The organism is Streptomyces sp. PsTaAH-124 (genome assembly GCF_000373685.1).
Classification (GTDB): Bacteria; Actinomycetota; Actinomycetes; order Streptomycetales; family Streptomycetaceae; genus Streptomyces; species Streptomyces andamanensis.
In genome coordinates, this window is record NZ_KB892159.1 from 282,493 (window position 1) to 329,999 (window position 47,507).

Consider the following 47,507-nt stretch of genomic DNA (forward strand, 5'->3'; position numbering starts at 1 on the left):
GGAACTGCCCGTGGGCGTCCTCACGGCGGCGGTCGGGGCGCCGTATCTGATGTGGCTGATCGCCCGCACCGGGCGGCGGTCGCGGGGCGCCGCCTCCTGAAGCGCGCCGACGGGACCGGACCTCTTGAGGTCCGGTCCCGTCGGCGTTTCCGCGCCCGCTCCACCGCCGGCCGGGGGAAGGGGCGCGCGGGCCCGGTCAGGCGACCGCCGCCCGGTCGTCGCTGTCCGCGGCGGCGGCGCTGCCGGTGACCGGTGCCGTGGCCGCGCGGGGCCGCCCGAGGGCGAGCGCGAGGACGGTGCCGACCGCGAGGGTGGGCGCGATCCACAGGAAGCCGGTGCTCGTCGCGTGGGCGAAGGCGTCCAGGGCGGTGTCGCGGAGCGCGCCGGGGAGCCGCCCGATGGTGTCCGGGCGGGACGGGTCGAAGCCGCCGCCGGTGGGCAGGGCGCGGACGCCGTGGGCGAAGCCGGTGGAGAGCAGGGTGCCGAAGACAGCGACACCGAAGGCCGCCCCGATCGAGCGGGCGAAGGTGACGACGGCGCTCGCGGCGCCGAGGTCGGCGGCGGGGACACTGTTCTGCACCGTGGTCAGGACGACCATCGGGACCATGCCCATGCCGACGCCGGTGATCAGGAAGTAGACGCCGAGGACGACGGTGCCGGTGCCGGCGCCGACGGTGCCCAGCAGGAGCAGCCCGGCGAGGTTGACGAGCAGACCGGAGACCAGGATCAGGCGCAGCCGTCCGGCGTGGGCGGCCCAGCGCCCGGCCAGGGACTGGCTGACGACCAGTCCGGCGACCAGCGGCAGCAGATGCACGCCCGACAGGGTGGCCGAGACCCCGTCGACGACCTGGAGGTACGTGGGCAGGTAGACCAGGACGCTGAACATGGCGGCGTTGGCCACGAAGCCGATCAGCGAGGAGAACACCACGGTGCGGGAGGTGAGCATGGCCACCGGCAGCACCGGGGCGGCGGCGCGGCGCTCGACGGGGATCAGGAGCACGGCCAGTACGACCGTGGCCAGGACCAGGCCGAGGATGGCCGGCGAGGTCCAGCCCCAGCGTTCACCGAAGGAGGTGACGAGGACGATGCCGGTGGCGATCGCGGCCAGCACCAGTGAACCGACGTAGTCGATACGGGCCTTGGCGCCCTTGGCACCGGCGGGCAGCACGCGGGCGGCGATGACCAGGGCGACCGCGCCGATGGGCAGGTTGATCAGGAAGGCCCACCGCCAGGACAGCTGGTCGGTGAAGATGCCGCCGAGCAGCGGTCCGACGATGCTCGCGACACCGTAGACGGACCCGAACATGCCCTGGTAGCGGCCGCGTTCGCCGGGCGCGACGATGTCGCCGACGAGCGCGAAGGTCAGCACGATCATGCCGCCGCCGCCCACCCCCTGGAGGGCGCGCGCGCCGATCAGTTCGGGCAGGTTCTGCGCCAGGCCGCAGGCGACGGAGGCGACGAGGAAGACCGAGGTGGAGGCCAGGTACAGGCGCTTGCGCCCGAACATGTCGCCGAGCTTGCCCCACAGCGGGGTGACCGCGGTGGAGGCCAGGAGATAGGCCGCGCTCACCCAGGCGATGTCGTCGAACCCGTTCAGGTCCTCGGCTATGCGGGGCAGTGCGGTCGAGACGATCGTCTGGTCGAGGGCGGCCAGCAGGACCGCGAGGATCAGGGCACTCATGGCCGCGGCGACGCCGCGTGCTCCGGGTGCGGGTGAGGGCTGTGCCTCGGACATCGGAGGGGTCCTTCGGGGAGAGAGCGGAAGAGGGAAGGAAGAGGGAAGAGGGGGGAAGAGGGGGGCGCGCGGCCGGAGGTGTCCGTGGTCCGGTCCGGCCGCGCGCGGCACGCGGGTGCCGTACGGAAGGTGGGGGCTGCCGGGGGCGGGAGCGCCGAAGGGGACGGGGCGCGGGGCGGGTCAGACGGTGACGGTCTTGTACTCGGTGTAGCTGCCGAGGCCGACGGAGCCGTACTCGCGGCCGATGCCGCTGGCCTTGAAGCCGCCGAAGGGGCCGTCGAAGCCGACCGAGGCGCCGTTGACGGTGACCGTGCCGGTGCGGATCCGCCGGGCCACGGCCAGGGCGTGTGCCTCGTCGGCGGACCAGACACCGCCGGACAGGCCGTACTCGGAGTCGTTGGCGATGCGGACGGCGTCGTCCTCGTCGTCGTAGGCGATGACGACCAGGACCGGCCCGAAGACCTCCTCCTGCGCGATCCGCATCGAGTTGTCGACGTCGGCGAACACGGTCGGGGTGACGTAGTAGCCGGCCTCCAGACCCGCCGGGACCTGCGGGCCGCCGGTGACCAGGCGGGCGCCCTCCCGGATGCCCAGCTCGACGTAGTCGATGACCCGCTGCTGCTGGTCGCGGCGGATCATCGGGCCGATGAAGGTGTCCGGGGCGCTCGGGTCGCCGACCTTGAGGGACTCCACCAGGTCCTTGAGCGCGGTCACGACCTCCTCGTAGCGCTCGCGCGGGGCCAGGATGCGGGTCTGCGCGATGCACGCCTCGCCGTTGTTGAGGAGCGAGGAGAACTTCAGTCCCGCGACGGCCGTGGCGATGTCCGCGTCCGGCAGGATCACCGCGGCCGACTTGCCGCCCAGCTCCAGGGAGACCCGCTTGAGCTGCTCTCCGGCGATCGAGGCGATCCGGCGCCCGGCCCGCGTCGAGCCGGTGAACGCGATCTTGTCCACGTCGGGGTGCGAGACCAGGTGCTCGCTGGTCTCCCGGTCCGCGGGCAGCACGCTGATCACGCCCTCGGGCAGCCCGACCCGCTCCAGCAGCTCGGCCAGGAAGCCCATGCTCAGCGAGTTCTCCGGAGACACCTTCAGCACCACCGAGTTGCCCGCGAGCAGCGCCGGGATGATCTTCGAAGTGGCCGAGGAGAACGGGGAGTTCCACGGGATGACCGCCGCCACCACGCCGACCGCCTCCCTGCGCACCACGCTGCGCACCGGGGACGCCGGGTCCGACGGGGTCAGGGTCTCCTCCCAGCCGAACTCCTCGGCCGCCTTCAGATACGCGTTCGCCTGCCGCGTGAGACCGGGCTGGCCCGCCTTGGTGAACCACAGCGCCGAGCCGTTCTCCCGGGAGATCAGCTCCGCGACCCGCTCCGCGTTCTCCTCGCGCAGCGCGTTGAACCGGCGCAGCACCGCCACCCGCTCGGCGGGGGCCACCGACGACCAGACACCGGCGTCGAACGAGGCCCGCGCCGCCGCCACCGCACGGTCGATGTCCGCGGGCCGCGCCTGCGCCGCCCGCCCGATCACCGATCCGTCGTGCGGCGACACGATCTCCAGCAGCTCCGCGTCGCTGGGCTCGGTCCAGGTTCCCGCCACGAACAGCCGGTCATACGTGATCATCACGATCGCTCCTTCGGTTCCGCAGGATCCGACACCCTGCGAGTGCTTCGCCATCTGTCCCATGACTGTAGCACTTCTCAGTGTTAGATAGACATAAGTGTGACTTGCAAACGCCATAGCTGTCCCACCAGAGGTACTTTTATGGAATGAGAGCCGACGCAGCACGCAATCTCGAAGCCGTTCTGACCACCGGGGCGCGCATGCTCGCCGCCGACCCGGGCGCGAGCATCGCGAGCATCGCCGCCGAGGCAGGAGTGGACCGCCGCACCGTCTACCGNCGCTTCGCCTCCCGCGAAGACCTCCTGGCCGCCATCCACCACTCCCGCCTGGNCGCCGTCGAAGACGCCATCACCGACGCACGGCTCCGCGAAGCACCCGTCGCCGTCGCCCTGCACCGCTACGTCGAGAACATCATCACCGTCAACCGCACCTGGCCCGTCGACCTCAGCCTCATGCTCACCGACGACGCCGTACGCACCCGCCGCGACCGCTCCGTCCACGAAGTCGACACCTTCCTGCGCCGCGCCACCGACGAAGGACTCCTCCGCCCCGGTGCACCCGAGGGATGGGCGGGGCCGCTGCTGCCCGAGCTGATCCAGCTGGCCGCCCGGCGGCAGACACACCTCAGCGCCGCCCAGGCCGCCGACGTGGTCGTCAGCACCTATCTGAACGGCTTGGGTCCGAACGGCTCGGGACGGGCACGGGAGGCCGCGCGGACAGCGCCGCGCGGCCGGGACCGGGCGGTCACATGAGCTGGAGGATCCCGGTGGCGGTCACATGCAGGGCGCGGCTGAGGCGGTCGGCGAAGTCGACGCGGGTGTGGGCGAGTTCGGGATCCTGCTGGGCTTCGGTGACGGCCGGGGAGGGGTGGGCGAAGGGCCAGAGTCCGGCGGTGAGCAGGATGGCGGTGGAGACGAGTTCGCGGGCGGCGGCGGGGGTGAGGGCCGTGAGGTGCTCGCGGAGGAGGGCGGCCAGGCGGTTCTGGGCGCGGGTGTGGGTGAGTTTGAACTCGCGTGCGGTCTCGGCGGAGAGATTGCGTTCGAGTTCGGTGCCCAGCGAGCTGAGGAGTTCGCACAGCAGGCGGCGGCGGGCGAGGGAGCGGGCCAGCGCGTCGGTCACGGACGCGGGCGACGCCGGTCCGGGCGGGGCGGCCGCGGCGAGGTCGGCGGGCAGTTCGTCCAGCCACTGGTCGAAGGACTGGTTGAGCAGGGCGAAGAAGACGGCCTCGCGGGTCTCGAAGTACCGTACGACGTTGGTCTTGGACAGGCCCACACGGCGGGCCAGTTCCCGCAGGCTGACGTCCCCGACCGGCATCTCCTCCAGCGACTCCGCCGCGGCCGCCAGGATCGTCCGCCTGCGCGCCTCACGCTGCTCCGCACTGCGCGCCCGCTGGAATCCCGCCGCTCCGCCGTCTGTCACTTCCGCATGCCCTCGCACTTCCGCGCGGCCCGGCCGTGCCCGGCACCGCTCGGGCCACTTTACGCCTCGGCCGGCGCGGTCCCGGGGGACGGCGCCGGCGGGGGTCACCTGGCGGAACCTGCGCGCGGGCGGCCCGGCGCCGCGCGGGCGCCGGGCCGCCCGCGGGGCGCCGTCGCGGCTACTTGGCGAGGAAGGCGAGCAGCGCCTCGTTCACCTCCGCCGCGTGCGTCCACAGCAGGCCGTGCGGGCCGCCCTCGACCTCGACGTAGTCGGCGGCGGGCAGCGCCTTGTGGAACGGCCGCGCGGTGGCCTCGACCGGCAGGATCCGGTCGGCGGTGCCGTGCAGGATCAGGGCGGGGACGTCGACCTTCGGGATGTCGGCGCGGAAGTCCGTGCCCCAGGTCAGCGGGGCGGCGGCAGCAGCGTACGCGCCGCCGCCCGCGGCCACGTCCCAGCTGTTGCGCACGGCCTCCTCGCTGATGCGGCTGCCGAGGGTGACGTCCAGGTTGTAGAAGTCCTTGTAGAACTCGGTGTAGTAGGCGTACCGGTCGGCCTGCACCGTCCGGGAGACCTCCTCGAAGAACTCGGCGGGCGCCGCGCCCTCCGGGTTCTCGTCGTTCTTGGTCAGCCAGGGCTCCAGCGAGGCCAGGAAGGCGACCTTGGCGAGCCGCGCGGTGCCGTACGTGCCGACGTACCGGGCGACCTCGCCGGTGCCCATGGAGAAGCCGACGAGGACGGCGTCGGTCAGGTCCAGGGTCTCCAGGACGGTGTTCAGGTCGGCGGCGAAGGTGTCGTAGTCGTAGCCGGTGGTGGGCTGGCTCGACTGTCCGAAGCCGCGGCGGTCGTAGGTGATGACGCGGTAGCCGGCGTCGAGCAGCGCCGCGGACTGCTTCTCCCAGGAGTGGCCGCTCAGCGGGAATCCGTGGATGAGGACGACCGGCTGGCCGGTGCCGTGGTCCTCGTAGTACAGGTCGATGTCGGTGGTGTTCTCCTGGCCGACCGTGATGAACGGCATGGTGTTCCCTTCAGAGGTGGAGCGCCGCGGTGGCGCCGTCCCGGTTCCGTCCACGCGGTGCCGGGCCGCGCTCCCAGGATGGCTTTGCCCGGCTCCGGCGGTATCCGTCTGATGACTCACGTTCTTCCTGCCTGTTCCGCGCCGTCCGGCGTCCGGCGCGACATGTCCGCAGTCAAATGACGTATCGCGGGCACGTGTGCCCGCGCGTGAACCCCCCGCTGTGGGCACACGTTGCACGAGGTGTGAGAGAAATGACATGTGCCGCCCGTGGGCGGCCCCGTGGAGCGCGCTCGACGGCATGGCTGCCGGGCGCGCTGGGCGCGCTGGTGCTCGCGCTGCTGCCCGCGCCCTTCGCCGCCGCCGCTCCGGTCACGGCCCCGGCCACCCCCGGTCAGGGGGCCGCGGGACGGGCCGCCGCCGCGGTCACGACGGCCTGGCACGACGGCGCCTTCCAGGTGGACCGCGCGCATGTGGTCCGCCGCTCGGACGTGGTGCTGGGCAGGCCCGGCACCGAACCGGCCGAGTCGATGCCGCTGGGCAACGGCGTGCTGGGCGCCGCCGTGTGGGCCGCGGACGGCTTCACGGCCCAGCTCAACCGCGCCGACACCTTCCCGGACCGCAGGTCTCCCGGCCAGGTGACGATCCCCGGGCTGAAGAAGCTCACCGGGGCCGACGACTTCTCCGCGCGGCTCGACCTGTACGACGGTGTGCTGCGGGAGAGCGGCGGCGGGATGACCGCGACCGTCTACACCCGCACGGACCGCGACGAGCTCGTGGTGGACGTCACCGGCGCCGACCCCGACAGCACCCAGACGGTGGGCGGCGACCTGTGGGAGGGCCGCTCGCCCTCGGCCGTCGCCTCGGGGCCGGTGGGCACACTCGCCGAGACCTGGCAGGACTCCGGGACCGGCGGCACCGGCGACACGTACGGCACGCTGCTCGCGGTCACCGCCGGGGGCCGCGACGTGACGTCCTCCGTGCGGGACGGCGACTCCGTGCAGGTGTCGTTCAAGCCGACCGCCGACGGCAGCTTCCGGGTCGTCGTCGCCGCGCCGCACTGGAGCGGCGGTGACGCCCCCGCGACGGCCGCCTCCTACCTGGGCACCGACGCCACCGCGTCCGCCTCCTCCCTGCTCACCCCGCACCTCGCCTGGTGGCACGACTTCTGGTCGCGGGCCGGGACGATGAAGATCGAGTCGGCGGACGGCACCGGCCCGTACCTGGAGAACCTGCGCACGGTCCACCTCTACCAGGCGGCGGCGAGCAGCCGGGCGGCCCTGCCGGGCACCCAGGCGGGCGTGGCCGACCTGTTCTCCTTCTCCCGCGACCAGCACGACTGGTCCCCGGAGAGCTACTGGTGGTGGAACCTGCGTATGCAGGCCGCCGCCAACCTCACCTCGGGTGTGTCCGAACTCAACACGCCGTACTACCGGCTGTACACCTCCAACCTGGCCGCGATCGAGGCATGGACGAAGGACCACATGTCCGGCCGCCCGGGTGCGTGTGTCCCGGAGACGATGCGGTTCAACGGCAACGGCTACTTCGACGGCGGCACCGCCAACGCCTCCTGCGAGGCGGGTGTCACCTCGTACAACGCGCAGACGGTCAGCACCGGCGCCGAGGTGTCCCTCGCGCTGTGGCAGCAGTACCGCACCACCGGTGACCAGGCGTTCCTCAAGGACGCCTATCCGCTGATGCGCGACAGCGCCCGCTTCCTGCTGTCGTACGCCACCACGGGCGCCGACGGGCTGCTGCACACCCGGGCCAACGCCCACGAGACGCAGTGGGACGTCCAGGACCCGGTCACCGATGTCGCCGCGATGCAGGCGCTGTTCCCGGTGGTGGTCTCGGCGGCGAAGGCGCTGGGCACCGACGCGGACCTCGTCACGCAGCTCACCGCCGCGCAGCAGAAGCTGCCGCCGCTGCCGCGCACCGACGCGGCCACCCACACCAAGGTCCTCACCCCGGACGCGGACGCCGCCGGGGACGACGTGATCGCCGTCTCCGCCCAGCCCACCGCCCCGACGCACAACTCCGAGAACCTCGACCTGGAACCGGTCTGGCCCTACGGCCTGATCGGCGACACCGGCCCGCTGCACACCCTGGCCGACCGGACCTTCGAGCACCGCCAGTACCCGAACGACGCCAACTGGAGCTTCGACGCGCTCCAGGCGGCACGCCTCGGCACGGCGGACGCGGTCAAGGACGGGCTCCTCTTCAACGCCACCAACCAGCTGTACCCGTCGGGGCTGGCCAGCAACAACAACGTGCAGGTGGGCCACGAGCCGTACAGCGAGAGCGGCGGGGTGATCGCCGCCGCTCTCAACGAGGCCCTGGTGCAGGACTACGACGACGTGCTGCGCATCGCGCCCGCCGTTCCCGCCGACTGGGACGTGGACGGCACGGTGACCGTGCACGACGGCGCGAAGGTGGACGTGCAGACGCGCGGCGGCACTCCGGTGACCGTGGTGCTCGAAGCCGGCCGGGACGCCTCGTTCGTCACCCGCAACCCGTGGCCCGGCCAGTCGGTGGGGGTGGTGGACGCCGCCGACGGCAGCACGGTCGTGCCGTTCTCCACCGCCGGTACGTTCACGCTGCCCGCGCGCGCCGGGCACGCGTATCTCATCGAGCGGCAGTCGGTCCCCGTCACCTCGCTCCCCTTCCAGCAGGTCGGCGGCGCACCGGCGGTGCTGCCCCGGCACCTGGGCAGGACGTCGGTCGGCCTGGACTTCCCGGTCTCCCCGGCGCCCGCCGGGCCCGTCGGCACCCTCGGCGCGGTCGGCGGCACATGTGTGCGCCACGCGGGCGGCCTGGCCAACGGCACACCCGTGCAGACCGGTGCCTGCGACGGCGGCGCCGACGAGCAGTGGATCGCCGGACGCGACGGCTCCCTGTGGGTGCAGGGCAAGTGCGCGATGCCCGCGGGCCGCGGCGGCGCGGCCGGCACCGCCCTGGTGCTGGCGGCCTGCGACGGCTCCGCCGTCCAGCAGTGGCGGGCGGGTTCCGGACGCACCCTGGTCAACCAGGCGTCCGGACTGTGCGTCGAGGTGAAGGGCTCGGCGACCGCCGAGGGCACACCGCTGCTCGCCCGCGTCTGCGACACCTCGGTGGCCGGGCAGCGCTTCGACCCGCCCGCCGTCCCGGCCGGGCCGCACGGCCACCTCACCGGCATCGGCGGCATGTGCGCCGACTCGGACGGCGGCAGCGCCGCGCCGGGCACCCCGCTCCGGCTGAACACCTGCGGCGGCGCCGAGTCCCAGCAGTGGACGGTGGCCCAGGACGGCACGCTGCGCGTGTTCGACTCGCGGTGCATGACGCCCGAGGGCGGCGGCACGGCGGGCAACGGCACCCCGGTGGTGCTGGCGGTCTGCGACGGCTCGGCCGCGCAGAAGTGGCACGCGGGCCCGGACGGCGGCGTGGTGAACGACCTGTCCGGGCGCTGCCTGGACGTCAAGGACACCTCGTCGGCCGTCGGCGCGGTCCTGTGGCTGTGGAACTGCGGTCCGGTCACCGACGCCAAGGTGTGGCAGCTCCCGGCCGCGCAGGGGCCGACCGGCCGCCTCGCCGGGTACGGCGGCAAGTGCGCCGACCTCGCGGGCTCCGGCTCTACCACCGCGCCCGGCACACAGGTGCAGCTGAACACCTGCGGCACGGGCGCCTCGCAGCAGTGGACGCCCGCCCCGGACGGCACCGTGCGCGTCCTCGGGACGTGCATGGCGCTCAGCGGCGGCGGCACGGTGAACGGCACCCGCGTGGTGCTGGCCGCCTGCGACGGCTCCGCCGCCCAGCAGTGGCAGCAGGCCGTGAACCACGGTCTGGTGTCGAAGAAGTCGGGTACGTGTCTGGACGCCACCGGGCCCAGCTCCGCCAACGGCACCCCGTTGCAGATCTGGGCCTGCGCGGGCTCCGACAACCAGCGCTGGCAGGTGCCCGTCCAGGGTCCGACCGGGCGGGTGACCGGCATCGGCGGCAAGTGCGCCGACCTCGCGGGCTCCGGCTCCACCAACACGGCCGGAACACAGGTGCAGTTGAACACCTGCGGCACGGGCGTCTCCCAGCAGTGGACCGCCGCCCCGGACGGCACCGTGCAGACACTCGGCGACTGCATGGGCGTCTCGGGCAACGGCACCGCCAGCGGTACCGCGGTCGTCCTCCAGGTCTGCGATGCCTCGGCCGGGCAGAAGTGGACGCCGCAGGCGAACGGCACCCTGGTCAACGCGCTGTCCGGGCGGTGCCTTGACGCGACCGGGGCCAGCTCCGCGAACGGCACCAGGCTCCAGATCTGGACGTGCGCGGCCTCCGAGCAGCAGAAGTGGCAGCTCCCGGCGGGCTGAGCGGCCCCGTACGACGACAGGCGCCCGGCGGAACGCTTCCGCCGGGCGCCTGTCGTCGTACCGCCCGAGGCCCGCTCGGGCTCCGGTGACATCATCGGCTGTCGGGGACAGAAGACAGACGCAAGACGCAAGACTCAAGAAGACAGACGCCAGAAGACAGACGACACCGGACCGGTGAAAGCCGCCGACCGCGCCAGGAGAGTTGCCGTGCCCACAGCGTCCACCGGATGGTTCGAGACCGCCCGCTTCGGAATGTTCGTCCACTTCGGGCTGTACAGCCTGGCCGCGCGGCACGAGTGGGTGCGCAGCCGGGAGACCATGTCGCAGGAGGCGTACGACCGTTATCTGGACCGGTTCGAACCGGATCTGTTCGACGCGCGCGAGCTGGCCCGCGCGGCACGCGCCGCGGGGATGCGCTACGCGGTGCTGACCGCCAAGCACCACGACGGGTTCTGCCTCTACGACTCGGCGCTGACCTCGTACACCTCCCAGCGGGCGGTCGGACGCGACCTGGTGCGGGAGTTCGTGGAGGCGATGCGCGCCGAGGGACTGCGGGTGGGGCTGTACTACTCGCTGCTGGACTGGCAGCACCCGGACTTCACCGTCGACGAGCACCATCCGCTGCGCGGCACCCCGGCCGCGGACGAGCCGCGCGACATGGCCCGCTACCGCACCTATCTGCACGGCCAGGTGCGGGAGTTGCTGACCGGGTACGGCCCGATCGACCTGCTCTTCTTCGACTTCACCTACCCCGGCAAGGGGCCCGAGGAGTGGGGTGCCGCCGAACTGCTCTCCATGGTCCGCGCGTTGCAGCCGGACATCCTGGTCAACGACCGGCTCGGCATCCCCGGCGACTACGTGACGCCGGAGCAGTACCAGCCCGACCGGCCGCTGGAGCGGGACGGCGCCCCGGTGACCTGGGAGGCCTGCCACACCCTGAACGGCTCCTGGGGCTACGACCGGGACAACCACGCGTACAAGGACCCGGCGCTGCTGGTGCGGATGCTGGTGGAGTCCGTGGCGTGCGGGGGCAACCTGCTGCTCAATGTGGGTCCCACCGGCCGGGGCGCCCTCGACCCCCGGGCGCGCGGGACGCTGGAGGCCATCGGCGCGTGGCTGGCCCTGCACGAGCGGTCGGTGCGCGGCGCCGGTCCGAGCGGCCTCCAGGCCCCGCCGCACACGCTGTGCACCCGGGTGGGCCACCGCCTCTACCTGCACCTGCTCTCCTGGCCGCTCGGCCACCTCCATCTGCCGGGGCTCGCGGGCCGGGTCCGCTACGCCCAACTGCTGCACGACGGCTCGGAGATCCGCTTCCACGAACTGGACGGCGCCGAGCACGAGCACGTGAACATGGCGCCGCCCGGCCAGCCCGCGGGCACCCTCACCCTCACGCTGCCCGTCGCCCGGCCGGATGTCCTGCTGCCGGTGATCGAGCTGGAGCTGGCCGAGGAGGAGTGAGCGGCCGGCGGACCGGAGACCGGCGGCTCAGGAACCGGGCCCGGCATCCTTCCAGATGCCGAGGCCACCGGCCTTGTTGTCGTAGCCGAAGTCGGCCAGGTTCGGCAGCTTGTGGAAGGAGGACACCCTGAGGCCGACCTGCGAGTCCCGCGGGTCGGCTGTCAGGGCCCAGACGTAGTTGGTGTTGTTCTTCACCGACGAGATGCTGCGGTACATGGAGGCACCGATGTCCACCTTGAGGTCGAGCCAGGTGTCCCGCTCGCCCCACCGGATGCCGACCGACTTGCCCTGGTAGTTGGCGTCGGTGTAGATGCAGAACTCGTACTTGGCGGCGTCGCAGCCCGAGCCGACGTTCCAGACGCCTATCTGGCCGGGGTTGTTCGCCGCCGAGGCGGACGCCGCCGTGGTGGTGCCCAGCGCGGTCACGCCCGCGGCGAGCACGGCCAGGCCGATCCCGGCGAGGCGCTTGTTGCGCAGCTTCACACTGTTCCCTTTGTTCGGTACATCGTTGATCGTTCTCCAAAGGATCAACGGATGCCGTGGGGCCCGGGGTTCACTCGGAGCCGAGGTTCGTCCCCGAGGGGAGGGGTTCCCCGGTCAGTGACTCGGCCAGCGCCCGCAGCCGGGCCCGGGGCGTCGCCTCGTACGCCTGCTCGTGCGCGCGGGCGGGCCGGTCACCGTCGTAGTAGCGGCCGGTGGCCTCGGCCAGTTCCGGGTCGTCGACGAGGCGCAGCGTATGGCGCGCGCCCTCCTCCAGCGTGCTCCGGGGCGGGAAGCCGGGCGGCACCATCTTGGTCGGCATGAGCGAGGCCGGGTGCACGGCGTTGACGGTCACCCCGGTCCCGCGCAGCCGTTCGGCGAGGTCGAAGGTGAAGGCGATCAGCGCCAGTTTCGCGCGCGCGTAGGCGAGCATGCCGTCCCACTCGCCGTGTTCCAGCATCACGTCGTCGAAGTCGACCGGCGCCTGTCCCCGGGAGGCGACGTTGACGACGCGGGCCGGGGCCGACCGCGCCAGCAGGGGCGCGAGCCGGCAGGCGAGCAGGTACGGGGCCAGGTAGTCGACCTGGAGGATCAGTTCGGCACCGTCCCGGCTCTGCTCGCGCACCGGCGGGGAGCCGATCCCGGCGTTGTTCACCAGGACGTCGAGCCGTCCGTGCCCGGCCGTGACCCGATCGGCGAGGTCGCGCACCTGGGCCAGCGAGGAGAAGTCGGCGCGTTCGTAGTGCAGACGGGGGTTGCCGGTGGCCGCGCGCAGCTCCGCCAGCAGGGCGGCGCCCTTCTCCGCGCTGCGGCCGTGCGCGATCAGTGTGTCGCCGCGCGCGGCGAAGGTGTGCGCGAGGGCGCGGCCGAGGCCGTCCGTCGCGCCGGTCAACAGGACGGTCCTGCGGGTGATGTTCACGGGGTGAGCGCCTCCTTGGGGGCGAAGGAGGGACCGGGCACCCGGGGGTCCGCCCGGGGGTCCGCCCGGGGGTCCGCGGGGCGGGCCACGTAGAGGGGCGGGTTCTCCTGGTAGAAGAGGTTGATGTCGGCCTCCTCGCCGCCGACGATCAGGGTGTCCCAGGCGCCGCTGGCCAGGAGGGTGCGCAGGGTCGACGGCCGGAGCCCGCCGAGATGGTCGCGGAGTTCCTCGTCGGTGGGCATGCCGGGGAGGCGGGGCGCCAGGCGTGCGCGGATGGCGGCCAGCCGGGTGAGCAGCGCGTCCAGGTCCGACGCCTCCCCCGCCCGGTCCGGGTCCGGGCCCGGGGCGGCGCCGGGGGCCGGGGCGGGGGACGGGGCCGGGCCCGGGGACGGCTCCTGGCTGGCCGCGACGATGTCCTTGATGGCCCGGGTGACGCCCTGATCGTCGGTGGTGACCATGGCGTTCCACGCGCGGCTCTTGTGCCGGTACTGGAGCATCGACATCGCCGCCTCGTGCCGGATGAAGTCCGCGTCGCGCAGCGGCTTGCCCCGCCAGGCGCGGCTGAGCGAGAGGGCGAGCGAAGTGGCCGAGGCCAGGCCGCTGTTGAGGCCGCGGCCGGGCCAGAAGTGGATGGCGTTGGCGGCGTCGCCCAGCAGGAATCCGTAGGTTCCCGGGTCCGTCGCGGTGGCCCGGCCGATCTGCGCGGTGAACCGGGGCCGCTGGACCATGTCCAGCCGGAACGAGGTGACGGCGCTGAGGTCGTCCTCGGCCACCCCGAACAGCCGCAGCCCCTCCTGGATCCGCCGCCACAGCGGCGAACCGCGCAGCAGAGCGGGCAGGAAGAGGGTGCCGTGGGTGGGGCAGACGAACTCGTTGTCGCCGTGGCGGCTCATCACACAGGGGCGCGCGGCGACACACTCCTCGAAGACCTGGCGCACGGGATCGATGCCGATCACGTTCCGGGCCTCCTCGCGGGTGAGCCGCATGTTCAGGAAGCCCTCGCCGCGCAGCGAGTTGAGCAGGAACCTGTTCTGCGCGACGGTCAGCAGCACACTCATCCGGTCGGTGAGCGAGGACTTGACCCGCAGTCCCAGGACCACGTCCTGGAGGTGTTCGCCGTCCAGGGAGTAGATGGAGGCGTCGGCCACGCCGAACCGGTCGGCGTAGTGCTCGCGGGTGCGGGAGCGGCCGCCCTCGCAGATCGCCAGGACATGGTCCCGGACGGGCCGCTTCTCGTACTCGGCGGCGTCGAAGCGCCGGGGCACGAGCCGGATCGCCGGTTTGCGGGCGGCGAGTTCCAGCAGCCGGTCCTCGACGTACGCGATCCGGATGTTGCGGGGCGGACGGCCCTCGACGGAGTCGGGTCCGACGGGCCACATCTCGGAGAAGTGCTCCGCGTCGCCGAACAGTGCCGTGCGCATCTCCTCGGTCAGCGCCAGGTACTGCCTGCTCTGGACGGTCACGACCTGCTGGCGGCGTACGTTGCCGTGGGTCTCGTCCTTCCAGACCACGGTGGAGCCGTGCTCGGTCCACCGTCCGTCGTGGACGGTGATGGACACCCGTCCCGGCAGCGCGTCCTCCAGCAGCAGGGCGAAGGCGAGTCCGACCGGGCCGCCGCCCGCGACGGTGACCCGGAGTTCCCCGGGGTCGGCGGCCGGTCCGGGACGGGGCGGGTCCGGCGGGGCCAGGGCCATGACCGTCTCCATGGCCTCCTCCGTGTCGAACAGGAAGGTCTCGTCACCGATGCGGATGATGTCGCCCGCGGTCAACGCGTGCCGTACGACGGGCTGTTCGTTGATGTACGTGCCGTTCTTGCTGGCGCGGTCGTGGAGGACGTGGGTGTCGCCCTCCAGGACGATCTCGGCGTGCAGCCGGGACGCGCTGGCGCTGACGATGACCACGTCGTTGTCGCTCTTGCGGCCGAAGCGCAGCGGAGCGGCGCCCAGCACCAGGCTCTGACCGGTGAAGGGACCGGTGCGTCCCACGATGACCGACGACACTCGTACTCCTGGAGGACACGGGAGAGGTACCGGGCCGGTCCGCCGACGGAACCGGCCCATCACCGGAACGGAATCCGGGACCCGCCGGGTTCACCTCCTCAGGAGACGCCGTCCGCGGACGGCTCGCAGGTCAGCGTGAACGGGACCGCGCCGGACACCGTCTGCGGCGAGGTGCGGATCTCCACCGCCATCGCGCTCGACAGCCTGCCCTCCTTCGCGTACGCCGTCAGCCGCACGGTCTCCTGATGGGTGCGGGGGCCGCCCGCCGGGAACGACAGGGTCCGCCAGCTCGGGTCGACCACGGCCCCGCCCACCGACACCCAGCGGTAGGCGAACCGCACGGGCGGCTCCGTCACGGTGAAGGTGGCCGTGAAGGCGGGCGCCTGCTCCGGCGGTGGCGGGCAGGCACCGGCGTACGTCGTGTGCGTCCCGCTGACCGTGACGGCCACGGGCTGCCCGGTCGCGGCGCCGGCACCGGGGCCGTCGCCGCCGGTGCTCCGGGTGGCGGCGTAGCCCAGTCCGGCGGCGAGCAGGACACACAGGGCCGCGGCGACGGTCAGCAACTGCCGGGTGCGCCGCCGGGTCGCGGGCCGGGTGGGAGGTGTGGAGGGTGGTGCGGGCTGCGGTGCGGCGGCGGTGCTCGTCACCGTGACGTCCGGTGCCGGGGGACGGGGCGCGGTGGGCTCGGTCCCGGGATGTGCGTCGGATGTCGGCGCCGCCGCGGCGCCCGTGAGGGTGGCCGCGCCCGTGACAGTGGCCGGGGCCGTGGCCATGGCGGTGGCGGTGGCCGTGAGGTGCGGGCCGGTGTCCGGTTCGTCGGCCGGGGTGAGCGCGGGGGCCGTGGGCGCGGTGTCCGTTCCCGGCACACCTCCGGCGGCGATGAGCCGCAGGTCCCGCGCGGTCTGTTCGGCCGTGGCCCGTTCGGCGGGGTCCTTGCGCAGGAGGGTTCCGATGACGGGGGTGAGCGGCCCGGCGAGGTGCGGGGGCGGCGGTTCCTCGTCGACCACCGCGCGCAGGGTCGCCAGGGCGTCGTCCTTGCGGAAGGGCGAGCGGCCCTGGACGGCGGTGTGCAGGAGGACGCCGAGCGACCACAGGTCGGCCTCGGCGCCCGGGGCGCGGCCCAGCGCCTGTTCCGGTGCGATGTACTCGGGTGAGCCGACGACCTCACCGGCCATGGTGAGCCCGGCGGTCCCCTCCATCCGGGCGATGCCGAAGTCGCTGAGGACCACCCGGCCGTCGTCGGCGAGCAGGACGTTGGCGGGTTTCACGTCGCGGTGCAGCACCCCGGCGCCGTGCACGGCGCGCAGCGCGGCCAGCACCTCGGCGCCGATCCGCGCGGCCTCGCGGGGCTCCAGTCTGCCCCGGGTGCGCAGCAGGTCGGCGAGGGAGCGGCCGCGGACGAGTTCCATCACGATCCAGGGGCGGCCGCCGTCGGTGACGACGTCGTGCACGGTGACCACGTTGCCGGCCGCGACCCGGGCGGCGGCCCACGCCTCGCGCTCCAGCCGCGCGTACAGCCGCCCGGCCTGGGCGGCGGGCAGTCCGGCGGGCGCGCGCACCTCCTTGACGGCGACCTCGCGGTGCAGCACCTCGTCGTGGGCGCGCCACACGACGCCCATGCCGCCCTCGCCGAGGACGGACAGCAGCCGGTAGCGGCCGTCGACCAGTTGCTCGGGGCTCCCGCCCGGGGACGTCTCGTCCTGCTGGTGCATCGGAGCGGTTCTCCCTCGCCTTCGGCCTCGCCGTGCCACGGGGACGTTCGCCCATGGCCATCCGGAACACGTGGCGCGGGGGCCCTGGGGTTCACACGTGTCAGGTCCCGGCGGGTCCGTCCCTGCCGCGACGGGCCTGCCGGGACCGTCTCCTACTTGACCGACCCGGCCATCACGCCCTGCACGAAGTGCCGCTGGAAGGCGAAGAAGACCACCAGCGGTACGACGAGCGAGACGAAGGCGCCCGGTGCGAGGACGTCGATGTTGCTGCCGAACTGCCTCACCTGGGACTGGAGTTCCACGGTGAGCGGCTGGGAGGAGCTGTCGGCGAACAGCAGGGCGACCAGCAGGTCGTTCCACACCCACAGGAACTGGAAGATGGCCAGGCTGGCGAGGGCGGGGCGGCCGACCGGCAGAACCAGCTGGACGAAGATGCGCCATTCGCTGCCGCCGTCCATCCGGGCGGCCTCCAGCATCTCCTTGGGGATCTCGGCGAAGTAGTTGCGCAGCAGGAACACCGCGAACGGCAGGCCGTAGGCCACATGGAAGAGGACCACACCGGGGATCGTGCCGAACAGGCCGAGCTGTCCGAAGAGTTTGGCGACCGGCAGCAGACCGATCTGCACGGGCACCACCAGCAGGGCCACCACCAGCAGGAACAGCGGCTCGCGGCCGGGGAAGTCCAGCCAGGCGAAGGCGTATCCGGCGAGCGCGGCGAGGAGGACCACGAGCGCGGTCGCCGGCACCGAGATCAGCACGGTGTTCCAGAAGGCCCGGGTGATCCCGGCGTTCTGGAGCAGGGACGAGTAGTTGTCGAAGGACAGCTGTCCCGGGCTGCTCAGGGCCGTCCACCAGCCGCCCTTGGCGGTGTCCTCGGAGGACCGCATCGAGGAGACGAAGAGCCCTGCCAGCGGGGTCAGCCAGATCAGGCCGATCACCACGAGGAAGGCCTGCACCAGGCTGTTGCCCAGGCCCCTCCTGACCGCGTTCATCGCTGGCTCTCCTTGAAACGGCGGACGTTGAAGATCATGGCGGGGATGACCAGGACGAGCAGCAGGACGCCGAGGCCGCTGCCGAGGCCCTGGTTGTTGCCGCCGCCGAAGGACACCAGCCACATCTGGGTGGCCAGTACGGTGGCGTCCTCCTGGACCGGTCCCGGCGCGATGATGTAGACGAGGTCGAAGACCTTCAGGACGTTGATGACCAGGGTCACGAAGACCACGGTGAGGACGGGCGCGAGCAGCGGCACGGTGATGCGCCGGAAGACCTGCCACTCGTTGGCGCCGTCCATGCGCGCCGCCTCCAGGGTGTCCCGGGGCAGGGTGGACAGTCCGGCGCCGATCAGGACCATCGCGAAGCCGGTCCAGATCCACAGATAGGCGCCGATGATCGCGGGGGTGACGAGCGTCGGGCCGAGCCAGGAGATGCCCTGGTAGGGCGGGGCGAAGTTGGATTTCGGCAGTCGCAGCGTGTACGCGCCGTCGTCCAGGCCGGAGAAGCGGAAGGAGCCGTCGGCGGCGGTCGTGGTGTGCGCGACGGTCCGGCCGCCGCTGACCGCTTCGACCTTCATGCCGGGCAGCCCGTTCTCCTGCCGGTCGACCTTGCCGGTGGTGCCCGCGCCGCCGGGGGTGAAGTCCAGGTAGACGACGCCGCGCACCTCGTCGGCGGCGGCCTTGTGCCCGCTCGCCGGGTAGGCGGGGGCCGCGTTCTCCGGCAGGTCCTTGGGCAGGACGCCGACCATGGGGACGGTGACGGCGGAGCCCGGCCGGACGGCGGCCGTGCTGTACGAACCGTCGCCGCCCTGGGTCAGTCCCTGCGGGCCGGTGCGGGCGCGGGCGGTCGGGTAGGCCGAGGTGCCGCCGAAGGCGTCGTGGACGGAGACGGCGGCGGCGTTCAGCACGCCCTTGTCCGGGTCCTGGTCGTAGGCGAGCCGGAAGATGATCCCGGCGGCGAGGAAGGACACGGCCATGGGCATGAACAGCAGCAGCTTGAACGCGGTGGCCCAGCGGACCTTCTCCACCAGGACGGCGAGGATCAGTCCGAGCGCGGTCAGCAGGGCCGGGGCGACGACCACCCAGATGACGGTGTTCCGGATCGCCTTGAGCGTCGCCGGGTCACGGAACATCTCGGTGTAGTTGTCGGCGCCGACGAAGCGGTCGCCGGAGGCGTCGAAGAGGCTGCGGCCGATGGAGAACAGGACGGGGTAGACGACGAGCGCGCCGAGCAGGAGCAGCGCGGGGAAGGCGAACAGCACGGCGATGATCCGGCCCCGCCGCCGCAGCCGCCGGGCGTTGCCGGAGGGTGCGGCGGACGGGGGCGGGCCCGCCGCCGCCTTCTCGGTGAGTGTGGTGGCGGCCATGTGCGATCAGCCCTGGTACGCCTTGGCCGCGGCGCTCTCCAGCTCGGCCGCGGTGCCCTTGGCGTCGGACGGGTCGCGCAGGAAGTCCTGGAGGAGCTTCCACTCGCCGACGCCCTTGGTGCCGCCGAACGACGCGGGTGCCTGGTCCGACATGTCGAAGCGGACCGAGTCCCCGGCCCCGACGAGGGACTTGGCGGTGGCCCGGGTCACGTCGTCGCCGTAGGCGGCGAGGTCGAGGGCCTTGTTCGGGGACAGGAAGCCGCCCGCCTTGGCCCAGACGCCCGCGGCCTCGGGGGTGGCCAGGTACTCCACGAGCTGCATCCCGGCCTTGCTGTTCTTGCCGTCCTTGAGGACGACGGCCGCGTCACCGCCGCTGACCACCGGCGCCTTGCCGCCGTCGACGGGCGGGAACGGGAAGAAGTTCGCGTCCTTGCCGACGGTCCTGCCGAACTGGTCGTGGGCGACACCGGCGACGAAGTCGCCCTCGTAGACCATGCCGGCCTCGGGCTTGGGACCGAAGACCTTCTCCACCGAGCCGGGGAAGTCGGTGTTCAGGGCCTCCTTCTGGCCGCCCGCGAGGAGCTGCTTGTCCTGGAACAGCTTGCCGAGGGTGTCGAGCGCCTTGACCACGCTGGCGTCGGTCCACTTCAGCCGGTGGGCGGCGAGCGCGTCGTACTTCTCGGGTCCGGCCTGGGAGAGGTAGATGTTCTCGAACCAGTCGGTGAGGGTCCAGCCGTCCTCTCCGGCGACCGAGAAGGCCGCGAGCCCGGAGTCGGAGACGGTGTGTCCGGCCGTGAGCATCTCGGCGTAGGTGGCAGGCGGCTTGACCCCGGCCTGGTCGAGCGCGGCGGGGCTGTACCAGACGGTCGACTTGTGGGCCGCCTTGAAGTACAGGCCGTACAGGGTGTTGCCGACGCTGCCGTACTTCTTCCACACGGGCGCGTAGTTGCTTCCGACGGACTGCTGGGTGGCGGCGGACAGCGGCTTGAGCCAGCCCTTCTTGGCGAACTGCTGGAGCACGCCGACCTGCGGGACCATCACGACGTCGGGGGCGTTGCCGCCCTCGATCTTGCTGCCGATCACGGTGGAGACGTTGTCGCCGGTGGAGACGAACTGGGTCTTGGCGCCGGTCTTCGCGCTGAAGGCGTCCAGCACCTTCTGGAAGTTCTTCTGCTCGCTGCCGGTCCAGACACCGGCCACGGTGACCGTCTGACCGCTCAGGGTCTTGGCGCCGCCGTCGCCGCCGCCCGCCGAGACGGGGTCGTCGCTGCCGCAGGCGGTGGCACCGAGGGCGAGCACGAGGGCGGTGCAGCCGGTGAGGAGCGCGGTACGTCGTCGCATCATCGTTGATGTCCCTTCACGGGTGGATAACTGACGGAAACTCAGAGGGCGGCGGGGTCGGTGATCCACCAGGCGGCGGTGGACCCGGCGAGCACGCCGGGCGGGCACGGTCCGCTGGTCAGCAGCGGTGTACCGGGGACCGGGGCGGGGGTGGGCGCCGTGCCGAAGTTGACGGCGCAGACCAGGCCGTCGCCGCGGGCGAAGGCGAGGACACCGGGCGGGGTGTCGAGCCAGCGCAGCGTTCCTTCGCCCAACTGCGGCAGAGCGGAGCGCAGTTGCAGGCCCTCGCGGTAGAGGTGCCAGAAGGAGCGGGTGTCGGCGAGCGCGCGGTCGGTGGCGTACTCGGCGAAGTAGTCGGGCTGCGGCAGCCAGGGCCGGGCGCTCTCGGCGCCGGAGGTGAAGCCGAACGGCGACGCCTGTCCGGACCAGGGCAGCGGGACCCGGCAGCCGTCGCGGATCCGGGCCCGGCTGCCGGTGCGGTGGAAGATCGGGTCGGTGAGGACGTCGTCGGGCAGGTCGACGACCTCGGGCAGGCCCAGTTCCTCGCCCTGGTAGATGTACGCGGCGCCGGGCAGCGCCAGCATCAGCAGTGCGGCGGCGCGGGCGCGGGCGGTGCCCAGGCCGCTGCCCTCGGGGGTGGGCTCGCCGTAGCGGGTGACGGTGCGCACCTGGTCGTGGTTGTTGAGGACCCAGGTGACGGTGGAGCCGGTGCCCGCGATGTCCTGCATGGCCTCGGAGACCACCTTGCGGAAGGCGTCGGGGTCCCAGGGGGCGCTGAGCAGGTCGAAGAAGAACGCCTGGTGCAGTTCGTCGGGGCGGACGTAGCGCGCGTGCTCGCGTGCGGTGGGGACGGACACCTCGCCGACGAGCAGCCGCTCCCGGCCGTCCTCGGCGGTGTACTCCTCGCACAGGGCGCGCCAGCGGCGCCACACGTCGTGCACCTCGGGCTGGTTCCAGGCGAGCGGGTTGACCGAGTCGCGGGTGCGGGCGTCGGCCTCCGGGTCGGGCGAGTCGGGCAGGTCCAGGTGTTTGAACAGCCCGGCGGCGACGTCGATGCGGAAGCCGTCCACGCCCCGGTCGAGCCAGAACCGCAGCACCCGGTCGAACTCGGCGGCCACCTCGGGGGTGCGCCAGTTCCAGTCGGGCTGCTCGGGGGTGAACATGTGCAGGTACCACTGGCCGGGCCGGCCGTCGGCCTCGGTGATCCGGGTCCAGGCGGGGCCGCCGAACATGGCGTGCCAGTTGTTGGGCGGTTCGGCGCCGTCGGGGCCGCGGCCGTCGGCGAAGTGGAAGCGGGCGCGGGCCGGGCTGCCGGGCGGGGAGCCGAGCGCCTTCCGGAACCAGGGGTGCTCGCTGGAGCAGTGGTTGGGGACGATGTCGAGGAGCACCTTGACGCCGAGTTGGCGGGCGGCGGTCATCAGCCGGTCGAACTCGCCGAGGTCGCCGAAGAGCGGGTCGACGTCGCAGTAGTCGGCCACGTCGTAGCCGTGGTCGTGCTGCGGGGAGCGGTAGAAGGGGCTCAGCCAGATCCCGTCGACCCCGAGTTTGCGCAGGTAGGGCAGTCCCGCACGGACCCCGGCCAGATCGCCGACGCCGTCACCGGTGCTGTCCAGGAAGCTGCGGACGTACACCTGGTAGATCACGGCGTCCCGCCACCAACGATGCCTGTTCACACGATCGACCCGTCTCTGAAAGCCACGTGAGCCACGGAAGCAGCCCCGTCGTTGTGCATGCATGTTATGTAGGCGTTTCGCGGAGGTGTCAACGAAGTCGACGAAAGTACGGTGCAGTTACTCATGCAGATGCATGACAAAAGGGAGGTATCCCGGCACGGTGTTATGGCCGCGTTACCTAACGAGTAAGTATCTAGGTGTGCCTAGCGGCGGGTGATGTCGTCCAGTTCCCGGGCCAGCCGGCGCACGGCCTGCTCAGGTGTCTGCTGCCCGGTCAGCGCGTCGTGGACGACCGCCTGCACCACCAGGCTGACCTGGTCGTAGTGCGGGCTCTTGGGGCGCGGCGCGGCGGCGAGCACGGCCGCGCGCAGGGTCGGCAGATACGGGAACCGCCGCACCAGCTCCGGGTCCTGGTACAGGTCGGCCCGGACAGGGGGCAGCGCGCCCCGGGTGAGCACCTGCCGCTGGACCTGCTCACCGGTGAGGTACTGGATCAGGCGCTCGGCGGACTCGGGGTGCCGGGCATGGGTGTTGACGGCCAGGTCGGAGCCGCCGAGCACACTCGTGCCCGGTCCGTCCGGGCCGGGCAGCGGCACCGCGCCGATCTTCCCGGCGACCGCGGAGCCCTCGGCGGCGGCAACGGCGTAGGCGTAGGGCCAGTTGCGCAGGAAGAGCAGATGGCCGTCCTGGAAGGCCTGCTTGGACTCCTCCTCCTTGTAGGACAGCGCCGCCCGGGGGATCCAGCCCTCGCGGAAGCCGCGCGCCAGGAAGCCGATGCCCTCGCGGGCCGCGGCCGAGTCGACGGTGACGCGCCGGCCCTCCTCGCCGAGGATGGTGCCGCCGGCGGAGTACACGGCCTCGGCCGCGTTGACGGTGAGCCCTTCGTAGGACAGGAACTGTCCCGCGTAGCCGTCCAGCCCGTACCGGGGGGCGATGGCCCTGGCGTCCTGCTCCAGCTCGGCCCAGGTGCGCGGCGGCGGCACACCCGCCGCGGCGAGCACGTCCTTGCGGTACAGCAGGAGCCCGGCGTTGGTGACGTAGGGGACGGCGTACAGCCGGCCGTCGTAGGTCGCTGTGTCGACGACCGGCGGCAGGAACGACTTCAGCGGGAAGCGCTCGGCCGGCAGCGGGCGGATCCAGCCGGCCGCCGCGAACTCCGAGGTCCAGTTGACGTCGATGTTGAGCACGTCGAAGCGGCTGCGGTCGCCGCCGCGCAGGTCGGTGGTCATCTGCGCGTGCGTCTCGTCGGCCGAGTCGGGCAGCTCGACGAGCGTCACCCGCTCCGCCGGATGGGTCCGGTTCCAGCCTTCGAGCAGCGGGCCCAGATAGCCGGTGAGGTCCCCGGCGGTGGCCAGGGTGAGCGGTCCGCGCGTACTGCCGCCGCCCTCGTCGGCCCGCGCCCCCGAGGCGACACATCCGGTCATGACCACGACCAGTGCGAGAAGCCCCCTACCGGTGGCTCGTATCCACCGCATAGGTTCCTCCTTGCACACCCGCCACCGGCACCTTCGCCGAGCGTCAGCCCATGTATACCCGTTAGGTATGGGCGATACTAGGGTCCGGAGCACAACAGGCAGATGACAAGGTCAGGAGGACAGCACGCGTGCGCCTGCACCTCCTGGCCCTGCTCGCCCGAGGCCCCGCACACGGCTACGAGCTGAAGCAGGACCTTGAGCAACTGCTCGGCTCCGCGTACCCTCAGCCGAACGTCGGCCAGATCTATGTGACCCTGGGCCGCCTGGAGAAGACCGGCCTGATCCAGGGGGAACAGGTCGAGCAGTCCAGCCGGCCCAACAAGAAGATCTACCATCTCACCGACGCCGGACGGGACGAGCTGCGCACCTGGTTCGCGGAGCCCGAGGACGAACCGCGGGTGCGGGACGAGTTCTTCATGAAGCTCGCCCTCGCCCCGCGGACCGGCCTCGCCGACCAGATCACCCTGATCAACCAGCAGCGGCGGCAGTACCTCAACACCATGCGCCAGCTGTCCAGGCTGGCCGCGGCCGAGGACCGGGACAACCGGATCGCCCAGCTGCTCATCGAGGGCGCCATGCTGCACCTCCAGGCCGATCTGGACTGGCTGGAGCGGTGTCAGGAGGAACTGGAGGAGCTGGAGTGAACGACCGCCATGGGTGACGGGCGCTCGGTCCGGGACCAGGCCGCCGAACCCCCCGTGCTGCGGGCCGAGCGACTGGTGAAGACCCACCACGGCGAGGGCGCGCCCGCGCATGCCGTGCGCGGGGTCGGTCTGTCGGTCCGGCGGGGCGAGTTCGTGGCGGTCACCGGACCCTCCGGGGCCGGCAAGTCGACGCTGCTCCATCTGCTCGGCGGGCTGCAACGGCCCGACGCGGGCAGCATCTGGCTGGACGGCCGGTGCACCGACTCCTACAGCGAGGCCCGTTGGGCACAGGAGCGCAGACGGACCGTCGGGATCGTCTTCCAGTTCTTCAACCTGGTCTCCAGCCTGTCCGTCGCCGACAACGTCGAACTGCCCGCCCTGCTGGCCGGCCGCACCCCGCGCCAGGCCCGCGCCGAGCGCGAGGAACTCCTCGCCGAACTGGGCCTGGACGGCAAGGGACGCAGCATGCCCGGCGAGCTGTCCGGCGGCGAGCAGCAGCGGGTGGCCCTCGCCCGCGCCCTGGTCAACCACCCCCCGCTGCTGCTGGCCGACGAACCGGCCGGCAGCCTCGACAGCAAGGGCACCCGCGAGGTGATGCGGCTGCTGTCCCGCTTCCACGCGCGCGGCCAGGCCATCGTGCTCATCACCCATGACGCCCGGCTGGCCAGCGCCGCCGACCGGGTGATCAGCTTCTTCGACGGCCGGATCGCCGACGACGCCGAACTGGACGGCGCGCCCGTGCCGGGCCGGGGCATCTCCCGGGTGCTGGAGCTGAAGGACCGCACCCGGTGAGCGGCGGTCCGCGCCACCCCGACCGGCCGGGGGGCTGACACCGTGCGAGCCGCGTTGCGCTGGGCGCACTCCGATCTGCGCACCCATCGCGGGGAGGCGCTGTTCCTGGTGCTGGCCACGGCCGGCATCGTCGTCTCGCTGCTGCTGGCCACCGCCCTGTTCGGCTACGCCACCAACCCCTGGCAGCGGGTGTTCACCCAGTCCCGCGGCGCCCATGTGTGGATCCACACCGTGAAGAACGCCGACACCGCGCGCCTTTCGGCCCTGGACGGCGTGGAGTCCGTGGCCGGCCCCTACGCCGACGAGTTCGCCACCGTGTCCTCGCGCGGGGTGCGCGCCTCCGTGGAACTGCGCGCCACGCCGGGCGAACCGGCGGTGGACCGGCCGCTGCTGGTCTCGGGCCACTGGCTCGACGCGCGGCAGCCGGACGGCGTGGTCCTGGACAGCCGCCTCGCCCGCGCCCTGCTCGCCGAGCCCGGCGACACCCTCACCCTGCCCGACACCGCGCGCACCCTGACCGTGGTCGGCGTCGCCGAGAGCGCCGAACCCCGCTACCGGCCGGGCGAGCAGCCCGGACTGGTGTGGGCGCCGCCCGCCGCGGTGCACGACAGCGGCGGCCAGGTCGTCGGACTGCGCCTGGCCGACCCCGACGACACGGACTACGCCGTCCAGCGGGCCGTCACCGTCCTGGGCGCCGGTGTGGTCGGCGAGGTCTCCACCTGGCGGCAGGCGCGGGCCGAGGCACAGGGCGACGACCGGCTGCTCGGCCAGGTGCTCGGGCTGTTCGGCCTGGCCGCGCTGCTGGCGGCGGGCCTCGCCGTGCACGGGGCGATCGGCGCCCGGATCCGCGGACATCTGCGCGACATCTCCGTGCTGAAGGCGATCGGCTTCACCCCCGGCCAGGTGGTCCGGATCTTCCTGCTCCAGCATGCGGCGTACGCCGTGCTCGGCTCCGTGGTGGCCGCGGCCCTGGTCAGGGCGCTGGGCCCCCGGCTGCCCGGCCGGCTCGGGGACGCGGTCGGGGTGTGGCAGGGGCTGCCGGGCCACAGCGCGGCCCTGCTCGCGGTGCCGGTCTGCACGGTGCTGTTCATCGGTGCCGTCACCGGGCTCGCGGCCTGGCGGGCGGGCCGGGTGCCGCCCGTCCCGGTGGGCCGCCGGAGCCAGGTGTCCGGCGGGCGGCTGCCGGGGGCCGCCCGGCGCGCCCTCGGGCTGCGGCTGCCGCCCGGGGTGCTGCTGGGCTGGCACCGGACCGTCACCAGCCGCCGCCGCACCGTCGCCACGGTCGGCCGGTTCGCCCTGCCGCTGCTGCTCATCGTGGTCGCGACCAGCGCCTGGACCACCATCGACCGCTTCCACGACCGGCCCGAGCGCCTCGGTCTGCCGGCCGCGCTCACCGTCCGCACGGACGGCACCCTGGACGACCGGGAGACCCGGGACCTGCTCGGGCGCGAGCCGCGGGTCGCCGCCGTCTACCCGGGGGTGCAACTGGCCGCGCTCGTACCGGGGCAGACCTCCACCATCGCCCTGCGCGGCCTGGGTACCCGCCAGTCCCCCTACCCGTACCGCGTCGCCGAGGGCCGCGCGGCGCACGGGCCGGACGAGGCGGTCGCCGGGCAGGGACTGTTCGACCTGCTGGACGCGCGGGTGGGCGACTGGGTGCGGATGACGGTGGCCGGACAGCCGCAGGTGCTGCACCTGGTGGGCCGCAGCATCGAACCGGAGAACGCCGGACGGGTCGTCTCCACCTCCCTGGACACCCTGCGCGAGAACGACCCCGGACTGAGCGCCACCCTCTACCAGGTGCGGCTGCGCCCGGACACCGATCCGCGGCGGGCCGCCGCCGCGCTGCTCACCGCCGGGCACGGCCACCTCGACGTGCACGCGGTGCCCAACCCCGCCGACGGGCTCTCCGCGCTGCGCGGTCTCGTCGCCGGTCTGGTCTGCGTGCTCGCGCTGATCGGGCTGATCGAACTGCTGGCCGCGATCGGCAGCACGGTCCGCGAGGGCGAACGCGACCTGCCCGCCCTCAGGGCGATCGGGCTGACACCCCGTCAGGTCACCGCCGTCACGGTGACGGCGACCGCCTGCACCGCCCTGGCCGCCGTCGTGCTCGCCACGGCCGTCGGACTGCCCCTCGCCCGCTGGCTGATCGACGCCCAGGGACGCTCCAGCGGCATCGGCGCCGGGATCGCCGCCGGTCCCTCCTGGCTGTTCCTGGTGCTGCTCGCCGTCGCCGCCGTCGGCGGTGCCGCCGTCCTGGCCGCGGTACCGGCCGCGCGTGCCGTCCGGCGGCGGCCCGCCGACACCCTGAACACCGTCGCCTGAGCACCGTCCGTACGCGGGTGTGCGGGGTGCGTGTCCCGGGGGGTGTTAGGTTTCTCGGCGGACCACACACCCCGCCGAGCCCGGAGTGGCGATGACCGATGACACGTGGGCACCGTTCCCCGACGCCGACGCCGCCCGGCTGCGCCGGGACGTGGAGTTCCTCGCCGCCGGACCGCGCGGGCGGCGCCGCGCGCCCGGCGCGATGGAGCGGGCCGAGGAGTACGTACGCGCCGAACTGGCCGGTGCGGGCTGGCAGGTGGAGCGGCAGCCGTTCGACCTGCGCTGGCGGATCGGCGCGACCGACCGGCACGGCCACCGCGCGCTCGTGTGGAAGCCGAGGCTGCACCGCCGGCTGCGCGGCGCCAATCTGATCGCCGTCCTGCCCGGCGCGCCCGTGGGGCCCACGGTGCTGGTCGGCGCGCATCTGGACACGGTCGACGGCAGTCCGGGCGCGGACGACAACGCCTCCGGGGTCGCGGTGCTGCTGGAGACCGCGCGGCTGCTGGCCGCCCTGCCCGATCCGCCGCCGGTCGCCCTCGCCGTGTTCGACATGGAGGAACTGGGCCTCATCGGCGCCCGGCACGCCGCCCGCGCGCTGAGCCGGGACGGCCTCGGGGGCACGGGCGGGCGCCGGGACATCGCCGGGATGATCTGCCTGGAGTCGGTCGGCTACTTCGACGACGCACCGGGCAGCCAGCGGCTCCCGGCCGGATTCGCCACGGCGTTCCCCGGGACGGCGGCGGCCACCCGCGCCGACGGCCACCGGGGCGACTTCACGCTCGTGGTGCACCGGCGCTCCTCGGCCGCGGCCGCCGCGCACTGGCAGCGGGCCGCCGCCGCCACACCGGCCGCTCTGCGCGGCCTGCTCCTGCGGGACCCGCGGCCGGACGGCCCCGCGGGCCTGCTCATCGGGCTGGCGGTGCCGCCCGCCAACCACCTGGGCCGCAGCGACCACGCGCCCTTCTGGAACCGGCGGATCCCGGCGCTGATGCTCACCGACACGGCCAACTTCCGCAATCCGCACTACCACCGGCCCACCGATGTGCCCGCCACACTGGACTACGCGCGGCTGGCCGCCGTCACCGCCGCGACCGCGGCCACCGCCACCGCCTGGCCGCACAACCGGTTCTGACGGTACGTCAGGACACTGGGCGCGCCCGCCCGGCACCCGTGCCGTCAGTAGAGGACGTCCTCCTGCGGTGCGAGCGTGAGCAGCCGCACGGTCTCCACGTACAGCCACACCAGGGTCAGGGTGAGGCCGAAGGCGGCCAGCCAGCTCTCCTCGCGCGGGAGCCCCCGGGTGAGGGCGCTCCGGACGCGGCGCAGATGCAGGGTCAGGAAGGAGGTGCCGAGGGCGACGCCGACGGCACCGGTGAGGATGCCGAGGCCACCGCCGCGCAGACCGAGGCCGTCGGTCTGCGGGAGGGCGGACAGGAGGAGGTCGGCGGCGGCGAGCAGGAGCAGACCGAGACCCGTGGCCCCGGCGAGCCCGCGGGCCCGGCGTGCGATACGGGTCCAGCGCAGCCGGTGGGCCGCCAGCACGGCGGCGGACGAGGTCATCGTGCCCAGCACCAGGTGGACGAAGACCCCGGGGGCGACCTGCGCGGAGGCGGTGTTCGACAGCACACCGAGAAAGGCGCCCAGGAACACCGCGTGGGCGAGGGCGAGGACCGCCGAGGGCCGGGTGCGGACGTACTGGAGCACGACCAGGGCGACGGCGGCCAGCCCGGCGGCGCCCGCGACGCCGTAGGACCAGCCGGTGCGGGCCGGGGGCAGCGGTGGCACCGTCCATGCCAGGACGGCGGCGGCGGTCGCCGCGCCCAGGGCGAGGGCGGCGCGGGACACCACGGCGTCCATGGTCAGCAGGTCACCGACGAGGGCCGGGGACGGTCCGGGGCCGGGCGCGGGGGCCGGTTCCGGTCCCGTGTCCTCGCCGGTGCCGGTCCGGTCCCGCGCGACGACGAGCCGGATCTCCCGCTCGACCCGCGGATCCCGGTCCGCTGCCGCGGTCTTGCGCCCGCCCCGGCGTTCGAACCGACGCCGGGACAACAGGGGGTTGCTGCTCTTCAGGGAACGCTGCTCGACACCTGCCACCGCAGACACCTTCCTCCGACCTGCTCACACTTTCGCACACATTTCACCCAGACCCTATCCCTAGAGTCACACATATCTTCGCCGCCGACCTCACCGGTCGAGACAGTGACTGATACCGGGCGGAGCGGTGTCCGCGCCCCGGCCGACATCCGGCGGCGGCCGGGCGGATGCCGGGGCGGACCAGGCTCCGGCTCAGGCGGCGGCCGGATGCCGTCCGCCGTGCCGGACTCGCCGGGCAGTGCACCGGCGAGCGGACCGAAGCGAAGTGAGGTCATCCATGGGCAGGTTGATGAAGCGGCGGCGGGCGATCGTGTCCCTGGCCGGTGCCGGAGCGGTGGGCGCCGTGCTGACCGGGGCGCCGACCGCCTCGGCGGTCGTCGGCGGGGTGCCGGTCGCGGACGGCGAACGGCCCTTCGTCGTACAGATCGAGCAGCGGGACGAGGACGGCACCTGGTCGCACTACTGCGGCGCGGCGCTCGTCGACCGCCGGGTCGTCGCCACGGCGGCGCACTGCGCCAGGTTCGCCGTGTCGGGCCAGGTGACGATCCGGCTGGTGCTGGGCCGGGCCGACTCCGCCTCCTCCGGCGGGACGGTGGTGACCAGCGACCACTTCACCGTCTACAGCCACCCGCAGTTCAACATCGCGACCAACACCGATCTGGGGCTCATCGTGCTCGACGCCCCGGTCACGCAGACACCCGCCGCGCTGCCCCGGGCGGCGACCGAGCTGCGGCCGGGCCGGATCCTGCGCGCCGCCGGCTGGGGACGCACCGACCTGGAGAGCCCGGACAAGCCGTCGCGCCTGCGGGAGGCGAGCCTGCCCGTCAATGCCTTCGACACCGAAGGAGGCATCTGGGACAAGGAGTTCATCTGCGCGGGCACCGCCGAGCGGCGGGTCGCCCCCGGTGACAGCGGCGGACCGCTGTTCGACGCGAAGGGCCCCGGCAAGACGGTCGTCTACGGTCTGGTGACCGGCGAGACCAACACCTGCACCGGCCTCTTCACCAACCTCGCCGACCCCACGCTCTGGGAGCCGTTCCGCGCACCGCTCGCGGCGCACGGGCTCCCACACGTCATCCCGCACTGATCCCCGGCGGTCGTCCCGCACTGATCCCCGGCGGGGAGCCGCCGAGCGGTCAGCGCAGCTTGCGGTAGGTGGCGCGCAGGTCGTCGATCCACGCCTCGGGGTTCTCGTAGGGACCGAAGTGACCGCCCTTCTCATGGACGTGCACGTCCCGGATGTCCGCGTAGAACTGTCCGCCGCCCGCCTTGAAGATCGCGACGCGCTCCTCGGCGGTCTCCGCGCCCGGGGAGGAGTCGCCGAGCAGGAAGGTGAAGCTCGCCGGGGCCTGGACGTACGGCGTACGGTCGTGGGCCGGCGCCGGCGGGTACAGGCTGGCGTTCTTGTAGGCCCGGATCGAGGAGCCGATGGCCTGGTTGACCCAGTAGACGGTCGCGAAGGTCAGCAGGTCGTCGGCGGGCCACTCCGCCGCGAAGTCGGCGTTGCGGTCGCTCCACGTCTTGTACCGCTTGAGGATCCAGGCCAGCATGCCGGCCGGCGAGTCGTTCAGACCGTGGGTGACCGTCTGCCCGTCCAGCAGGTGTGCGGCCACGTGCGAGACATAGATGTTGTTGCGCCGCACCAGCCGGGCCCGCTCCCGCTCGGGCAGATCCTCGGTGCGCTGTCCGCCGGTCAGGTCCCAGAAGCGGTCGCCCTGGAACATCGCGGGCGGCATCTCGTTGCCGAGGTGGATGCCGTAGAGGGAGTCGGCGTACTTGTGGCCGAGCCGGGCGCCCACGAGCGCGCCGTAGTCGGCGGCGCCGACCCCGTACCGCTCGTAGCCGAGGATGCCGGTCATCAGGGTGTGGAAGCGGTCCGCCATGCTCGCGTAGTTCTCCCGGGGCGCGGTCAGCGGCGTGGAGAAGCCGAAGCCGGGCAGCGAGGGGACGACGACGTCGAAGGCGTCGGCGGGGTCGCCGCCGTGGGCGCCCGGGTCGGTCAGCGGGCCGATGACCTTGTGCCAGTGGTGGTGGGTCCACGGCCAGCCGTGCATCAGCAGCAGCGGGATCGGCGCCGGGCCCTTGCCCCGCTCGTGGACGAAGTGCACCGGCGTGCCGTCGACGTCCAGCCGGTGCTGGTTGACGGCGTTGAGCTTCGCCTCGGCGGCGCGCCAGTCGAAGCCGTCGGCCCAGTACTCCACCAGTGGCTTGAGGTACGCGGTGCTCAGGCCGTAGGTCTCGTTCTCGTTCTCCGGGTCGGGCGCGAAGCGGGTGGCCTTCAGGCGGGCCCGCAGATCGTCCAGGACCTCCTGTTCGACCTGGACGGTGAACGGCTCGAGGGTGCGGGTCTCTCCGGTGGTGTCCATGGTTTCCTCTTCCTGGGGGGCGGGGCGGGTCAGTGGGTGAAGTCGACGCGTACGCGGGTCAGGACCAGCTCGGCGATCTTCCAGGTACCGTCCACCTTCGTGAAGCGCGGCCGGTAGTGGCCGTACCCGTGCATCTCGGTGAACTCCGGGCGGCCGTCTGCGTCCGTGCGGGCGGGGCGCTTGATCAGGTCCTCCATCGCCCACACACCGCGCGCGGAGGTGTCCGACTCGACGTCGATCTCGTCCGAGAAGAGATGGTGGACGAGGACGGCGCCGGGGCCGACGCTCACCGGGATCGTCGCGGCGATCTCGGCCGGTGAGCCCATGGTCCGCAGGACGGTCCCGTCCACGTTGTGCGGGGTGAAGGTGCCGTCCTCGGTGAAGAGCGACGCCAGCTCCGACCAGTTCTGGTGGTCCGCCGCGTAGACGTAGCGCGCCATCACCCGGCGCAGTTCCTCGATGGTGCTCAGCCGTTCCATGGCGTTCATGCCAGTGCCCGTTTCTCGCTTTGGACTGTTCGGTCCACCCATCATGCGCCCACAAGAATGGACCGTCAAGTTCAGACTTCGATGGGGCCGGAAAAACACATGTGAAGTAACGCACGGCGCCCCCGGGAACACCTGGATGTTCCCGGGGGCGCCACGAGCGGACGGGTTTCTCAGACGGGGAGCTTCCAGAGCTGGTTGTCGGAGGCCGCGCAGGTCCAGATCTGGAGCTTGGTGCCATTGGCCGAGCTGGGACCGGTCGCGTCCAGGCACTTGCCCGACTGCGTACCGACCAGCGTCCCGTTCGCCTGCGCCTGCCACTTCTGCGACGCCGCACCCGAACAGGTCGCGAGCTGTACGGCCGTGCCGTTCGCCGTGGCGCCACCGGCCACGGTCATGCACTTGCCCAGCGCCCGCAGCGTCCCGTCCGATGCCACCGTCCAGGACTGCGCACTGCCGGAACCACAGGCGTTCAGCTGCACCGCCGTACCGTTCGCCGTGGTGCCACCGGTCACCTCGGCACACTTGCCGCCGTACCCGCTGACCACACCGGCCGGACGCGACGACGGCACACCCCAGATCTGATTGTCCGAAGCCGCACATGCCCAGATCTGGAGCTTCGTGCCATTGGCCGAACTCGGACCGGTCGCGTCCAGGCACTTGCCCGACTGCGTACCGACCAGCGTCCCGTTCGCCTGCGCCTGCCACTTCTGCGACGCCGCACCCGAACAGGTCGCGAGCTGCACCGCCGTACCGTCCCCGGTACCGCCGCCCGCCACCGTCATGCACTTCCCCTGAGCCCGCAGCGTCCCGTCCGACGCCGCCGTCCAGGACTGCGACGCCGCCGAACCGCACGTGTTGAGCTGCACAGCGGCGCCCTCCGCCCCGGCCTCCACGCACTTGCCGTTGTATCCCGCCACGCGCCCCGAGGGACCCGAGGCCGAAGTGCCGGTCGGCACCTGCCACTTCTGGCCCACGTCACCGGGGTTGCACGCCCAGATGATCAGCGGATTGCCGTCCGCCGTGCTGCCGTCCGCGTCCTCCAGGCAGTAGCCGGACTTGGCGTTGACGAGGTAGCCGTTGGACGAATCCACCGACCACTGCTGCTCCTTGGAGCCGTCGCAGTAGTCCAGGACGACGCGGGTGCCGTTGCCGGTGCCGCCGTTCTCGGTGGTCATGCACTTGCCCTGGTTCCACAGGGACTTGTCGGCGCCGAGTGCCCACTGCTGGGAGGCGTTCTGGTTGCAGGAGCGCAGGACGACCTGCACTCCGGCGGCGGGCCCGGCGGCCAGGTCGACGCACTTGGAGCCGATGCCGGTGATGTGGCCGACGGGTCCGTCCGGCTGCGGGGCCGGGGTGTGGACGGTGCCGCCGATGGCCATCGCGAAGACATGGCCCTGGGGCGCGCCGGTGCTCGGGTCCTCCGAGGCGGGCAGCACGACGGCCTGGACGGTCTTGCCCGCGGCCAGGGGCACCTTGGTGGTGAAGAGGCTGACCTTCTGGTTCTGCCTGCCCTCGCTGTTGTTGATGTACGGGAAGGAGGACAGCAGGTCGCTGCCCTGGGCCACATTGGTGCCGTCCCACCAGTCGGAGAAGCTGAGGCCGTACTGCTGGGTCGTGCCGTCGGTGTAGACGATGGTGCCGACGCCCTGGTGGGGGCCGCTGGTGCCGCTGCCGACGAAGCCGAGTTCGCTGCCCGAGCCGGACAGGGCGACCGCCTGGCCGCGGGTGTCGAGGGCGTCGGGGCTGCCCGCCGGGACGTCGGGCCACTGGTAGGTCAGCCCGGCGTGGGTGAAGGACGTGCCGGGGGCGAGGCCCTCGGCGGCCAGGGCCTGGGCGGAGAAGCTGAAGCCGCCGCCGTCGTACTTGCCGGGCTTGGTGTTGCCGTCGTCGGTGACACCGACGTTGGTGTACGCGGCCTTCTGGCTTGCGAAGGGTACCCGGAGGGTGGCGGCGGCCGTGTAGGAACCGGCGGTGTGGGTGGCGGTCGCGGTCAGCGGGCTGTTGCCGGGGGCCGCGCCCGAGGGGGCGGTGACACGCCAGGTCGTGGTCACGGTGGTGCCCGCGGCGACGCTGGTGAAGGTGGCCGGAGTGGTGGCCTGCACGGTCCAGCCCGAGGGGGCGGGCACGGTGACGGTGACGTTGGTGAGCGCCGCGCCGGTGCCGTTGGTGAGCGTGGTGGTCGCCTCGGTCGTCTGGCCGGGCTGGATCACCGGCGCCGTCTTCAGGGCGAGGACGTCCTTGACGACCATCACCATGGAGCCGGTGACCCCGCCCACGGTGACCTTGATGGTGGTGACGCCGTCGGAGGCGGCGCTGACCACGCCCGAGGAGCTGACCGTGGCCACGGCCGGGTCGCTGCTGGCGTACTGGACGGTGGTCTTGGACAGGTCCGTGAAGGTCTGGTCGTTGTTGACCGCCTCGACGATGTCGTCAGCCGTGATCGAGGTGTCCCGCTGTTCCTTGGCGGGGTCGGTGTCGTCCTTGATCCACGGGTTCTTCTTCGTCAGGTCGAGGGTCTCGCCCGCGTGGAAGACGACCCGTCCGGGCTGGACGGTGACGGTGCGCACCTTGGGGGTGAGGGTGCCGGTGATGTTCACCGTGGCGGTGCTCCGCACGGTCGCGGAGTCGGAGGCCACGCGCAGCGCCCAGGCGCCGGGGAACACGGTCTGCCGGGACGTCGCCGGGTTCCAGACGCTCAGGTCCGCGGCGGCCACCGGCAGGGTGACGTGGATCTTCTCGCCGGGGGCGAGGACTCCGGTGTTCTTGAAGCCGACGAGGCGCTGCCTGGGCAGTGTCGCACCGGAGACGGTGAAGGTGTTGGCGGCGTAGAGCTGGGCGACGGTGGCGCCGGGGGTGTCGCCGGTGTTGGTGACGTCGAAGGAGACGTTCACCGTGCCGTCGGCGGTGATGGCCGACTTGTCCACCTGTGCGGCGGAGTAGGTGAAGCCGGTGTAGCTGAGCCCGTAGCCGAACGGGTAGGTGGGGGTGCCGGTGAAGTACTGGTAGGTCTGGCCCTTGCCGTCGCTCTGCGCGGGCGTGAGGCCGTAGTTGTTCTTGCCGGTGAGCTGGGTGTCGTCCTTGTACCAGGTGAAGGTGAGGTGGCCCTGCGGGTTCTGCTTGCCGAACAGGACGTCGGCGAGCGCGGTGCCCTGGCTCTGGCCGTTGTAGCTGCTGAAGAGGATGGCGGCGGCCTTGGACTGCCGGGCGGCGATGTCCACGGCGCCCACGGCCTGGAGGTCGAGGACGGTGTTCGGGTTGCCGAGCGCGGCGACCTGGTCGATCAGGGCGTTCTGGTTCCCGGGCAGGGCGAGGCTCTTGCGGTCCTTGCCCTCGGAGGCGGTGTCCTGGTCGGTGCCGGCCACGACGACGACCAGGTCGGCGGCCTTGACGGCGGCCTGGGTCGCGGCGCTGAGCGTGATCGCGCCGGTGCCGGTGGTGCTGCTGCCGGCCGCGTCGTAGAGGACGGACGCGCCCGGGTTGGCGGCCTTCAGCGCGTCGGTGATGCCCTGCCGCATGGAGATCTGCTGTGCGGGGGCGTTGCCGTAGCTGCCGAGGCTGACCGTGTCGGCGAGCGTGCCGAGGACGACGACCTTGCTGACGGAGGCGGCCTTCAGCGGCAGCAGGGGGCGGCCGGTCGCGGCGAGGGTGCCGTTCTTCAGCAGCACCATGGAGGCGTCGGCGGCCTTGGCGGCGAGGGCCTTGTGGTCGGCGCTCTGGATGACGGACTTGTCGATGGAGGTGTAGGGCACACTGCCGGCCGGGTCGAACTCGCCGGTCCTCATGCGGACGGTGAACACCTTCACCAGCGCGGTGTCGATGACACCCTCGTCGAGCAGGCCCGCGCGGACGGCCTCCAGGACGTTGGCGGTGGTCATCTCCTCGCCGCTGCAATTGAGGTCGTTGCCCGACCTGAGGGCCATGGCCTGGCCTCCGGCCGGGGCGCGGACCTCGTCACCGGTCTTGCCGTTGATCCACAGCGGGTTGCCGTGCGAGCCGTTGGTGGTGAAGGGCGCGGGCGCCCAGTTGTGCCCCTCGTCGGGGAGTTTGTAGGTGGTGCCGACACCGCCGCAGTCGGAGGTGGTGAAACCGCCGAACCCGTAGGTGCGCTGGGCGAGCAGGTTGTTGGTGTACGTGTTGGCGACGGCCGGGGTGCCGTTGATCGCGTTGTACGAGGTCATCAGACCGGCGACATGCGCCTCGCCGATCAGGCTCGCGAACTGCTTGGTGTAGTAGTCGCGCAACTGGCTGTCGTCGACGTCGGAGCTGATGCCGGTGCGGCCGTCCTCGACGTTGTTGAGGGCGTAGTGCTTGGCGGTGGCGGCGGCCTTGAGGTAGCCGTTGAGGGAGGTGCCGTCGGGCTTCTGGCCCTGGAAGCCGTCGACGAACTGGCCGCCCAGCTCGGCCTGGAGATAGGGGTCCTCGCCGTACGACTCGTCGTGCCGTCCCCACAGCGGGTCGCGGTCGTTGTTGACGGTCGGGGCGAAGTAGGTGAGGGCGCCGTAGTTGTCCGCCGAGGAGCCGAGGTTGTTCTGGCCGGTGCCGAACAGCGACTTGTCCAGGAAGCCGCGTGCCTCGTCGGAGATCGCCGAGCCTTCCTGGTACTGGAGTTCGGGGTCCCAGGCCATGGAGGTGGCGAGGCTGGTCGGGAAGCCGGTGGCCTTGATCGGCCAGGAGCCGCCGTCGCCGACATTCTTGCCGTTGCCGAGGGCCTGGATGCCGTGCAGGGCCTCGTTCCAGTACGTGTATCCCTGGACGCCCAGGGCCGGTATGGCGGGCGCGTCGTTGGTGATGAGCTGGCGGATCTTCTGGTCCAGCGTCATCCGGGCGACGAGGTCGGCCGCGCGTTCCTCGAAGGAGTACCGGGTGTCCTGGTAGACCGGGGTGGCGCGGGCGGCCCGGTCGGTGACGGTGGGCCGGCCCAGGGGCGCGGCGGTGGCGCCGGGGACGGCCAGGGCGAGGGCGACGACGGCCGTGGCGAGGACCGCGGTCCGTCTGCCGCGGCGGCGCGGATGGCGTCTGGGACGGTGCATGTGTGTCTCTCTCCGGAGGTGCGATGGCCGATCGGCCACCGTGCACCTTGTCACATGTGGTCCACCCCGGGCGCGTGTTTCCGGGTCACATGTCGACAAGCGTTCCGCTGGGGATGTGTGTGGTCTCGAACCGGTGTCGGAAAGGCGTGTGTTCGGCTGAACCCTGCGACGGGGCCGGTCCGTTGTGACGAGTGGAGGAGCTGTCGTCGCCCGCGGCCTGTTCCGTACGAGTCGTTCAACCGTATTCCGAGGAGGACGGCATGAGCCCGTCGTCGCAGTCCCGTCCCGTCGAACTGGTGTTGACGGTCCGTCGCCGCCGGCAGCTCCCGGACCATCTCGTGGCGGGGCCCGCGACGCTGTCCCGGGACGAGCTGGCCGCCGCGTACGGCGCCGACCCGGCGGACATCGCGCTGGCCCGCTCGGTGCTGGAGCGCGCGGGCCTTTGGGTCACCGAGTCCGACGCGGCCTCCCGCCGGGTGGTCGTGCGGGGTGAACCGGCTCTCGTGGACGAGGTCTTCGGCACCGGGACGGGCCGCCACGACGACGGCCGGACGCACCCGCGGCCGCCGGCCGAACTGGGTGAGGTGGTCCGCGCGGTCGTCGGTCCGGGCACCCGGCCGCTCGCCACCCCGCTGTTCCGCTCCACGCCCGGACAGCCCCGGCTCGCCTACACCCCGCCCGAGCTGGGCAGCCTCTACGGCTTCCCGGAAGGCACCGACGGCTCCGGTCAGGTGCTCGCCGTGGTCACCGTCGACGGCGGCTGGCGCCGGACCGACCTGGACGCCTACTTCGCCGGGCTGGAGCTGCGCACGCCGGACATCCGCGCGGTCGGGGTCGGCGGCGCGGCGAACTCCCCGGGCCCGGCCGACGCACCGCCCTCCCCCGCGGACATCGAGGCGGCCCTCGACATCCAGGTCGCCGGTGCCCTCGCGCCCGGGGCCCGCCTGGTCCACTACTTCGCGCCCAACACCGGCAGCGGCATCCTCGACACCCTGCGGGCCGCCGTGCACGCCACGCCGACGCCCACCGTCATCAGCCTCAGCTGGGGCTCCTCGGAGCAGGTCAACCCGCCGGACTTCGTGACGGCGGTGGAGGACCTGTTCCAGGAGGCCGCCGCCCTGGGCATCACCGTGTGCGCGGCGGCCGGCGACGCGGGCAGCGGCAACGGGGAGGGGGACGGCGGCGCGCACGTGAACTACCCGGCCTCCAGTCCGCATGTGCTGGCGGTGGGCGGCACCACGCTCGTCGCCGACCCGGCCGACGGCGCCGTCCGGGCCGAGACGACCTGGAACGCGGGCGCGGCCCGCGCCACCGGCGGCGGGGTCAGCGCGCTGTTCCCGCGGCCCGGCTGGCAGGAGCACGCCGGGGTGCCGGACCGGTTCGGGGCAGGCGGTACCGGCCGCGGGGTCCCGGACGTCGCGGCCGACGCGGACGGCAGCACCGGCTACCAGGTGCTGATCAACGGCAGGTCCGTCGTCGTCGGCGGCACCAGCCCGGCCGCCCCGCTGTGGGCGGCCCTGGTCTGCCGCCTCGCCCAGGCACTGGGCCGGCCGCTCGGCCTGCTCCAGCCGCACCTCTACCGCGACCTCGTCCCCGGCAAGGTCCCGGCCGGATTCCGGGACGTGGTGAGCGGCGACAACGGCGCCTACGCGGCGGCACCCGGCTGGGACCCGAACACCGGGCTCGGCTCCCCCGACGGCACCGCCCTGCTCGACGTGCTGAGGTCACGCACCGCAGCGGGCCCCACGGCCTGACGCACCACCGGACGCCCGCCGTCCACCGCCCCGGCCCGGCCCCGGCCCCGGCCGTGGTGTATCGGGGTGGCGGCGCGCCGGGACCGTACCGGGTGGGCGGCAGCGAGCAGGACCGGTTCCCGGTTCCCGGTGCCCGTGGCGTCCGTACTGCTGCGCGCGGACGGTCCGTACGGGGTCGCACCGGTGCCGGTGTCACTGCGCGTGACGGGCTCCCGGTCCGCTGAGGGCCGGAGGAACGGCATGATGGAACGGCCCGCACCCCCGCCGGGTGCGGGCCGCACCTACGTCCGGATGGAAGAACATGTCTGTTGCACCGGCCGCCGGGAGCGGCGAAACCCCGGTCACCCTGCTGCTCGTCGAGGACGACGAGGTGATCCGGCGGTCCGTCACCCTCGCCCTGGAGCGCTACGGGTACCGGGTCCACGCGGCCGCGGACGGCCTGAGCGGTCTCGAACTGTTCCGGGAGGGCGGCCACGACCTGCTGCTGCTCGATGTGATGCTGCCCGGCCTCGACGGCATCGGGCTGTGCCGCCGGGTGCGGGAGAGCAGTACGGTGCCGATCCTGATGATGTCCGCGCGCGGGGACGCGCTGGACGTCGTCTCCGGTCTGGAGGCGGGCGCGGACGACTACGTCGTCAAACCCGTGGACACCGCCGTCCTGGTGGCGCGCATCCGCTCGCTGCTGCGGCGTGCCGCCTTCGCCGCGCCCGTCGGGGCGGCGCCGGACCCGGCGGACGCGGCCGGGTCCGGAAACGGTGCCCGGCTGCTCTTCGGGGACCTGACCGTCGACACCGCGGGCCTGGAGGTGCGGCGCGGCGGCGAGCCGGTCGCCCTGGCGCCGACCGAGCTGCGCCTGCTGCTGGAGTTCGCCGCACACCCCGGTGTGGTGCTCGACCGGCAGACACTGCTGCGCAATGTGTGGGACTACGGCTGGGACGGGGACAGCCGGGTCGTCGATCTGTGTGTGCAGCGCCTGCGCAAGAAGATCGGCGCCGACCGGATCGAGACGGTGCGCGGTTTCGGCTACAAGCTCCTGCGGCGCTGACATGGACACCTTGCGCTCGCTGCTCAACTGGCGTTCGCTGCGCTGGCGAATCGCCCTGCTGGTCGCCGTGGCCTGCTGCGCGGTCGCCCTGACCATCGGGGTGCTGGTGCACGCAAGCACCCGGGACCGCTCGCTGAACGAGGGCGCGGTCAAGGCGCGCAACGCGCTGTCCCTCGCCCTGGAGCGGTACGAACGCGACGGCGCGACGGCCGACGGGGAGCTGGTGCGGGACGGTGCCGTGCCCGACGAGCTGGTGAGCCTGCTGCGCGACGGGCGGTCCGACGACCCGGTGGCGATCTGGTACGACCCCACCCCGGTCAGGCCCAGGATGTGGGCGGCGCAGCTCTACCACGGGCAGCCGTACGCGGTGAACGTCGACATGACCCTCGACCTGCTCTCCCGCAACGCGCTGGACCGGCACATGTGGAAGTACTCGGCGCTCGCGCTGGCCGTGGTCGTCCCGCTGTCGGCGCTCGCCGCCGAGCTGCCCAACCGCAGGCTGCGCCGGGTGGCGCGGACCGCGCGCCGGATCTCGGCCGGTGACCTGGACGCGCGCACCGCCGCCGGGGGCGGCGGGCGCGGCGACGAGGTCACCGAGATCGCCGCCACCGTGGACGCGATGGCGGACAGTCTGCGCGACCGGCTGGAGACCGAGCAGCGGTTCACCGCCGATGTCGCCCATGAGCTGCGGACGCCGCTGATGGGCCTGGTCACCGCGAGCGGGCTGCTGCCCGAGGGCGAGGCGACCGACCTGGTGCGCGACCGGGTGGGGGTGCTGCGGACGCTGGTCGAGGAGCTGCTGGAGATCTCCCGGCTGGACGCGGGTGCCGAGCGGGCCGAGTCCCGGCCGGTGCCGCTCGCCGAGGTGGTCGCGGACTCGCTGGCCCGGACCGGGCTCGCGGCGCGGTGCACGGTCGGCGCGGTGGCGCCGGTCGAGACGGATCCGCGGCGCCTGGACCGGATCGTCGCCAACCTGGTCGTCAACGCGCACCGGCACGGCCGGGCCCCGGTCGAGATCGAGGTCACGGGGACCACGGTCACGGTCCGCGACCACGGTGACGGCTTCCCCCGGGACCTGCTGGCGCACGGGCCGCAGCGGTTCCGCACCGGCGCCGCCGAACGCGGCCGGGGACACGGGCTCGGGCTGACCATCGCGCTGGGGCAGGCGCGGGTTCTCGGCGCCTCGCTGGAGTTCGCGAACGCGCCCGGCGGCGGGGCGGTGGCCACGCTGCGGCTGCCCCCGGCCGGGGCCTGACCCGGCCCGCCGGGTCAGGCCGCCGCCCTCGCCCGTGCCGGTCGATACAGAGCGGATACAAGGACGAGCGGCGGCGGAGACGGTATCTCGCTCTGCCGGAAAAACCGGCCCCGCAAGGTGGTTGACGTGCGTGAACGTCGCGCGCTGCCCCTTGGAGGTGCGTTCCCATGTGCCCGGTCACCGTTCCCGGCGAGCCCGATCTGCGACCGGTGGGACCGCCGCCCGCCACCGGCCGGCGACGCTTCGGTGCCGCCTGCGCCGCGGGAGCGACGGCACTGGCCGCGCTCGTGGTGCTCGCCGTCGTCACCCGCGGCGGTGACGGGATCCAGGACGCCGGATCGGCCGGTCCCGCCGACAGGGCGTCCACGACGGCGTCGCTGCCCTGGCCCGGGGAAGGGCAGACGAGCGTGTCCGTCGAGGGGGTCGGCCCGGTGGGCGACCTGGGAACGCGCGGCGCGCAGAAACCGGTGCCGATCGCCAGTGTCACCAAGGTGATGACGGCCTACGTCGTGCTGCGTGGCCATCCGCTGGACGAGCACGGAACCGGTCCGGGGATCACCGTGGACGAGCAGGCCGCCGACGAGTCGGTGTCCGGGAGCGAGTCGACCACGCGGGTCGACGAAGGGCGCCGGCTGGACGAACGCAGGCTGCTGGAACTGATGCTGATCCCCTCAGGGAACAACATCGCGCGGCTGCTGGCCCGTTGGGACGCGGGTACGGAGGAGGCGTTCGTCGCCAAGATGAACGAGGCCGCCCGCGACCTGGGCATGCGCGACACCACGTACACCGACGCCAGCGGCATCGGACCGACCAACACCAGTACGTCCGAGGACCAGTTGAAGCTGGCCCGCGCGGCGATGCGGCAGGCGGCGATCCGCTCGGTGGTGGCCATGCGCTCCACGAGCGTGCCCGGCGTCCCAGGGGAGATCAAGAACACCAACACGCTGCTCGGCGAGCACGCCGTGATCGGCCTGAAGACCGGGTCGAGCACCCCCGCGGGCGGCAACCTGATGTGGGCGGCGACCGCGCCCGACCGGGACGGTCACGAGCGGCTGGTGCTGGGCGTCGTACTGCACCAGCGGACCGGCGAGGGCAGCAGTCCGCAGCAGAGCCTGGAGACCGCCATCAGTGCCAGCGGTACGCTGGTCGCGGGCGTACGCGAGTGGGTCGCGGCGAACGTGCCCGGGAAGCGGTGACGCGGTGACGACTCCCGTGCGCAGCCCTGACTCCCCCGAGACACGGGGCACTTCGGGGGCCCCGGGCACTCCCGGGGGACAGCAGAGTCCGCGCGGGCGGCGGGCGGTCCCCGGTGTCTGGCGGCGCGGGCGGATCGCCTCGGCCGCCGCCCTGCCGACCGTCCTGCTGATGGCAGGCCACGGGCTCGTGCCGGACGGGCCCGGGCACCTCGGCAGCCTCGTCGAGACCTTCCTCCCGTGGACCGCGCTAGTCGTGCCCGTGCTGCTGCTGTGCGCGCTGCTGCGCCGGTCGGCGACCGCCGCGGTGGCGGCGGCGGTCGCCGCCGCCGTGTGGTGCGCGATGTTCGGCGGGACACTCCTCGACAAGCAGGCCGGCGGCGGGGACCTGACCGTCGTGACCCACAACGTCGACGAGAACAACCGGGATCCCGCGGGCACCGCGCGGGCATTGGCCGCCCGCGGTGCCGACGTGCTGGCCCTGGAGGAACTGGGAGACGCGACGGACACATACCGCAAGATCCTCGCGAGCCGCTACCGGTACTCGGTGGTGCGCGGCACGGTCGGCCTGTGGAGCCGGTACCCGGTGGACGACGGCGGTCCGGTGGACATCGCACCCTGGCCGCGCGCGCTGAAGGCCACGGTCCACACGCCCAAGGGCCCGGTCGCCTTCTTCGTCGCCCATCTGATGTCCGTACGGTTCACCACGGCCTCGGGCTTCGGAGCCGGCGCCCGTGACGCGGCCGCGCTGCGGCTGGCCGACGCGCTGCGCGCCGAGAAGCTGCCGCGACTGGTCGTGGCGGGCGACTTCAACGGCACCACCGACGACCGGGCGCTGGCCCCCGTCACCGCCGGGCTGCGGTCCGCGCAGGCCGAGGCGGGCGCCGGGTTCGGGTTCAGCTGGCCGGCCGCGTTCCCGGTGGCCCGTATCGACCAGATCCTGGTCCGCGGTGTGGCGCCGCGCTCGGCATGGTCGCTGCCCGCCACCGGCAGCGACCATCTGCCGGTGGCGGCCTCACTGCGGCTGTGACTCCTGGCGCGCCAGGGCGGCTTCGATCTGCCGCAGTGTGGTCCTGTGGGCGATGCTTTCCACCAGACGCCGCAGCTCCGCGCGGGCGTCCGGTCCGCCGATGCGGTCGAGCGCGTACACGGCGCTGCTCGCGACCCTCGGGTGGCGCGGCCCGTGGTGAGGGACACGGCGCAGGGCGGTGTCGACCAGGGCTCCCAGCGCGGTGGCCGTCTCCCCGTCCGGTCCGGTGCAGGCGAGCAGCCAGGTGAGTCCGCGCAGGGCGTTGGCGTTGAACGGGTCGAGCAGTTCGTTGACGGGGGCGTCGCGGAAGTCCTGGCGCAGGGTGAGGGTGCGCGGCCGGCCGGCCAGGGCGAGCCAGCCCAGGGTGCGGGCCCTGAAGACCCCGGGGCCGATGCCGTCCAGGAGTGCGCGGCCGGTCCGCTCCCAGGTCGCGGTCGGGCGGAGCGCCCTGGCGGTGGTGGCATGGGCGAGCAGGTCCCGCCAGACCGGCCGGAGCGCGAGGATGTCGGCCATGGCGGTCTCGGCCCACTGCTCGCCGACGTTCAGCACGGGCTCGGTCACCCGGGCGGCCAGTGCCTTCCGAGATGAGAACCTGCCCTCCGCGTCGCGCCGCAGTGCGGCCGCGACGGCGGGCGGCAGCGGCCGTCCGGCGTCGAGCTCGGCCTCGGCGAAGGCGGCTGCCGGCCCGAACACCTGCCAGCAGTCCGCCACGCGGCCGAGCGCCTCGCGCCGCTCGGCGGCCAGCGTCTCGCCGGGCAGACCGTGTGACAGCCTCAGGGAGAGATACAGCAGCGCGTCCCGCAGTCCGCCCGGCGCCGGGGCGAGCCGCGCGGGTATGACCGCCACCAGCCGTGTCCGTGTCCCGGCCGGCTGCCCGGCGAGCTGTTCGACGACCTCGTCCCAGACCATCCCGGGAAAGCCCCGGCACGCCTCGCACGCGGCCACGGCCACGTCCAGCACGGCTTCCGGGTCACCGGCCGCCAGAGCCAGGTCGACCCGCTCGCCGTATCGCAGTCCGCTCATGCTGCTCCCACTCCCTGTCACACGTGTGTATGGCCGGTGTCGGCCGGCCACGCCGACCCTACACACGAGGTGTGACAGCGGACGGAGGTGTCAGCCCCGATACGTTTCGAGCAGGCGCAGCCACACCTCGCTGATCGTCGGGAACGGCGGGACCGCGTGCCACAGCCGGTCGACGGTGACCTCGCTGGTGATGGCGACCGTGGCGGAGTGCAGGAGTTCACCGACGCCCGGTCCGGCGAAGGTGGCGCCGACGACCGTACGGCGGTCGGGGTCGATGAGGACCCGGGCCGTGCCGCGGTAGTCCGGGCGGTGCTGCAACGCACCGGCGAGCAGGCCGATCTCGTAGTCGACGACGTCGACGCGCCGGCCGGTGCGCTCCGCCTCCTCGGTGGTCAGGCCCACCGCGGCGATCTCCGGCTCGGTGAACACCACCTGCGGTACGGCTTCCAGGTCGGCGGTGGCGGTGTGGCGGCCCCAGCGCGCGGTGTCGAGGGGCTCGCCCTGCGCCCGCGCCGCGATGACGGCACCGGCGATCCGGGCCTGGTACTTGCCCTGGTGGGTGAGGAGCGCGCGGCGGTTGACGTCGCCCACGGCGTAGAGCCAGTCGCCGGACACGCCGGTGGCGGTGAACGAGTCGTCGGTGGCGATCCAGCCGCCGGGGGTCAGACCGACCGTGTCCAGGCCGAGGTCGTCGGTGCGCGGGGCGCGGCCGGTGGCCAGCAGCAGTTCGTCGGCGACGAGCCGGCTGCCGTCGGAGAGGGTGAGGTGCACCTCGCCGTCCGGGCCGCCCTCCCGGGTCGCGGTGCTGATGGTGGTGTTCAGGCGCAGTTCGGCGCCCGCCGCGCGCAGGCTGTCGGCGACCAGTTCACCGGCGAACGGCTCCATGCGGGTCAGCAGGCCCGGCTCGCGCGCGATCAGGGTGACCTGGGAGCCGAGGGCCTGGTAGGCGGTGGCCATCTCGACGGCGACGACCCCGGCACCGAGGATGGCGAGCCGTCCGGGCACCCGCTGGGAGGCGGTGGCCTCGCGGCTGCTCCACGGCCGCAGGGTGTCCAGGCCGGGCAGCGGCGGGAAGGCGGCGCGGGTGCCGGTGCAGACGGCGACGGCGTGTACGGCGCGCAGGTGCAGCACCTCCCCGTCGGGGGTGTGCACGGTCACCTGCCGGGGGCCGTCCAGCCGGCCGTGGCCGCGGACCAGGTCGATTCCGGCGCCCTTGAGCCAGTCGACCTGGCCGTCGTCGTTCCAGTCGGCGGACATGCGGTCGCGGTGCGCGAGGACGGCCGCGGTGTCCAGCGGGCCCGCGACGGCCGGGTTCAGGCCGGGGACCTTCGCCGCGTCGGCGCGCAGCAGGGCAGGGCGCAGCAGGGCCTTGCTGGGCTCGCAGGCCCAGTACGAGCATTCGCCGCCGATGAGTTCGCTCTCCACGATGACGGTGCTCAGTCCTGCGGCCACGGTGCGGTCGGCGACGTTCTCGCCGACCGGTCCTGCGCCGATCACGACGACGTCATAGGTGCGGGTGTTCTCGGTCGTCACTGGTACTCCGGTGGGTGTGTGCCGGGGGTGTGCGGGTGCGGGCCGTGCGGGCACGGCCGGGCGCCCCGGGGGCGGCCGTCGGACGGCCGCCCCCGGGGCGGGTGCGGGGGTCAGCGGCCGGGGGCGCGCTCGGTGACCTCCTGGAGGAACCACTGGTTGCCGTCCGGGTCCTCGAACGAGGCGAACGAACCGTAGCTGGCCCGCTCCGGGTGCAGTCCGGGCACCCGGTCGGCGTCGCCGGGGTGGTGGAAGATGCCGGTGACGTCCTGGAACGGCTCGCTGACCTCGACACCGTTCCCGGCCAGTTCCTTACGGGCCTGCTCGATGTCGGTGACGATGAGGTGCAGGCCGTGCAGGGTGCCCGGCCGCGCCTGGCTGACGCCGTCACCGAGGATGACCGAGCAGCCGGAGCCCGGCGGGGTCACCTGGACGACCCGGTAGCCGTCCTGGACGGGGAAGTCCGCGTCGAGCCGGAAGCCCAGCCGCTCGGTGTAGAACTGCTTGGCGCGGTCCACGTCCGACACGGGCAGGACGACGACTTCGAGCTTCATGTCCATGGTGCTGTTCTCTCTTTCGGTGGGGCTGGGTTCAGCCAGGGGTTCCGGGTGCCGGGACGGGTCAGCGGGTGGTGGCGCGGGCCGCCTTCTCGATGACGTTGGCGACGAGGCCGGGGTGGGAGACGGCGACGGAGTGGGAGGCGGCGATCTCGGTGGTGTGGGCGTGTGCGCGGTGGGCCATGTAGCGCTGGGCGGCGGCGGGGATGTTGAGGTCCTGGGTGGTGATGATGTCCCAGCTGGGGATGGTCTTCCAGGCGGCGGTCTTCGCCTTCTCCTCCAGGGCGGCCTGGGCGATGGGGCGTTGGCCGGCGGCGGCGAGGGCGGCCTGGTCGCGGGGGACGTCGGCGGCGAACTGGTGGCGGAACTTGTCCTGCTGGATGTAGAGGTCGGTGCCGGTGGTGCCGTCGGCGTTCTTGTAGGGGACGGGGTCGAGGGCGTCGGGGAGGGTGGAGCCGGGGTACTTGTTGGTGAGGCCGAGGGCGGTCTCGCCGGGGGCGGGGAGGAAGGCGGCGACGTAGACGAGGGCCTTGATGTCGTGGTCGCCGGTGGCGGCCTGGCTGATGACGGAGCCGCCGTAGGAGTGGCCGACGAGGATCTTGGGGCCCTTGATGTGGTCGAGGAGGCTGCGCAGGGCGGTGGCGTCGCCGCTGGGGCTGCGCAGGGGGTTGGCGGCGGCGACGACGGGGTAGCCGTCGGCGCGCAGTCGTGTGATCACGCCGTTCCAGCTGGAGGCGTCGGCGAACGCGCCGTGTTCCAGGACGATCGTCGGCCTGGTGTGCCGGTCGGCGGTGTCCGTGTGCTGGGGTGTGCTGCTCGCGTTCACGGCGAACGCGGT

General features: G+C 72.9%; 35 protein-coding genes (1 of these 35 running past the window's edge). 14 read left to right on the forward strand and 21 right to left on the reverse strand.

Annotation, left to right across the window (positions count from 1 at the left end; all coding sequences use genetic code 11):
* Positions 1-100 carry the 3' portion of a FecCD family ABC transporter permease gene (locus B086_RS0105705; RefSeq protein ID WP_018565444.1) on the forward strand. The gene continues 971 nt to the left of window position 1, outside the view, so 100 of the gene's 1,071 nt are visible here — the last part of the coding sequence; its start codon lies beyond the left edge, outside the window; the stop codon is at positions 98-100.
* A 96-nt stretch (positions 101-196) separates the two neighbouring features.
* Here the strand turns inward: B086_RS0105705 and B086_RS0105710 are convergent, their stop codons facing one another.
* Both B086_RS0105710 and B086_RS0105715 read right to left on the reverse strand, forming a co-directional pair.
* Positions 197-1,735 carry an MDR family MFS transporter gene (locus B086_RS0105710; RefSeq protein WP_018565445.1) on the reverse strand — a complete coding sequence of 513 codons (1,539 nt, stop codon included), beginning with the start codon at positions 1,733-1,735 and terminating at the stop codon, positions 197-199.
* Between the two features lie 180 nt (positions 1,736-1,915).
* Positions 1,916-3,358 (reverse strand): aldehyde dehydrogenase, encoded by a 1,443-nt coding sequence (locus B086_RS0105715; RefSeq protein ID WP_018565446.1) that lies wholly within the window; start codon positions 3,356-3,358, stop codon positions 1,916-1,918.
* A 200-nt stretch (positions 3,359-3,558) separates the two neighbouring features.
* Between B086_RS0105715 and B086_RS39240 the strand changes: the two genes are divergently transcribed.
* A complete protein-coding gene (locus tag B086_RS39240) occupies positions 3,559-4,110 on the forward strand; it encodes a TetR/AcrR family transcriptional regulator (RefSeq protein ID WP_234029261.1) in 552 nt (183 codons plus the stop codon).
* On the opposite strand, the gene B086_RS0105725 is transcribed toward B086_RS39240, so the two are convergent.
* Both B086_RS0105725 and B086_RS0105730 read right to left on the reverse strand, forming a co-directional pair.
* A complete protein-coding gene (locus B086_RS0105725; protein WP_018565448.1) occupies positions 4,103-4,777 on the reverse strand; it encodes a TetR/AcrR family transcriptional regulator in 675 nt (224 codons plus the stop codon). The two genes, B086_RS39240 and B086_RS0105725, sit on opposite strands and share 8 nt — an antisense overlap.
* A gap of 178 nt (positions 4,778-4,955) precedes the next feature.
* Complete coding sequence (locus B086_RS0105730) at positions 4,956-5,792, reverse strand: alpha/beta fold hydrolase (protein ID WP_018565449.1); 837 nt, start codon at positions 5,790-5,792, stop codon at positions 4,956-4,958.
* A 251-nt stretch (positions 5,793-6,043) separates the two neighbouring features.
* On the opposite strand from B086_RS0105730, the gene B086_RS42210 reads away from it, so the two are divergent.
* Complete coding sequence (locus tag B086_RS42210) at positions 6,044-10,126, forward strand: RICIN domain-containing protein (RefSeq protein ID WP_078530988.1); 4,083 nt, start codon at positions 6,044-6,046, stop codon at positions 10,124-10,126.
* Between the two features lie 207 nt (positions 10,127-10,333).
* Complete coding sequence (locus tag B086_RS0105740) at positions 10,334-11,584, forward strand: alpha-L-fucosidase (RefSeq protein WP_018565451.1); 1,251 nt, start codon at positions 10,334-10,336, stop codon at positions 11,582-11,584.
* Between the two features lie 27 nt (positions 11,585-11,611).
* Here the strand turns inward: B086_RS0105740 and B086_RS0105745 are convergent, their stop codons facing one another.
* From B086_RS0105745 to B086_RS0105785, 9 genes are all read right to left on the reverse strand, one after another.
* Positions 11,612-12,067 carry a peptidase inhibitor family I36 protein gene (locus tag B086_RS0105745; protein ID WP_018565452.1) on the reverse strand — a complete coding sequence of 152 codons (456 nt, stop codon included), beginning with the start codon at positions 12,065-12,067 and terminating at the stop codon, positions 11,612-11,614.
* Positions 12,068-12,137: 70 nt separating this feature from the next.
* Positions 12,138-12,983: an SDR family NAD(P)-dependent oxidoreductase gene (locus B086_RS0105750; protein ID WP_018565453.1), complete on the reverse strand. Its 846-nt coding sequence runs from the start codon at positions 12,981-12,983 to the stop codon at positions 12,138-12,140.
* Complete coding sequence (locus B086_RS0105755) at positions 12,980-14,983, reverse strand: FHA domain-containing protein (protein WP_026252141.1); 2,004 nt, start codon at positions 14,981-14,983, stop codon at positions 12,980-12,982. The genes B086_RS0105750 and B086_RS0105755 overlap by 4 nt, the downstream gene beginning before the upstream one ends.
* A gap of 98 nt (positions 14,984-15,081) precedes the next feature.
* Positions 15,082-16,695: a serine/threonine-protein kinase gene (locus B086_RS0105760; protein WP_018565454.1), complete on the reverse strand. Its 1,614-nt coding sequence runs from the start codon at positions 16,693-16,695 to the stop codon at positions 15,082-15,084.
* A 152-nt stretch (positions 16,696-16,847) separates the two neighbouring features.
* On the reverse strand, positions 16,848-17,687 hold the full coding sequence (locus B086_RS0105765) for a carbohydrate ABC transporter permease (RefSeq protein ID WP_018565455.1): 840 nt from the start codon (positions 17,685-17,687) through the stop codon (positions 16,848-16,850).
* Positions 17,684-19,054: an ABC transporter permease subunit gene (locus B086_RS0105770; protein ID WP_018565456.1), complete on the reverse strand. Its 1,371-nt coding sequence runs from the start codon at positions 19,052-19,054 to the stop codon at positions 17,684-17,686. The genes B086_RS0105765 and B086_RS0105770 overlap by 4 nt, the downstream gene beginning before the upstream one ends.
* Positions 19,055-19,060: 6 nt before the next feature.
* The gene (locus tag B086_RS0105775; protein ID WP_018565457.1) at positions 19,061-20,398 is read right to left on the reverse strand and encodes an ABC transporter substrate-binding protein; all 1,338 of its coding nucleotides are present in this window, start codon (positions 20,396-20,398) and stop codon (positions 19,061-19,063) included.
* A gap of 38 nt (positions 20,399-20,436) precedes the next feature.
* On the reverse strand, positions 20,437-22,068 hold the full coding sequence (locus B086_RS0105780; protein ID WP_037872832.1) for a glycoside hydrolase family 13 protein: 1,632 nt from the start codon (positions 22,066-22,068) through the stop codon (positions 20,437-20,439).
* Between the two features lie 203 nt (positions 22,069-22,271).
* A complete protein-coding gene (locus B086_RS0105785) occupies positions 22,272-23,543 on the reverse strand; it encodes an ABC transporter substrate-binding protein (RefSeq protein WP_026252142.1) in 1,272 nt (423 codons plus the stop codon).
* A gap of 128 nt (positions 23,544-23,671) precedes the next feature.
* Between B086_RS0105785 and B086_RS0105790 the strand changes: the two genes are divergently transcribed.
* The 4 genes from B086_RS0105790 (at position 23,672) to B086_RS0105805 (ending at position 28,436) form a co-directional block, all read left to right on the forward strand.
* A complete protein-coding gene (locus tag B086_RS0105790) occupies positions 23,672-24,187 on the forward strand; it encodes a PadR family transcriptional regulator (protein WP_018565460.1) in 516 nt (171 codons plus the stop codon).
* A 9-nt stretch (positions 24,188-24,196) separates the two neighbouring features.
* Positions 24,197-24,979: an ABC transporter ATP-binding protein gene (locus B086_RS0105795; protein WP_018565461.1), complete on the forward strand. Its 783-nt coding sequence runs from the start codon at positions 24,197-24,199 to the stop codon at positions 24,977-24,979.
* Positions 24,980-25,021: 42 nt separating this feature from the next.
* Positions 25,022-27,304, forward strand: a complete 2,283-nt coding sequence (locus B086_RS0105800; protein ID WP_026252143.1) for an FtsX-like permease family protein — start codon at positions 25,022-25,024, stop codon at positions 27,302-27,304.
* A 91-nt stretch (positions 27,305-27,395) separates the two neighbouring features.
* Positions 27,396-28,436 (forward strand): M28 family peptidase, encoded by a 1,041-nt coding sequence (locus B086_RS0105805; protein ID WP_018565463.1) that lies wholly within the window; start codon positions 27,396-27,398, stop codon positions 28,434-28,436.
* 44 nt (positions 28,437-28,480) lie between these two features.
* Here the strand turns inward: B086_RS0105805 and B086_RS0105810 are convergent, their stop codons facing one another.
* Positions 28,481-29,398: a Bax inhibitor-1/YccA family membrane protein gene (locus tag B086_RS0105810; protein ID WP_018565464.1), complete on the reverse strand. Its 918-nt coding sequence runs from the start codon at positions 29,396-29,398 to the stop codon at positions 28,481-28,483.
* Positions 29,399-29,675: 277 nt separating this feature from the next.
* Here B086_RS0105810 and B086_RS0105815 point away from each other — a divergent pair, with 277 nt between their 5' ends.
* A complete protein-coding gene (locus B086_RS0105815; protein ID WP_078530990.1) occupies positions 29,676-30,485 on the forward strand; it encodes a S1 family peptidase in 810 nt (269 codons plus the stop codon).
* A gap of 49 nt (positions 30,486-30,534) precedes the next feature.
* Here the strand turns inward: B086_RS0105815 and B086_RS0105820 are convergent, their stop codons facing one another.
* The 3 genes from B086_RS0105820 to B086_RS39250 form a co-directional block, all read right to left on the reverse strand.
* Complete coding sequence (locus B086_RS0105820; protein WP_018565466.1) at positions 30,535-31,764, reverse strand: epoxide hydrolase family protein; 1,230 nt, start codon at positions 31,762-31,764, stop codon at positions 30,535-30,537.
* Positions 31,765-31,793: 29 nt separating this feature from the next.
* On the reverse strand, positions 31,794-32,252 hold the full coding sequence (locus B086_RS0105825; protein ID WP_018565467.1) for a nuclear transport factor 2 family protein: 459 nt from the start codon (positions 32,250-32,252) through the stop codon (positions 31,794-31,796).
* A 170-nt stretch (positions 32,253-32,422) separates the two neighbouring features.
* Positions 32,423-37,282: a ricin-type beta-trefoil lectin domain protein gene (locus B086_RS39250; protein ID WP_018565468.1), complete on the reverse strand. Its 4,860-nt coding sequence runs from the start codon at positions 37,280-37,282 to the stop codon at positions 32,423-32,425.
* A 260-nt stretch (positions 37,283-37,542) separates the two neighbouring features.
* Here B086_RS39250 and B086_RS0105835 point away from each other — a divergent pair, with 260 nt between their 5' ends.
* The 5 genes from B086_RS0105835 to B086_RS0105855 all read left to right on the forward strand — a co-directional run bounded on the left by B086_RS0105835 (position 37,543) and on the right by B086_RS0105855 (position 43,559).
* Positions 37,543-39,036 carry a S53 family peptidase gene (locus B086_RS0105835; protein ID WP_018565469.1) on the forward strand — a complete coding sequence of 498 codons (1,494 nt, stop codon included), beginning with the start codon at positions 37,543-37,545 and terminating at the stop codon, positions 39,034-39,036.
* A 301-nt stretch (positions 39,037-39,337) separates the two neighbouring features.
* Complete coding sequence (gene cseB, locus B086_RS0105840) at positions 39,338-40,081, forward strand: two-component system response regulator CseB (RefSeq protein ID WP_018565470.1); 744 nt, start codon at positions 39,338-39,340, stop codon at positions 40,079-40,081.
* Position 40,082: 1 nt separating this feature from the next.
* Positions 40,083-41,336 carry a sensor histidine kinase gene (locus B086_RS0105845; protein ID WP_018565471.1) on the forward strand — a complete coding sequence of 418 codons (1,254 nt, stop codon included), beginning with the start codon at positions 40,083-40,085 and terminating at the stop codon, positions 41,334-41,336.
* Between the two features lie 167 nt (positions 41,337-41,503).
* Positions 41,504-42,532 carry a D-alanyl-D-alanine carboxypeptidase family protein gene (locus tag B086_RS0105850; protein WP_018565472.1) on the forward strand — a complete coding sequence of 343 codons (1,029 nt, stop codon included), beginning with the start codon at positions 41,504-41,506 and terminating at the stop codon, positions 42,530-42,532.
* 169 nt (positions 42,533-42,701) lie between these two features.
* Positions 42,702-43,559, forward strand: a complete 858-nt coding sequence (locus B086_RS0105855; protein ID WP_018565473.1) for an endonuclease/exonuclease/phosphatase family protein — start codon at positions 42,702-42,704, stop codon at positions 43,557-43,559.
* On the opposite strand, the gene B086_RS0105860 is transcribed toward B086_RS0105855, so the two are convergent.
* The 4 genes from B086_RS0105860 to B086_RS0105875 form a co-directional block, all read right to left on the reverse strand.
* Complete coding sequence (locus tag B086_RS0105860) at positions 43,545-44,582, reverse strand: hypothetical protein (protein ID WP_018565474.1); 1,038 nt, start codon at positions 44,580-44,582, stop codon at positions 43,545-43,547. The genes B086_RS0105855 and B086_RS0105860 overlap by 15 nt on opposite strands.
* Before the next feature lie 90 nt (positions 44,583-44,672).
* Positions 44,673-46,115, reverse strand: a complete 1,443-nt coding sequence (locus tag B086_RS0105865; protein ID WP_018565475.1) for a dihydrolipoyl dehydrogenase family protein — start codon at positions 46,113-46,115, stop codon at positions 44,673-44,675.
* A 110-nt stretch (positions 46,116-46,225) separates the two neighbouring features.
* Positions 46,226-46,672, reverse strand: coding sequence for a VOC family protein (locus B086_RS0105870; protein ID WP_018565476.1), 447 nt, complete (start codon positions 46,670-46,672; stop codon positions 46,226-46,228).
* A gap of 61 nt (positions 46,673-46,733) precedes the next feature.
* The gene (locus B086_RS0105875; RefSeq protein WP_063746756.1) at positions 46,734-47,495 is read right to left on the reverse strand and encodes an alpha/beta hydrolase; all 762 of its coding nucleotides are present in this window, start codon (positions 47,493-47,495) and stop codon (positions 46,734-46,736) included.
* Between the last annotated feature and the right edge of the window lie 12 nt (positions 47,496-47,507).

Bases quoted from the DNA above. Each gene is read 5' to 3' on its own strand.
- B086_RS0105710 (WP_018565445.1), bottom strand. From the start codon at position 1,735: ATGTCCGAGGCACAGCCCTCACCCGCACCCGGAGCACGCGGCGTCGCC.
- B086_RS0105715 (WP_018565446.1), bottom strand. From the start codon at position 3,358: ATGATCACGTATGACCGGCTGTTCGTGGCGGGAACCTGGACCGAGCCC.
- B086_RS0105730 (WP_018565449.1), bottom strand. From the start codon at position 5,792: ATGCCGTTCATCACGGTCGGCCAGGAGAACACCACCGACATCGACCTG.
- B086_RS42210 (WP_078530988.1), top strand. From the start codon at position 6,044: ATGACATGTGCCGCCCGTGGGCGGCCCCGTGGAGCGCGCTCGACGGCA.
- B086_RS0105760 (WP_018565454.1), bottom strand. From the start codon at position 16,695: ATGCACCAGCAGGACGAGACGTCCCCGGGCGGGAGCCCCGAGCAACTG.
- B086_RS0105765 (WP_018565455.1), bottom strand. From the start codon at position 17,687: ATGAACGCGGTCAGGAGGGGCCTGGGCAACAGCCTGGTGCAGGCCTTC.
- B086_RS0105770 (WP_018565456.1), bottom strand. From the start codon at position 19,054: ATGGCCGCCACCACACTCACCGAGAAGGCGGCGGCGGGCCCGCCCCCG.
- B086_RS0105775 (WP_018565457.1), bottom strand. From the start codon at position 20,398: ATGATGCGACGACGTACCGCGCTCCTCACCGGCTGCACCGCCCTCGTG.
- B086_RS0105785 (WP_026252142.1), bottom strand. From the start codon at position 23,543: ATGCGGTGGATACGAGCCACCGGTAGGGGGCTTCTCGCACTGGTCGTG.
- B086_RS0105795 (WP_018565461.1), top strand. From the start codon at position 24,197: ATGGGTGACGGGCGCTCGGTCCGGGACCAGGCCGCCGAACCCCCCGTG.
- B086_RS0105805 (WP_018565463.1), top strand. From the start codon at position 27,396: ATGACCGATGACACGTGGGCACCGTTCCCCGACGCCGACGCCGCCCGG.
- B086_RS0105815 (WP_078530990.1), top strand. From the start codon at position 29,676: ATGGGCAGGTTGATGAAGCGGCGGCGGGCGATCGTGTCCCTGGCCGGT.
- B086_RS0105820 (WP_018565466.1), bottom strand. From the start codon at position 31,764: ATGGACACCACCGGAGAGACCCGCACCCTCGAGCCGTTCACCGTCCAG.
- B086_RS0105825 (WP_018565467.1), bottom strand. From the start codon at position 32,252: ATGAACGCCATGGAACGGCTGAGCACCATCGAGGAACTGCGCCGGGTG.
- B086_RS39250 (WP_018565468.1), bottom strand. From the start codon at position 37,282: ATGCACCGTCCCAGACGCCATCCGCGCCGCCGCGGCAGACGGACCGCG.
- B086_RS0105835 (WP_018565469.1), top strand. From the start codon at position 37,543: ATGAGCCCGTCGTCGCAGTCCCGTCCCGTCGAACTGGTGTTGACGGTC.
- cseB (WP_018565470.1), top strand. From the start codon at position 39,338: ATGTCTGTTGCACCGGCCGCCGGGAGCGGCGAAACCCCGGTCACCCTG.
- B086_RS0105845 (WP_018565471.1), top strand. From the start codon at position 40,083: ATGGACACCTTGCGCTCGCTGCTCAACTGGCGTTCGCTGCGCTGGCGA.
- B086_RS0105850 (WP_018565472.1), top strand. From the start codon at position 41,504: ATGTGCCCGGTCACCGTTCCCGGCGAGCCCGATCTGCGACCGGTGGGA.
- B086_RS0105855 (WP_018565473.1), top strand. From the start codon at position 42,702: ATGGCAGGCCACGGGCTCGTGCCGGACGGGCCCGGGCACCTCGGCAGC.
- B086_RS0105860 (WP_018565474.1), bottom strand. From the start codon at position 44,582: ATGAGCGGACTGCGATACGGCGAGCGGGTCGACCTGGCTCTGGCGGCC.
- B086_RS0105870 (WP_018565476.1), bottom strand. From the start codon at position 46,672: ATGGACATGAAGCTCGAAGTCGTCGTCCTGCCCGTGTCGGACGTGGAC.